At 68.6% G+C, this 56,419-nt stretch carries 50 protein-coding genes and 2 pseudogenes (1 of these 52 cut by a window edge); 27 read left to right on the top strand and 25 right to left on the bottom strand.

Annotation, left to right across the window (positions count from 1 at the left end):
- A protein-coding gene (gene ligA, locus FSB78_RS00250; protein ID WP_147078944.1) for an NAD-dependent DNA ligase LigA crosses the window boundary here: on the top strand, positions 1-1,405 show its 3' portion. The gene continues 722 nt to the left of window position 1, outside the view; 1,405 of the gene's 2,127 nt are visible here — the last part of the coding sequence; its start codon lies off the left edge, out of view; its stop codon occupies positions 1,403-1,405.
- A gap of 175 nt (positions 1,406-1,580) precedes the next feature.
- Positions 1,581-5,018 (top strand): TonB-dependent receptor, encoded by a 3,438-nt coding sequence (locus FSB78_RS00245; protein ID WP_147078942.1) that lies wholly within the window; start codon positions 1,581-1,583, stop codon positions 5,016-5,018.
- Positions 5,019-5,081: 63 nt separating this feature from the next.
- Here the strand turns inward: FSB78_RS00245 and FSB78_RS00240 are convergent, their stop codons facing one another.
- Genes FSB78_RS00240 through FSB78_RS00230 form a run of 3 tightly spaced genes read right to left on the bottom strand, consistent with a single transcriptional unit; the run spans position 5,082 to position 9,095 of the window.
- Positions 5,082-6,365 carry a PepSY-associated TM helix domain-containing protein gene (locus FSB78_RS00240; RefSeq protein ID WP_147078940.1) on the bottom strand — a complete coding sequence of 428 codons (1,284 nt, stop codon included), beginning with the start codon at positions 6,363-6,365 and terminating at the stop codon, positions 5,082-5,084.
- Positions 6,353-8,608: a TonB-dependent receptor gene (locus FSB78_RS00235; RefSeq protein WP_147078938.1), complete on the bottom strand. Its 2,256-nt coding sequence runs from the start codon at positions 8,606-8,608 to the stop codon at positions 6,353-6,355. Before FSB78_RS00235 ends, FSB78_RS00240 begins: the two co-directional genes overlap by 13 nt.
- A 58-nt stretch (positions 8,609-8,666) precedes the next feature.
- A complete protein-coding gene (locus FSB78_RS00230) occupies positions 8,667-9,095 on the bottom strand; it encodes a hypothetical protein (protein WP_242007888.1) in 429 nt (142 codons plus the stop codon).
- 173 nt (positions 9,096-9,268) lie between these two features.
- Here FSB78_RS00230 and FSB78_RS00225 point away from each other — a divergent pair, with 173 nt between their 5' ends.
- From FSB78_RS00225 to FSB78_RS00210, 4 genes are all read left to right on the top strand, one after another.
- Positions 9,269-10,405, top strand: coding sequence for a sensor histidine kinase (locus FSB78_RS00225; protein WP_242008390.1), 1,137 nt, complete (start codon positions 9,269-9,271; stop codon positions 10,403-10,405).
- Entirely contained in the window at positions 10,402-11,199 is a 798-nt protein-coding gene (locus FSB78_RS00220; RefSeq protein ID WP_147078934.1) for a LytR/AlgR family response regulator transcription factor, read from the top strand. Before FSB78_RS00225 ends, FSB78_RS00220 begins: the two co-directional genes overlap by 4 nt.
- 175 nt (positions 11,200-11,374) lie before the next feature.
- Positions 11,375-12,322 carry a cell wall hydrolase gene (locus tag FSB78_RS00215; protein ID WP_147078933.1) on the top strand — a complete coding sequence of 316 codons (948 nt, stop codon included), beginning with the start codon at positions 11,375-11,377 and terminating at the stop codon, positions 12,320-12,322.
- Positions 12,323-12,474: 152 nt separating this feature from the next.
- Positions 12,475-14,343 carry an ABC-F family ATP-binding cassette domain-containing protein gene (locus FSB78_RS00210; protein WP_147078931.1) on the top strand — a complete coding sequence of 623 codons (1,869 nt, stop codon included), beginning with the start codon at positions 12,475-12,477 and terminating at the stop codon, positions 14,341-14,343.
- Positions 14,344-14,454: 111 nt separating this feature from the next.
- Here FSB78_RS00210 and FSB78_RS00205 read toward each other — a convergent pair whose 3' ends face one another.
- On the bottom strand, positions 14,455-14,751 hold the full coding sequence (locus FSB78_RS00205) for a DUF3297 family protein (RefSeq protein WP_147078929.1): 297 nt from the start codon (positions 14,749-14,751) through the stop codon (positions 14,455-14,457).
- Between the two features lie 78 nt (positions 14,752-14,829).
- On the bottom strand, positions 14,830-15,192 hold the full coding sequence (locus FSB78_RS00200) for a hypothetical protein (protein WP_147078928.1): 363 nt from the start codon (positions 15,190-15,192) through the stop codon (positions 14,830-14,832).
- A gap of 240 nt (positions 15,193-15,432) precedes the next feature.
- Here FSB78_RS00200 and FSB78_RS00195 point away from each other — a divergent pair, with 240 nt between their 5' ends.
- Complete coding sequence (locus FSB78_RS00195) at positions 15,433-16,095, top strand: L,D-transpeptidase family protein (RefSeq protein WP_242007887.1); 663 nt, start codon at positions 15,433-15,435, stop codon at positions 16,093-16,095.
- A gap of 6 nt (positions 16,096-16,101) precedes the next feature.
- Here the strand turns inward: FSB78_RS00195 and FSB78_RS00190 are convergent, their stop codons facing one another.
- The gene (locus tag FSB78_RS00190; RefSeq protein ID WP_147078926.1) at positions 16,102-17,670 is read right to left on the bottom strand and encodes an amidase; all 1,569 of its coding nucleotides are present in this window, start codon (positions 17,668-17,670) and stop codon (positions 16,102-16,104) included.
- Positions 17,671-17,799: 129 nt separating this feature from the next.
- Between FSB78_RS00190 and FSB78_RS00185 the strand changes: the two genes are divergently transcribed.
- From FSB78_RS00185 to FSB78_RS00170, 4 genes are all read left to right on the top strand, one after another.
- Positions 17,800-18,963: an MBL fold metallo-hydrolase gene (locus FSB78_RS00185; protein WP_147078924.1), complete on the top strand. Its 1,164-nt coding sequence runs from the start codon at positions 17,800-17,802 to the stop codon at positions 18,961-18,963.
- 153 nt (positions 18,964-19,116) lie between these two features.
- Positions 19,117-21,315: an excinuclease ABC subunit UvrB gene (gene uvrB / locus FSB78_RS00180; RefSeq protein WP_147078922.1), complete on the top strand. Its 2,199-nt coding sequence runs from the start codon at positions 19,117-19,119 to the stop codon at positions 21,313-21,315.
- A gap of 114 nt (positions 21,316-21,429) precedes the next feature.
- Positions 21,430-21,651 carry a type II toxin-antitoxin system HicA family toxin gene (locus tag FSB78_RS00175; protein ID WP_242007886.1) on the top strand — a complete coding sequence of 74 codons (222 nt, stop codon included), beginning with the start codon at positions 21,430-21,432 and terminating at the stop codon, positions 21,649-21,651.
- Positions 21,648-21,881, top strand: coding sequence for a type II toxin-antitoxin system HicB family antitoxin (locus FSB78_RS00170; RefSeq protein WP_147078920.1), 234 nt, complete (start codon positions 21,648-21,650; stop codon positions 21,879-21,881). Before FSB78_RS00175 ends, FSB78_RS00170 begins: the two co-directional genes overlap by 4 nt.
- Here FSB78_RS00170 and FSB78_RS00165 read toward each other — a convergent pair.
- Positions 21,878-22,192 carry a PRC-barrel domain-containing protein gene (locus FSB78_RS00165; protein WP_147083923.1) on the bottom strand — a complete coding sequence of 105 codons (315 nt, stop codon included), beginning with the start codon at positions 22,190-22,192 and terminating at the stop codon, positions 21,878-21,880. The genes FSB78_RS00170 and FSB78_RS00165 overlap by 4 nt on opposite strands.
- A gap of 174 nt (positions 22,193-22,366) precedes the next feature.
- On the opposite strand from FSB78_RS00165, the gene FSB78_RS00160 reads away from it, so the two are divergent.
- Complete coding sequence (locus tag FSB78_RS00160) at positions 22,367-22,885, top strand: hypothetical protein (protein WP_147078918.1); 519 nt, start codon at positions 22,367-22,369, stop codon at positions 22,883-22,885.
- 403 nt (positions 22,886-23,288) lie between these two features.
- Entirely contained in the window at positions 23,289-24,119 is an 831-nt protein-coding gene (locus FSB78_RS00155) for an oxygenase MpaB family protein (protein WP_147078916.1), read from the top strand.
- Positions 24,120-24,233: 114 nt separating this feature from the next.
- On the opposite strand, the gene FSB78_RS00150 is transcribed toward FSB78_RS00155, so the two are convergent.
- A complete protein-coding gene (locus FSB78_RS00150; RefSeq protein ID WP_147078914.1) occupies positions 24,234-25,751 on the bottom strand; it encodes a fumarate hydratase in 1,518 nt (505 codons plus the stop codon).
- 238 nt (positions 25,752-25,989) lie between these two features.
- Here FSB78_RS00150 and FSB78_RS00145 point away from each other — a divergent pair, with 238 nt between their 5' ends.
- Complete coding sequence (locus FSB78_RS00145; RefSeq protein WP_147078912.1) at positions 25,990-26,205, top strand: hypothetical protein; 216 nt, start codon at positions 25,990-25,992, stop codon at positions 26,203-26,205.
- A gap of 348 nt (positions 26,206-26,553) precedes the next feature.
- Here FSB78_RS00145 and queG read toward each other — a convergent pair whose 3' ends face one another.
- A complete protein-coding gene (queG, locus tag FSB78_RS00140; RefSeq protein WP_422396650.1) occupies positions 26,554-27,666 on the bottom strand; it encodes a tRNA epoxyqueuosine(34) reductase QueG in 1,113 nt (370 codons plus the stop codon).
- Positions 27,667-27,710: 44 nt separating this feature from the next.
- Here queG and FSB78_RS00135 point away from each other — a divergent pair, with 44 nt between their 5' ends.
- From FSB78_RS00135 to msrB, 3 genes are all read left to right on the top strand, one after another.
- A complete protein-coding gene (locus tag FSB78_RS00135; protein WP_147078908.1) occupies positions 27,711-28,622 on the top strand; it encodes an ABC transporter ATP-binding protein in 912 nt (303 codons plus the stop codon).
- Entirely contained in the window at positions 28,619-29,860 is a 1,242-nt protein-coding gene (locus tag FSB78_RS00130; protein WP_147078906.1) for an ABC transporter permease, read from the top strand. The genes FSB78_RS00135 and FSB78_RS00130 overlap by 4 nt, the downstream gene beginning before the upstream one ends.
- Before the next feature lie 63 nt (positions 29,861-29,923).
- The gene (msrB, locus tag FSB78_RS00125; RefSeq protein WP_422396649.1) at positions 29,924-30,421 is read left to right on the top strand and encodes a peptide-methionine (R)-S-oxide reductase MsrB; all 498 of its coding nucleotides are present in this window, start codon (positions 29,924-29,926) and stop codon (positions 30,419-30,421) included.
- A 92-nt stretch (positions 30,422-30,513) separates the two neighbouring features.
- Here the strand turns inward: msrB and FSB78_RS00120 are convergent, their stop codons facing one another.
- A complete protein-coding gene (locus FSB78_RS00120) occupies positions 30,514-31,140 on the bottom strand; it encodes a CHAP domain-containing protein (RefSeq protein ID WP_147078902.1) in 627 nt (208 codons plus the stop codon).
- A 194-nt stretch (positions 31,141-31,334) separates the two neighbouring features.
- On the opposite strand from FSB78_RS00120, the gene FSB78_RS00115 reads away from it, so the two are divergent.
- Positions 31,335-32,123 (top strand): SDR family oxidoreductase, encoded by a 789-nt coding sequence (locus FSB78_RS00115; protein ID WP_147078899.1) that lies wholly within the window; start codon positions 31,335-31,337, stop codon positions 32,121-32,123.
- 79 nt (positions 32,124-32,202) lie between these two features.
- Here the strand turns inward: FSB78_RS00115 and FSB78_RS00110 are convergent, their stop codons facing one another.
- Entirely contained in the window at positions 32,203-32,610 is a 408-nt protein-coding gene (locus FSB78_RS00110; protein WP_422396648.1) for a GIY-YIG nuclease family protein, read from the bottom strand.
- 47 nt (positions 32,611-32,657) lie between these two features.
- Positions 32,658-34,916 (bottom strand): NADP-dependent malic enzyme, encoded by a 2,259-nt coding sequence (locus FSB78_RS00105; RefSeq protein WP_147078897.1) that lies wholly within the window; start codon positions 34,914-34,916, stop codon positions 32,658-32,660.
- Positions 34,917-35,079: 163 nt separating this feature from the next.
- Here FSB78_RS00105 and mutS point away from each other — a divergent pair, with 163 nt between their 5' ends.
- From mutS to FSB78_RS00090, 3 genes are all read left to right on the top strand, one after another.
- Positions 35,080-37,656, top strand: coding sequence for a DNA mismatch repair protein MutS (mutS, locus tag FSB78_RS00100; RefSeq protein ID WP_147083921.1), 2,577 nt, complete (start codon positions 35,080-35,082; stop codon positions 37,654-37,656).
- A 167-nt stretch (positions 37,657-37,823) separates the two neighbouring features.
- Positions 37,824-38,771 carry a cation diffusion facilitator family transporter gene (locus FSB78_RS00095; RefSeq protein ID WP_147078895.1) on the top strand — a complete coding sequence of 316 codons (948 nt, stop codon included), beginning with the start codon at positions 37,824-37,826 and terminating at the stop codon, positions 38,769-38,771.
- Positions 38,772-38,822: 51 nt separating this feature from the next.
- Positions 38,823-39,233, top strand: coding sequence for a glycine zipper 2TM domain-containing protein (locus tag FSB78_RS00090; RefSeq protein WP_147078893.1), 411 nt, complete (start codon positions 38,823-38,825; stop codon positions 39,231-39,233).
- A gap of 98 nt (positions 39,234-39,331) precedes the next feature.
- Here FSB78_RS00090 and FSB78_RS00085 read toward each other — a convergent pair whose 3' ends face one another.
- On the bottom strand, positions 39,332-40,348 hold the full coding sequence (locus tag FSB78_RS00085) for a polyprenyl synthetase family protein (RefSeq protein WP_147078891.1): 1,017 nt from the start codon (positions 40,346-40,348) through the stop codon (positions 39,332-39,334).
- Positions 40,349-40,448: 100 nt separating this feature from the next.
- Between FSB78_RS00085 and FSB78_RS00080 the strand changes: the two genes are divergently transcribed.
- Both FSB78_RS00080 and FSB78_RS00075 read left to right on the top strand, forming a co-directional pair.
- Complete coding sequence (locus FSB78_RS00080) at positions 40,449-40,727, top strand: chorismate mutase (RefSeq protein WP_147078890.1); 279 nt, start codon at positions 40,449-40,451, stop codon at positions 40,725-40,727.
- Positions 40,727-41,383: a nucleoside/nucleotide kinase family protein gene (locus tag FSB78_RS00075; RefSeq protein ID WP_147078888.1), complete on the top strand. Its 657-nt coding sequence runs from the start codon at positions 40,727-40,729 to the stop codon at positions 41,381-41,383. Before FSB78_RS00080 ends, FSB78_RS00075 begins: the two co-directional genes overlap by 1 nt.
- Positions 41,384-41,515: 132 nt before the next feature.
- Here FSB78_RS00075 and FSB78_RS00070 read toward each other — a convergent pair whose 3' ends face one another.
- Entirely contained in the window at positions 41,516-42,679 is a 1,164-nt protein-coding gene (locus tag FSB78_RS00070) for an alpha-hydroxy-acid oxidizing protein (RefSeq protein WP_147078886.1), read from the bottom strand.
- Positions 42,680-42,843: 164 nt separating this feature from the next.
- On the opposite strand from FSB78_RS00070, the gene FSB78_RS00065 reads away from it, so the two are divergent.
- Positions 42,844-43,659 carry a ferredoxin--NADP reductase gene (locus FSB78_RS00065; RefSeq protein ID WP_147078884.1) on the top strand — a complete coding sequence of 272 codons (816 nt, stop codon included), beginning with the start codon at positions 42,844-42,846 and terminating at the stop codon, positions 43,657-43,659.
- A 3-nt stretch (positions 43,660-43,662) separates the two neighbouring features.
- Here FSB78_RS00065 and FSB78_RS18985 read toward each other — a convergent pair whose 3' ends face one another.
- The 5 genes from FSB78_RS18985 to FSB78_RS00045 form a co-directional block, all read right to left on the bottom strand.
- Positions 43,663-43,821, bottom strand: a complete 159-nt coding sequence (locus FSB78_RS18985; protein ID WP_158637931.1) for a hypothetical protein — start codon at positions 43,819-43,821, stop codon at positions 43,663-43,665.
- 96 nt (positions 43,822-43,917) lie between these two features.
- Positions 43,918-44,961 carry a rod shape-determining protein gene (locus FSB78_RS00060; protein WP_147078882.1) on the bottom strand — a complete coding sequence of 348 codons (1,044 nt, stop codon included), beginning with the start codon at positions 44,959-44,961 and terminating at the stop codon, positions 43,918-43,920.
- Between the two features lie 133 nt (positions 44,962-45,094).
- Positions 45,095-45,379 (bottom strand): hypothetical protein, encoded by a 285-nt coding sequence (locus tag FSB78_RS00055; protein ID WP_147078880.1) that lies wholly within the window; start codon positions 45,377-45,379, stop codon positions 45,095-45,097.
- Between the two features lie 64 nt (positions 45,380-45,443).
- Positions 45,444-45,674: a hypothetical protein gene (locus tag FSB78_RS00050; protein WP_147078878.1), complete on the bottom strand. Its 231-nt coding sequence runs from the start codon at positions 45,672-45,674 to the stop codon at positions 45,444-45,446.
- 49 nt (positions 45,675-45,723) lie between these two features.
- Positions 45,724-47,478: a sensor domain-containing diguanylate cyclase gene (locus tag FSB78_RS00045; protein WP_147078875.1), complete on the bottom strand. Its 1,755-nt coding sequence runs from the start codon at positions 47,476-47,478 to the stop codon at positions 45,724-45,726.
- 104 nt (positions 47,479-47,582) lie between these two features.
- On the opposite strand from FSB78_RS00045, the gene FSB78_RS00040 reads away from it, so the two are divergent.
- Genes FSB78_RS00040 through FSB78_RS00030 form a run of 3 tightly spaced genes read left to right on the top strand, consistent with a single transcriptional unit; the run spans position 47,583 to position 50,562 of the window.
- A complete protein-coding gene (locus FSB78_RS00040; protein WP_147078873.1) occupies positions 47,583-48,704 on the top strand; it encodes an 8-amino-7-oxononanoate synthase in 1,122 nt (373 codons plus the stop codon).
- Positions 48,701-49,318 carry a dethiobiotin synthase gene (gene bioD / locus FSB78_RS00035; RefSeq protein ID WP_147078871.1) on the top strand — a complete coding sequence of 206 codons (618 nt, stop codon included), beginning with the start codon at positions 48,701-48,703 and terminating at the stop codon, positions 49,316-49,318. The genes FSB78_RS00040 and bioD overlap by 4 nt, the downstream gene beginning before the upstream one ends.
- Entirely contained in the window at positions 49,315-50,562 is a 1,248-nt protein-coding gene (locus FSB78_RS00030) for an adenosylmethionine--8-amino-7-oxononanoate transaminase (RefSeq protein ID WP_147078869.1), read from the top strand. Before bioD ends, FSB78_RS00030 begins: the two co-directional genes overlap by 4 nt.
- A 422-nt stretch (positions 50,563-50,984) precedes the next feature.
- Here FSB78_RS00030 and FSB78_RS00025 read toward each other — a convergent pair whose 3' ends face one another.
- The 6 genes and pseudogenes from FSB78_RS00025 to FSB78_RS19730 all read right to left on the bottom strand — a co-directional run.
- On the bottom strand, positions 50,985-54,779 hold the full coding sequence (locus FSB78_RS00025) for a putative Ig domain-containing protein (protein WP_158637930.1): 3,795 nt from the start codon (positions 54,777-54,779) through the stop codon (positions 50,985-50,987).
- Positions 54,707-55,177, bottom strand: coding sequence for an Ig domain-containing protein (locus FSB78_RS00020; protein WP_158637929.1), 471 nt, complete (start codon positions 55,175-55,177; stop codon positions 54,707-54,709). The genes FSB78_RS00025 and FSB78_RS00020 overlap by 73 nt, the downstream gene beginning before the upstream one ends.
- Entirely contained in the window at positions 55,174-55,386 is a 213-nt protein-coding gene (locus tag FSB78_RS19365; protein ID WP_242007878.1) for a putative Ig domain-containing protein, read from the bottom strand. The genes FSB78_RS00020 and FSB78_RS19365 overlap by 4 nt, the downstream gene beginning before the upstream one ends.
- A gap of 65 nt (positions 55,387-55,451) precedes the next feature.
- Positions 55,452-55,736, bottom strand: a pseudogene (locus tag FSB78_RS19735) (Ig domain-containing protein); the annotation flags it as partial.
- 86 nt (positions 55,737-55,822) lie between these two features.
- Positions 55,823-56,167 carry a putative Ig domain-containing protein gene (locus FSB78_RS00010; RefSeq protein ID WP_147078864.1) on the bottom strand — a complete coding sequence of 115 codons (345 nt, stop codon included), beginning with the start codon at positions 56,165-56,167 and terminating at the stop codon, positions 55,823-55,825.
- Positions 56,164-56,370, bottom strand: a pseudogene (locus FSB78_RS19730) (putative Ig domain-containing protein); the annotation flags it as partial. The gene FSB78_RS00010 and the pseudogene FSB78_RS19730, both read right to left, overlap by 4 nt.
- Between the last annotated feature and the right edge of the window lie 49 nt (positions 56,371-56,419).

The following is a 56,419-nucleotide window of genomic DNA, read 5'->3' as shown; positions in this document are numbered from 1 at the left end:
GGGCGAGACGAGCGCGATGCCCGCGGACACGCAGGCCGGCGTGGTCGCGGCGTTGCGTGGCTGGGGCTTCCCGATCGCCGACGCCTTCGCCCGGGTCGAGGGCACCGCCGACGCACTGGCGGTGTACCGCGCGATCGAGGCGGCGCGCGCGGATCTGCCGTTCGACATCGACGGTGTCGTCTACAAGGTCGACCGGCTCGACTGGCAACAGCGGCTGGGCCAAGTGGCGAAGGCGCCGCGCTGGGCGATCGCGCACAAATTCCCCGCCGAGCGCGCACAGACCATCCTCCGCGCGATCGACATCCAGGTCGGGCGGACGGGCGCGATGACGCCGGTCGCGCGGCTCGAGCCCGTCACGGTCGGCGGCGTCGTCGTCACCAACGCGACGCTGCACAATGCCGACGAGATCGAGCGGCTGGGCGTCGCGCCGGGCGACCGCGTGCTCGTCCAGCGCGCCGGCGACGTCATCCCGCAGATCGTCGAGAATTTGACGCCCGACCCGGCGCGCGCGCCCTGGGTCTTTCCGCACGTCTGCCCCGAATGCGGCTCGGCGGCCGAGCGCGAGGAAGGCGAGGTCGTCTATCGCTGCACCGGCGGGCTGATCTGCCCCGCGCAGCGCGTCGAGCGGCTGATCCACTTCGCGTCGCGCCACGCCTTCGACATCGGCGGGCTGGGCCAGACGCTGATCGAGGCGTTCTTCCGCGACGGGCTGATCGAATCGCCCGCCGATATCTTCCGCCTGACCGAGGAGCAGCTGGCGGCGCGCAAGAAGGACGGGCGCGTCTGGGCGGCCAAGGTGATCGCCGCGATCGAGACCAAGCGCACCATCCCGCTCGACCGCTTCCTGTTCTCGCTCGGCATCCGCCACGTCGGCGAGATCACCGCGCGCGACCTGGCGCGGCGCTATGTATCGGCCAGGGCGCTCGGCGCCGTGCTGCGCCGCGCGGTATTCCTGCGTGCGCAGATCGTGCCGGTGATCGGCGAACCCGAGCGGAAATTCGTCCTGCGCCGCGACAAGGTGCTGGTCGCCGCGATCGAGACCGCGGGGATCGGGCCCGAGGTCGCGAGCGCGCTGGTCGGCTTCTGCGCCGAGCCGCACAATCGCCGGGTGGTGTTCGACCTGCTGCGCGAGGTCGCGCCGCAGGACGTCGTGCACGAAACGCGCGAGTCCGAGGTCAGCGGTTTCACGCTGGTCTTCACCGGCAGCCTGGAGACGCTGAGCCGCGACGAGGCCAAGGCGCAGGCCGAGGCGCTCGGCGCACGCGTCGCGGCGTCGGTGTCGGCCAAGACGAACATGGTGATCGCGGGACCCGGCGCCGGCTCGAAGCTGAAGAAGGCGGCCGATCTGGGCATCCGCGTGATCGACGAGGCGGCCTGGGCGGCGATCGTCGCGGCGTCGCAATAACTTGGCGATCGCAACCACGCACAACCGTGGTTTTTGGGCAACGCACCACCAGCAAAGTCGGTTCCGCGACATTGCGACTCGCATCTGTAACAGTCGTGAAATATTCTCCGGGCAGGGGCGCGGATGACGGCATGGGACGCCGACATCGAGCGAACGCTCAAAGGGGACTATTCAGATGCGTAACAACCTATTTCTGGGCGCAGCGATCGTTGCGCTCGTCGCACCGATGGGCGCGTCCGCGCAGGAGACGACCTCGTCGATCCGCGGCACCGTGACCTCGGCCGGCGCGCCGGTCGTCGGCGCGACCGTCGTGGTGACGACGCCCGACACGGGCACGCGTTCGACGGCGACGACCAACGAATCGGGTACGTTCAACGTCAACGGCCTGCGCGCCGGCGGTCCCTACACCGTGTCGATCAGCGCGCCGGGTTACGGCAGCACGCAGATCACCGACATCAACACCACGGTCGCCCAGGCGTTCGACCTGCCGATCGAGCTGGTCGCCGATGCCGGCGGCAATGCCGACGAGATCGTCGTGACCGCCGCCCGCGTGCCGAATGCACGGTCGATCTCGCAGGGTCCCGCCACCGTCCTCAACGCCCGCGAGATCGCGAACATCGCGACCGTCAACCGCGACATCCGCGACCTGGCACGCCGCGATCCGTTCGCGCGCCTCGACGACAGCCCCTCGGGCGGCCGCGCCGTCTCGTTCGCCGGCCAGAACGCACGCTACAACCGCTTCACCGTCGACGGCGTCTCGGTCAGCGACAATTTCGGCCTCAACACCGACGGCCTGCCCAGCCGCCGCTCGCCGATCCCCCTTGACGCGATCGGCCAGTTCCAGGCGCAGGTCGCACCGTACGACGTCCGTCAGGGCAACTTCCAGGGCGGCGCGATCAACATCGTGCTGAAGTCGGGCACCAACGACTTCCACGGCACCGGCTTCTACGCGCAGCAGCGCGACGAGTTCGTCGGCGACGAGACCAAGAGCCTCAAGATCAACGTCCCGAACTTCAAGCAGGAAAACTACGGCGCCGAGCTGTCGGGCCCGATCATCAAGGACAAGCTGTTCTTCATGGTCGCCGGCGAGCGCCTGCGCGGCGGTCGTCCGATCCCCGAGGGTCCGACCGACAACAATGCCGGTACCTCGATTGCCGGGATCACCCAGGCCCAGGTCGATCAGATCAGCGGCATCGCCAAGTCGGTCTACAACTACGACACCGGCGGCGTGCTGCGGAACCTGGGCGACAAGGACGACCGCGTCGTCGCGAAGCTGGACGCCAACCTGGCGGACACGCAGCGCCTGTCGCTGACCTACACCTATGCCAATGACGGCATCAACCTGCTGCAGAACACCTTCCCGAACGCGCCGACCGGCCTCGGCCTCGCATCCAACGCCTATGTCCAGGGCAACCGCCTGCACACCGGCGTGGTGCAGCTGAACTCCGACTGGTCGGACAGCTTCTCGACCGAAGTTCGTGGCTTCTACAAGAACTACACGCGTATCCAGGATCCGTTGCTGGGCCGCGGCTTCGCGCAGTTCCGCGTCTGCACCAACCCGACGAACACGGTCGCGGCACCGGGCCTCACCGTGTCGCCGACCGCGTGCGAGAACAACGCCGGCACCGTCACCTTCGGCCCGGACAGCTCGCGCCAGACCAACGAGCTGCACTCGGAGACGTGGGGCGGCCTGGTCCAGGCTCGCCTGACCATGAACGACCATGACGTCCGCGCCTTCACCGAAATCGCGAGCGTCTCGATCTTCAACTCGTTCCTGCAGAACAGCTCGGGCAGCTATTACTTCGACTCCATCGCCGACTTCCAGAACCGCACTGCCGGGTCGCTCGCCTATGGCAACTCGATCGTCGCGAACAACGGCCTGCCGGCACTCGATCCCAACGCCGCTGCGGCGAACTTCGGCTATCAGAGCTACACGTTCGGCGTGATGGACTCGTGGAAGGTGACCCCGACGCTGAACCTCAGCTACGGCGCCCGCTACGACCTGTACGCGATGGACGACCGGCCGGCGCTCAGCACCGCCTTCGCGGCCCGCTATGCGAACGGCGCGATCGTCAACGGCCAGCGCAAGATGATCAACGACAACACCGCGAACCTCTCGGGTCTGGGCCTGTTCCAGCCGCGTGTGGGCTTCGACTGGACGCCGATGAAGCGCATCAGCATCCGCGGTGGCGGCGGCATCTTCGGCGGCGGCACCCCCGACGTCTATGTGTCGAACAGCTTCTCGAACACCGGCGTGCTGACCAACTCGATCAGCATCAGCCGCACCGCGACCGGGTTCAACGGCTTCCCGACCGGCACCCCCGCCGCGACGCAGGCCGCGACCGCCGGTGCGATCCTGACCGGCGTGAACGGGACCACCATCCCGGCCGCGGCGAACACGCTGCTGACCAACGCCACCGTCGCGACCAACTCGACGGTCAACGCCCTCGACCCGAACTTCAAAATCCCGTCGCAGTGGCGCGCCACGCTGACGGGTGAGTATACCGCGAACCTCGGCCCGCTCGGCGACGACTGGGTGTTCGGTGCCGACCTGCTGTACTCGAAGGTCCGCGACCAGGTGTATTTCACCGACATCCGTTCGGTGCCGATCGCCGGTTCGCTGACCCCCGATGGTCGTCAGCGGTACCAGAACCTGATCGACGGCGGCACGGCCAGCACCAACACCAACTCCGACATCCTGCTGACCAACACCGGCAAGGGCCGCGCCTATATCGCGGTCGCGCGGATGGAGAAGGCCTGGGATTCGGGGCTGAGCCTCAATGCCAGCTTCACCTACCAGGACGTCAAGGACGCGGCGCCCGCGACCTCGTCGACCGCGGGTTCGAACTATTCGAACGGCGCGTTCAGCGATCCGAACAACGTCGCCTACGGCATCTCGAACGACCAGGTCCGCTACTTCTTCAAGTACGGCGTGAACTACGACCACGCCTTCTTCGGGGACTACAAGACCACGTTCGCGCTGTTCGGCGAATCGCGCGTCGGCCATCCGTTCAGCTACACGTTCCAGGATTTCGGCAACAACGGCAGCGGCCGCGCCTCGGTGTTCGGTACGACGGGCGTCAGCTCGAACTCCAGCACGGGCGGCAACCGCTACCTGCTGTACGTCCCGACCCTCGACGATACGAAGGTCTCGTACAGCAGCGCGGCGGTCCGCAATGCGGTGAACCAGTTCATCGATGCGACCAGCCTGAAGAAGTATCGTGGCCAGGTCGCGCCGCGTAACGCCTTCCACTCCAAGTGGTTCACGCGTCTCGACCTTCACCTCGCGCAGGAAATCCCGACCTTCCTCGGCGGGTCGCGCGTGACGGTGTTCGCCGACATCGAGAACTTCACCAACTTCATCAACAAGAACTGGGGTCAGCAGCGCGAGTACGTCTTCCCGTACAACACCGCTCTGGTTCGCGTGCAGTGCCTGACCACCGCCGGCAACGCCGATGGTGCCGGGACGATCGCGACCAACGCCGGACAGGCATGCGCGCAGTATCGCTACTCGCCGATCGGCGGCGGCACGACGTTCACGCCGCAGGCCGACCAGGTCTATGTCAACCAGTCGCTCTACTCGATCCGCCTGGGCGCGCGCTTCACCTTCTAAGGTCGAGCGCCACACCAGTCGGCTGAAGGGGCCGCCGTTCCATCCGGGACGGCGGCCCTTTTCTTATGCGCGGTGCACGCGTGCCAGCCGGTCGATCGCCAGCACGCCGAGCAGGGTCGCGCCGAACAGCGGCATCGCCACGCCGAGCGCCGCGATCGCGCCCGCCAGGCTCCAGCCATAGCGCGGGCGGCCGAACCGCGGCGGTGCGCCCAGCGTGCCCGGACGCCGCCGGCGCCACCACATCACCGCGCCCGATACCGACAAAGTCGTCAGCAGCGCGGTCACCAGCGTGCCGAGGATCTGGTTGGCGAGCCCGAAGAACGCGCCCTCGTGGATCGCGATGCCGTAGCCGACCGCGCGGTCAATCCACTGGCGCTGCGCGAAGTCGCGGCGGTCGAGGATGCGGCCCGTGGCTGCGTCGAGCGTGACTCGGCTGCGCTGCGGCCGGTTGGCGGAGTCCGAACTGACCGTCCACCGGTCGACACCCGACGGCGCGATCAGCGCCGGGGCGGCGAGCGACAGGCGGTCGGCGGTCGCGACGATGGCGTCGAGGTTGGCCGGCACGGCGGCGGGCATCGCCATGCCGCGATGCTGGGCATGCGCGTCCGCCCTGCCCGCGACCTTCCAGTCGATCGGGCCGTCGGTGGTGCCGGTCGCGGTGCGGACCGCGGCGAGATAGCCGCTCCAGGCATTGGCCCAGGGAAGCCCGGTGGCGATCAGGAACACGGCGGCCACGCTGACCCAGATCCCGGCGACCGCATGCGCGTCGCGCCAGAACAGCCGGCGGCCGCTCCGCCAGCGCGGGTAGAGGATGCCGCCCAGCCCCCTTCGCCCCCGCGGCCACCAGAGGTAGAGCCCGGTCAGCAGCATCGTGATCGTCCAGCACGCCGCGATCTCGACCAGCCAGCTGCCGGGCGCACCGGCGAGCAGCGTGCCGTGCAGCGCCGAGATCGTCTTCATCAGCCGCGCATCCTCGCGCAACAGGCCGAGCACGCGCAGGCGATAGGGGTCGACATAGACGCGCGTTTCGACGCCGTCCCTCGCCACCAGCACGCGCACCGCCTGCCGCGGCGTCTCGGGCAGCTGGTATTTGCTCAGCCGCGCGCCGGGGACCGCGGCGAGCGCGGTGGCGACGATACGATCGGGCCGTGCGCGCGTCCCGATCGGCAGCGCGTCATAGGTGCGCTCCTGCCACGCTTCTATCTGCGGCTTCCACAGATAGATCGTGCCGGTGACCGACAGCCACAGCACGAACGGCATGCAGAACAGCCCCGCATAGAAATGCCAGCGCCACACCGCATTGTACCAGGACGCGCCCGCGCCCTTCGCTCGCGTCACAATGTCCATGTGAGGTCCGCCTGGAAACTGCGCTGCGGGAAGGGATGGAACAGGAAATACCGGTCGTTGCCGACATTATCGACGCCCAGGCCCAGCGTGTAATGCTCGCCCACCCGGACCTGCGCGCGCAGGTCGACCACGAGATATCTGTAGAAGCCCTGATAGGTGTTCCCGACCACGTCGCTGTTGTCGAGCGTGCCGTAGAAGCGGCTGGCATAGCGCCCCGCCGCGGTCAGCGACACGCCGTCCGCCGGGCGCCAGGTGCCGACCAGCGTCGCCTTCCACTGCGGGACCTGCGGCAGGCGCTTGCCCACCGAGGCGGGGAAGGCCGCGTTGGCCCGCGTCGTCGCGTCGGCATAGGTGACGCTGCCGGTCAGGTCGAACCGCGGCACGATGTCCGCGCGCTGCACCGCCGCCTCGACGCCGCGGGCGCGGGTGCGGCCGACATTCTGGACGAAGGTGGCGAGCGTCGTCGTGCCGTTGAGCGGCCCGGTCTGCGCAATCAGCGCGTCGCGGATGCTCTCGTTGAACAGCGACACGCGCAGCGAGCCGTGCTCGTCGTGATGCTCGGCGCTCAGTTCCTCCGACAGCGCGCGTTCGGGCCTGAGGTTGGGGTTGGGAACCGCGGCGACCGGGGTCGTGACGATCTGGTAGAGTTCGCCGACCGTCGGGAAGCGCCACGCCGTGCCGAACGACGCGCGCAGCGTCCAGGCGGGGCTCGGGTCCCACGCCAGCGACGCCTTGGGCGAGAAGCGCGCCGCGGTCAGCACGGGCTGCGTAGCCGCGATCGCGGGGGCGAGCGAGAAATTGCTGCCGTCATAGGCGCGCCACCATTCGTAGCGCCCGCCGAGCGTCAGCGTGACCGCCTGCGCCACGCGCCACGCATCCTGCGCCCACAGCGCCGCGGTCCGCGTCTTGCCGCGCGAGGCGAGATTCAGCTGCCCCTCGCGACCCGAGATCCAGTCGTCGGTGGCATAGCGGTCGCTCGCCAGTTCGAACCGGTCGAGATGCGCGCCAAGTCCGATCCGGTGCGCAGGCGTCGCATCGAAGCTCGCCTTGGCGTCGAGCGTCGCCCAGCCGGTGCCGTCGAGCCGAGTGATCGTCCCCGCCCCGCCACCGTGCGCTGCGGGCAAAACGACGGTCGGGCTACGCTGGACCGAGTGCGCATAGTCGTAGAGCGTGCCGATCACCTGCCAGTCGACCGCGCCGATGCCGGTCGCGGACAGCGCGTGGCTCCAATGACGCTCGTCGAACGCATAGGTGCCGCCGGAGAACGCCGCGGGCGCGAGCGTGTAGGCGCGGCCGTCGCTGTTGACGGTCCCGGCGAACACCGGCGTGCCCGCCGCGTCGCGCAGATAGGTCTGCGCCACCGCGTCGGTATCGTTGCGGAACAGCCCGCCGACATAGGTCAGGCGGATCGCGGAGGTGACGTCGAGCGCGGCCTTCAGCTTGAAGCGATCCTGCTGCTGGTGCTCGATCCCGCTCGCGCCGAGCACGCGGATCGGCGCGCCCGTACGGTTGACGTCGTCATAACCGCCGGTGACCGGGGTGCCTGCGCCGCTTGCCGTTGCCGGGCGGCTGGCGGTGACGAACAGCACCGGCTGGCTGTTGCTGGTGACGTGGTCGTAGCTGCCGAACAGCGCGAGCGGCCCGAACCGGTCACCGAGCGTCGCACCGAGCTGATAAGCCGGGAGCTTCTCGTGCGTGCCGTACTGATCATAGGTCTGGAGGTTGGTGCCGGCGGTGATCGTCGCCTCCAGCCGTTCGGGCAGCCTGGTCGTGATGGTGACCACCGCGCCGATCGCATTCCCCGGATAGGCCGCCGAATAGGGGCCGTAGAGGACGTCGATCCGCGCGATCTCCTGCGGGCTGACGAGCCCCCAGCGCGGCGAGGCGTTGGTATTGTTGTTGCCGATCAGCGCGGAGAGCAGCGCGCCATCGGCATAGACCAGGCTGCGGGCGCTGGCACCGACGCCGTTGGTGCGCGTCGCGAGCGGCGCCTGCGTGTCGCCGATATGGCGTTTGCGGACGAGCAGGCTGGGGAGGTATTTGAGGGTGTCCTCGACGTTCACCGCGTTGACGGTGGCGGCGATGGTCGCCGCGTCGATGCTGGCGCGGGTTGCGGGCTGGTCTTGCGATACGGATTTGCGGGCGGTGACGACGATGTCGGCCCCGCGCTCGTCCTCCGCCGTGGCAGGCGCCGCGGCGAGGACGAGCATCGACGCGCCGAGAAGCGCGAAATGCTTGTGCATGGAATGTCCTTCGGATCTGGTCGGGGCGCCCCACCGTCTAAGGCGGCGGCGCAACGGATCAGGCGAAGACGGGCGGTCCGGTCTGTGGCGGCGGCGGTGCAGCGAGCCCGCGCCCGATGCCGACGAGCACGCGGATCGGGGCGGGCGGCGCCGGCACGAAGGCCAGCGGCGGCGCGAGCGCAAGCGCAGGCGAGGCGACCGCGGGCGTGATCCCGGCGAAGGCGCAGGGGTGGTCGATGCCTGACGTGCCGTGATCGGCGTCCCCGTGGTCCATCTCGTGCGCCATGCCGGGCATCGCGTGATGCATCGGCGCCTTGGCCTGCGGGAGCATCGGACCGGTGCCCGAACACGGCACGAATCGCAGGCCGTCCGCGGTCGCGACCGGCATCCACCCGCTCGGCACCAGCGCACGCGCCAGCATCGCCACCGCGAACAGCGCGAGCAGCAGCCGGGCGTGAAGCGGCGAAAGGTGGCGCAGGCGGGTCACTATGCAGGCTGTGCAGCCATGCGGCGCCGGGAACAAGTGGACCTTTGGTCCGAGGGCCCAGCGTACCCGCGCGGCGTTCGCGACTCCCGTTCTCCCGCCTTCGCGGGAGAACGGGGACTCCGCCGTTTTGCACCCACCGTCGCCCGCGTGTAAGAGCGCGGGCAACAATGGCCATGCTTCCCTCACCCGCTCCCGCCACCCCCGGCCTGCCCGCCCGGCGCCTGCCCTTCACCGCGCGGCCGTTCTTCGAGAACAAGAGCCGGGCGTTCTGGACGCTGCAGGCGGTCGGGTGGAGCGGCTATCTCGTCCTGCGCGGCGTGTCGTCGGTGTCGAACGGGCTGACGCTCGACGTGATCATCCCGGTGATCATCGAATCGATCATCGGCTATTGCATCACGCTGCTGCTCTCGACGCTCTATGGCTATTACCGCGGCCTTCCCCGCGTCATCGGGCTGTTCCTGACGGTCGCGACGCTGGCGGCAGCGACGTTCCTGTACGTCATCCTCGACGCGTTCGCCTTCTCGTTCATCAAGACGAGCAATCCGGGCATCACGATCACGCTGCTGCTGGGGTTCGTGTTCCTCAATTTCGTGACGCTCGCCGGCTGGTCGGCGCTGTATTTCGGGATCAACTTCTACCTGATCGTCGAAGACCAGATTGACCAGATGCAGCATCTCGAATCGCAGGCGTCGTCGGCGCAGCTGGCGATGCTGCGCTACCAGCTGAACCCGCATTTCCTGTTCAACACGCTCAACTCGATCTCGACGCTGGTGCTGCTCAAGCAGACCGAGCGCGCCAACGCGATGCTGAGCCGGCTGTCGTCGTTCCTGCGCTACACGCTCGCCAACGAGCCGACCGCGCACGTCACGGTGGCGCAGGAGATCGACCAGCTAAAACTGTATCTCGAGATCGAGAAGATGCGGTTCGAGGACCGGATGCGCCCCGAATTCGACATCGACCCCCGCGCCGAACGCGCCCGCCTGCCCTCGCTGCTGCTGCAGCCGCTGGTCGAGAACGCGATCAAATACGCCGTCACGCCGCAGGAAGAAGGCGCCGAAATCCGCGTCCGCGTGCGGCTCGCCGGGGAACGCGTGCAGATCGCCGTATCCGACACCGGCCCGGGGTTGATCGAGGGCAGGATCGGTTCAAGCCTTTCAACCGGCGTGGGGCTCGCCAATATACGGGATCGGTTGGTGCAGTCCTTCGGGGCCGACCACCGTTTTGAAACGCGCTCCACGCCTGCTGGCGGATTCTCGGTCGAGATCGAGATTCCCTACCAGCTCGAAGACGTGAACAGAGAGGCCGCATGACCATCCGTACCATCCTCGTCGACGACGAGCCGCTGGCGATCCAGGGCCTGGAGCTCCGGCTGCAGGCGCACGACGACGTCGAGATCATCGAAAAATGCTCGAACGGCCGCGAAGCCATCCGCGCGATCAAGACGCACAAGCCCGACCTCGTCTTCCTCGATATCCAGATGCCCGGGTTCGACGGCTTCTCGGTCGTCCAGGGGCTGATGGAGGTCGAACCGCCACTGTTCGTCTTCGTCACCGCGTATAGCGACCATGCGCTGCGCGCGTTCGAGGCGCAGGCGGTCGATTATCTGATGAAGCCCGTGGAGGAATCGCGCCTCGCCGATACGCTCGACCGCGTGCGCCAGCGGCTGAACGAGAAGCGCGGCGTCGAGGAAGTCGACCGGTTGCGCGAAGTGCTCGCCGACGTCGCGCCCGATGCGGCCGCGGACATGGACGGCGGCGACGCGGTGCAGGCCAACCGCTTCGAAAAGCTCATCAACATCAAGGATCGCGGGCAAATCTTCCGCGTCGACGTCGATACGATCGAGCGGATCGACGCCGCCGGCGATTACATGTGCATCTACACCGGCGACAACACGCTGATCCTGCGCGAGACAATGAAGGACCTGGAAAAGCGACTCGACCCGCGCCGGTTCCAGCGCGTGCACCGCTCGACGATCGTCAACCTCGATCTGGTGAAGCAGGTAAAGCCGCATACCAACGGCGAATGCTTCCTCGTGCTCAACTCGGGCGCGAGCGTGAAGGTGAGCCGCTCGTACCGCGACGTCGTCGCGCGGTTCGTCCACTAACCTGACCCGCCCCTCCTCCCTTCCGTCACCCTGAACTCGTTTCAGGGTCCACCTGTCCCGGGGCGATTACGCACGGGGCCAGGTGGATGCTGAAACGAGTTCAGCATGACGGATAGGGGAAGGCCTCGGCGCGCATTAACCACTCCACAACGCCTGCTCGCTACCCCCCGCGAGCATGGCGAAGCATGTCCCTCTGCACATCCACGGCCTGATCGGCCTCCCCGCGCTCGTCCTCGCGACCAGCTGCGTCCCCGACGATCACCCCGTCACCGCATCGCGCATCCAGGCGGTCCCCGATTCGCGCACGCTGCTGCACCGCATGGCGCTCAACGTCCCAGACGATATTCCGATGAAGGCGCTGACGGCCGGCGATACCCGCGCCGCGTTCGCGACCGGCGCTGCCCCCGCCTTCGCCGCGCCGCGGACCGCCGACGATGCCGCGCGCGCCGCCGATTGCCTGACCGCTGCGGTCTATTACGAGGCGCGGTCGCAATCGACCGATGGGCAGCGGGCGGTCGCGCAGGTCGTGCTCAACCGCGTCCGCGACCGCGCCTTTCCCAACACCGTGTGCGGCGTGGTCTATCAGGGATCGCAGCGGCGCACTGGGTGCCAGTTCAGCTTCACCTGCGACGGATCGATGCTGCGCCCGCGCGAACCCGGCGCCTGGGAGCGCGCGCGCGGCGTCGCCGAGGCCGCGCTGTCGGGCAGCGTCTATGCCGCGGTCGGCGCGGCGACGTCGTTCCATACGACGAGCATCCTGCCCTGGTGGGCGTCGAGCCTGTCGCGGATCACGACGATCGGCGCGCATATCTTCTATCGCTGGCAGGGCGGGCTGGAACGCGCGCTGACCTTCCGCCAGGCCTATGCCGGGTTCGAGCCCGGCGCCCCGACGCTCGCCGCGATGCCCGCCGCGACCGTGGTCGAGGGCGTCACCGTCCACCGCGGCAACGAGACCGTCGCCGGCGTGACGGTCCACCGCGGCAAGACCGCGCCCGCAGCCGCACCCGCGCTGGTCCGCGTCAATTTCGCCGGGGTGCGCGTGCATGTCGGCGGGCATCAGCCGGGCGTGCTGGACACGGGGGCCGAGGCTGCGACCGTCGGCGAGGAAAGCGCACCGATCTGACCTTTCGTCACCCCGGACTTGTTCCGGGGTCCATGGCGCCGCAAACCAACCGGCCATGGGGTACGCGGCGCGATGGATGCCGGAACAAGTCCGGCATGACGGAAAAACACCCGCCCTCGCAAAACCGTGCTGCATCTGCTAACGGCGCGCGCATGCTGAACCTGAACAATATCACGGTGCGCCTGGGCGGCCGCGTCATCCTCGACGGCGCCAGCGCGGCGCTGCCGCCGGGCAGCCGCGTCGGCCTGATCGGCCGCAACGGCGCGGGCAAGTCGACGATGGTGCGCGTGATCGCGGGCCAGCTCGAGCCCGACGACGGCTCGGCCGACATGCCGCGCGGGTCGCGCATCGGCTATCTCGCGCAGGAAGCGCCGCACGGCACCAAGACCCCGTTCGAAACCGTGCTCGAGGCCGACCTCGAGCGCGCCGCGCTGATGATCGAGAGCGAGACGAGCGAGGACCCCGACCGGCTGGGCGACGTGTACGAGCGCCTCATCGCGATCGACGCGTACACCGCGCCGGCGCGCGCCGCGCAGATCCTGCTCGGCCTCGGCTTCGACGAGGAGATGCAGGCGCGCACGCTCGACAGCTTCTCGGGCGGCTGGAAGATGCGCGTCGCGCTCGCCGCGTTGCTGTTTTCGCAACCCGACCTGCTGCTGCTCGACGAGCCGTCGAACCATCTCGATCTCGAAGCGGTGATGTGGCTCGAGGACTTCCTCAAGGGCTACAAGGCGACGATCGTCGTGGTCAGCCACGAGCGCGACTTCCTCAACAACGTCGTCGACCACATCCTGCACCTGCAGGGCGGCAAGATCACGCTTTACCCCGGCGGCTACGACGCGTTCGAGCGCCAGCGCGCCGAGCGGCTCGCGCAGATCGAGGCGGCCCGCGCCAACCAGGCGGTGCAGCGCGAGAAGCTGCAGGAGTACATCGCCAAGAACTCCGCGCGCGCCTCGACCGCGAAGCAGGCGCAGTCGCGCCAGAAGATGCTCGCCAAGATGCAGCCGATCGCGGAGAGCTACAACGATCCGACGCTGTCGTTCGGCTTCCCCAACCCGACCGAGCTGCGGCCGCCGCTGATCACGCTCGACATGGCGACGGTCGGTTATGCCGACGTGCCGATCCTCAAGCGGCTCAACATGCGGCTCGATCCCGACGACCGGGTCGCGCTGCTCGGCCGCAACGGCAACGGCAAGACCACGCTGGCGCGGCTGCTCGCGGCGCAACTGGTGCCGATGGACGGCGCGATGGCGTCGTCGAACAAGATGAAGGTCGGGTATTTCACCCAATATCAGGTCGAGGAGCTCGACCCGCACGACACCCCGATCGAGCATATGGCGCACCTGATGAAGGGCGCGACGCCCGCCGCGGTGCGCGCGCAGCTCGGCCGGTTCGGCTTTTCGGGCGACAAGGCGACGACCAAGGTCGGCAAGCTGTCGGGCGGCGAGCGCGCCCGCCTCGCGCTCGCGCTGATCACGCGCGACGCGCCGCACATGCTGATCCTCGACGAGCCGACGAACCATCTGGACGTCGACGCGCGCGAGGCTTTGGTGCAGGCGCTCAACGCCTATACCGGCGCGGTGGTGCTGGTCAGCCATGACCGTCACATGCTCGAACTGACCGCGGATCGGCTGGTGCTGGTCGACGGCGGCACCGCGAAGGAGTTCGACGGCAGCCTCGACGATTACATCGCGTTCGTGCTGAAGGGCGATGCGGGCAAGGGTGACGCCGCATCCAAGGCGGACAAGAAGGCAGGCAAGAAGGCCGCGGCGGATGCGAAGAACAACGACGCCGCGCTGCGCAAGGCGCTGCGCGAGGTCGAGGAACAGACCGCCAAGTTCACCAAGGAATGCGCCGCGATCGACCTGGCGATGAGCGATCCGGCCAAGGCCGAGCCGCGCTTCTCGCGGATGTCGATGGGCGACCTCAACAAGCGTCGCGCGGAAATCCAGGTGAAGCTGGACGCGAGCGAGGCGAAGTGGCTCGAGGCTAGCGAGGCGCTGGAGGGGGTGGCGGCCTAACGCGCCGCCCGCGCTCCGTCATGCTGAACTTGTTTCAGCATCCATCCCGCCACGATCGCTAGCGCTCGGGGCCGAGTGGACCCTGAAACGAGTTCAGGGTGACGGAAGAGTTTAGTCGGCCTTGTCTGCCGCCGGCCGCTCGAACCACGCCTCGACATCGCCCGACAGCTTGAGCGTCAGCGGATTCCCGTGGCGATCGACCTTCTTGCCGAGCGCGACGCGGATCCAGCCCTCCGAGATGCAATATTCCTCGACGTCGTGGCGCTGCGCGCCTTTGAAGCGGATGCCGATGCCGCGCTCGAGCAGGTCCTGCTGGAAGAACGGGCTGCGATAGTTGGTCGAGAGGCGATCGGGCGGGGTGTCACCCTGCACGGCTTCGACTTGCGGCGTTTCTGGAGTCTCGGTCATCCCCGCGCGTTAGCGGCAACACCCCTGCGCACGCCACAAAAAAACGGCGCCGGGAACGATCCCGACGCCGTATCGTGCCTAGTTGCAGACCTGGACCTGCACCGGATCGCCATAATAGGCATCGCGGCGCCATTCGGTCCAGCAACGCGGACGATAGTCGTCGCGGTAGTAGTTGCGGATCGGCGGACCGCGATAATAGCCGTCATTGTAATAGCCGCGGTCGTAATAGCGGCCGCGATTGTTGTTGCTCGCGATCGCCGCACCGACACCGAGCCCCAGGATGCCGCCGAGCACGGCTGCGCCTGCGACGTTGCCGCCGCGATGGTGGCGATAGCCATAACCGCCGCGACCCCAGCGCTGCGCGTCCGCCGGTGCCGCCGCCGTCAGCGCGGTGGCCGCCAGCGCGATCCCGAGACCTGCCTTCTTGATCAATCCGCTCATTTCGAACCTCCAAATACCCGATCCGCATGACACAAACGCATATCTGTCCGACCGTGTTGCAAGCGGTAGGCGAGTCGGGCTGAACGGCCTCGGAACGGCGCGTTAACCCGGGGTTTAGGCGCGCGGGGCGACAGGATGTACGGCGCCACACGTCGTGCCGCGGCGGGACAGCGCGCAATCGCCACTGGCGCGGCCGGCGCATCGCCGGCATGCCGCAGGTTCAACGCAAGGGTCGGTTCGATGGCGAAGATCAGGGCGATGCAGATAGTGGCGATCGCCGTGCTGTGCGGCACCGCGGGCCTGGCCGGCGCGGTCGCCGTGCTCGGCGGATCGGAAGCGCCGGCGGTGACGACCCGCCCTGCGCCCGCCAAGGCCCCGCCCCCCGTCAAGCCGGCAGCGATCGCGAAGCCCGCGCCTGCGACGCCGCCCCCCGATCCCGGCTATGTCGTGAAGCGGATCCTCGCGGTCAAATCGCCCTTCGTCCACGGCGACTATTACTGGGACGAGGCGGGCGTCCCCGCCGGGCCGATCGTCGTCACCGTCGACCTGGCGGCACAGGTGCTGTCGGTGTTCCGCGGCGGCTACGAGATCGGCACCGCGGTGATGGTCTATGGCGCCGACGACAAGCCGACCCCGCTCGGCGTGTTCGCGATCAGCCAGAAGGACGCGACCCACGTCTCGAACCTCTATAACGCGCCGATGCCGTACATGCTGCGGCTGACCAATGACGGGATCTCGATCCATGGCAGCCCGGTCGGGTCCGACCTCGCCACGCATGGCTGCGTCGGGGTGCCCAAGCCGTTTGCCAAGCTGCTGTTCGGTGCGGTCAAGCTCGGCGACCGCGTGATCGTCAGCCGCGGCGAGACGCTGTCGCTCGGCGAACGGGTGAAGGCCGCCTCCTGACGCCGGTCAGCGCGTACCCTCCAGTCCCGACCCGGCATCCGCGGTCGGCAGATACCGCGGCGCGACCCGCGCCTTCGCCCGCTGTTCATACGCATAGCCTGCACCCAGCACGACGCCCTCGCCCAGCTTCGTCGCGATGAACGACAGCCCGACCGGCAGCCCGCGGACCAGTCCCATCGGCACGGTCAGGTTCGGATACCCCGCGATCGCCGGCAGTTCGCTCGAACTCGGCCCGCCATATTCGTCGCCATAGACCGGCTCACTGAGCCAGGCGGGGCCATAGGTCGGCTCGACCAGGACGGTCGCACCCGCCGCCTTGAGCATCGCGTCGATCCCCTCGGCGCCCGCCAGCCGCAACGACTTCGCGCGCGCCGCGAGATAGGCCGGGTCGGCGAGCCCCTTGGTCTTGGCCGCCGCCTCGAACGTCTCCTGCGCGAAGAACGGCATCTCGGTCGCAGGATTGGCGGCGTTGAACGCGATCACCTGGTCGAGCGAGCGGGTCGCGATCGGCGCCGGGCTGGTGGCGAGATAGGTGTCGAGGTCGGCCTTCAGTTCGGTCTGCAGCACCAGCAGTTCGGCCTCGCCGATCCCCTCCAGCTTGGGCTGCTTCACCTCGACGAGCACCGCGCCCGCCGCCTTCAGCACGTCGAGCGCGGCCTGGTAGCGCGCGGCGACGTCGGCGGTCATCTCCGGCCGGATCACGCCGACGCGCAACCCCGACAGCGCGCTCGCCGACAGCGCGACGGCATAGTCGCGCGGCACGGCGCCCGCAGTGGCGGAGTCCGCCGCGTCCGCGCCGACCATCGCCGACAACAGCATCGCGACGTCGCGGACGCTGCGCGCCATCGGCCCGGGCGTGTCTTGGCTATGGCTGATCGGCACGACGTGCGTGCGGCTGACGAGGCCGATCGAGGGTTTCAGCCCGACCAGCCCGTTGATCGACGACGGGCAGACCACCGAGCCGTCGGTCTCCGTCCCCACCGCCGCCGCGGCGAAGCTCGCCGCGATCGCCGCACCCGACCCGCTCGACGATCCGCAGGCAGTGCGGTCGAGCGCATAGGGGTTGCGGACCAGACCGCCGACCGCGCTCCACCCGCTCATCGACCGCGTCGAGCGGATGTTCGCCCATTCGCTGAGGTTGGTCTTGCCGAGGATCACGGCACCCGCCGCGCGTAGCCGCGCCACCACCGGCGCGTCGCGGCGCGTGAGATTGGCCTTCAGCGCCAGGCTGCCCGCGGTGGTCGGCATCGCGTCCGCGGTCTCGATATTGTCCTTGATCAGCACCGGCACGCCGTGCAGCGGTCCGCGCACGCGCCCGGCCTTGCGCTCGGCGTCGAGCGCCTTGGCCTGTGCCAGCGCATCGGGGTTGATCGCGATCACGCTGCGCAGCGTCGGCCCCTTGCGATCCATCGCGGCGATCCGCGCGAGATAGGCGCGGGTGAGGTCGACGCTCGACGCCTTGCCCGCGGCCATGTCCGCCTGGAGATCCGCGACCGAGCGTTCCTCGACCACCACCGTCTTCGCCGTGGCCGGCACGGCAGTCGCGAGCAGCAGTGCGAGCATCAGTCGGCGCATATCATCCCCTTCGTGTCCCGCGCTCACGCTATCGGCGATCTGTCGGCGCGCCAAGCGGCGGATTTGCGTGAACCCTTCGGCGACACCTGGCGTTTGTCGGCGGCGGCACGTGGACCGTGGGAACCTGTCTTGGCGTCTGTCCTGAAGATCGTCGGTACGCTGCTGCTTTTCCTGGTCGTCGCGGTGGCGCTCGCGGTGACGATCGTCCCGCGGTTCCTCGACCGCATCTATTATCGCGGCGCGACGACGGACCATTTCGACGGCGCGCGCTTCGCCAACCCCGATGGCGATGCCGATACCGGCGCACCCGGCGGCGGACGCGCCCGGTTCTTCTGGCGCGCGCTGACCGGCAGCGACGGCCGCTCGGACTGGCCGACCTCGGTGGCTGTAAACCCCGCCACGCCGCCTGCCCGCGTCGACGGCGCGCGGATGGTCGTGACCTGGGTCGGCCATGCGAGCGTCCTGATCCAGACGCAGGGCCTCAACATCCTCACCGACCCGGTATGGAGCGACCGGGCCGGGCCGCTGGGCACCGGCCCGCGCCGCGTCGCAGCCCCGGGGATCGCGCTCGATGCGCTGCCGAAGATCGATCTCGTGCTCGTCAGCCACGATCATTACGATCACATGGACCTGAAGACGCTCGGCACGATCTGGCGCCGCGACCGCCCGCGGATCGTCACGAGTCTTGGCAACGACAGCGTGATCGCGCAGTCGGGTGCGCAGGCAACCGCGGTCGACTGGGGTCGACGGGTCGCGATCCGCCCCGGCATCGACGTCGTCGTCACGCGCAACCATCATTGGGGCAGCCGCTGGTTCACCGATCGCAATCGCGCGCTGTGGTCGAGCTTCGTCGTCACGCTGCCGGGCGGCAACCTGTTCTTCGCGGGCGACACCGGGATGGGCGACGGCCGCTGGCCTGCCGAGGCCGCGACGATCGGGCCGATCCGGCTCGCGCTGATCCCGATCGGCGCGTTCCGCTTCGCGCCCGGGCAGATGGCTTCGGGCAGCCATATCGGGCCCGTCGATGCGGTGCGGGTCTATCAGGGTCTTGGCGCCGCGCATGCGATCCCGATCCATTGGGGGACGTTCCGGCTGTCGTACGAGGCGTATGACACGCCGCCGAAGCTGCTGGCCGAGGCGATGCGCTGCACCGGGCAGAGCGGGTTCGATCCGGTGGCGATCGGCCGCCCGGTCGAGGTGGCGGCCTATGCCAAGCCGACTGTCGTGCCGGTCGTAGCGCGAGCGGCGTTGTTGCGATGCCTCGACACGCCAGCGGTGCGGGCGCTGCACTAACCTGCCCTCACCCTTCCCACCGACTGCGCCGGTGGGCCCCTTCCCTCTCCCGATGGGAGAGGGAGAGACGGCGCAGCCGGCGATGGGTGAGGGCAGGCACCGTCCTCGTTCCGCCGTTGCGCCCCTCTACCGTCCAACCCATATTCGAGACCTATGGCCATCCAGATCCGCACCAGTCTCGCCGAGCCCGAAACCGGCGAGACCTTCATCCCGCACCGCCCGTCGGCACGCCCCGCCAAGGTGGAGGGCGGCAAGCGCTTCGAACTCGTCAGCGACTACACGCCCAGCGGCGACCAGCCCGGCGCAATCGCCGAGCTCGTCGCCGGCGTGAACGACGCCGAGAAGGATCAGGTGCTGCTAGGCGTCACCGGATCGGGCAAGACCTTCACCGTCGCCAAGGTGATCGAGGCGGTGCAGCGCCCGGCACTGATCCTCGCGCCCAACAAGATCCTGGCGGCGCAGCTCTACGGCGAGATGAAGTCGTTCTTCCCGAACAACGCGGTCGAATATTTCGTCAGCTATTACGATTATTACCAGCCCGAGGCCTATGTCGCGCGGTCGGACACCTACATCGAGAAGGAAAGCTCGACCAACGAGTCGATCGATCGGATGCGGCATTCGGCGACGCGCGCGCTGCTCGAACGCGACGACGTGATCATCGTCGCGTCGGTGTCGTGTCTGTACGGCATCGGCTCGGTCGAGACCTATTCGGCGATGATCTTCGACCTGAAGAAGGGTACGACGGTCGACCAGCGCGAGATCGTGCGCAAGCTCGTCGCGCTGCAGTACAAGCGCAACGACGCCGCGTTCCAGCGCGGCAATTTCCGCGTGAAGGGCGACACGCTCGAGATCTTTCCGTCGCATTACGAGGACAGCGCGTGGCGCGTGTCGTTCTTCGGCGACGATATCGAGGAGATCACCGAGTTCGATCCGCTGACCGGCAGCAAGATCGCGAGCCTCAACTCGATCCGCATCTACGCCAACTCGCATTACGTGACGCCGGGGCCGACGCTCAAGCAGGCAGGCGAGGCGATCAAGCACGAACTCGCCGAGCGGCTGAAGGAGCTGGTGATCGAGGGCAAGCTGCTGGAGGCGCAGCGGCTCGAGCAGCGCACCAATTTCGACCTCGAGATGATCGCGGCGACGGGCTCCTGCGCAGGGATCGAGAATTACTCGCGCTTCCTGACCGGGCGCATGCCAGGCGAGCCGCCGCCCACCTTGTTTGAGTATCTCCCCGACAACGCGCTGCTGTTCGTCGACGAGAGCCATGTCACGATCGGGCAGATCAACGGCATGTCGCGCGGCGATCACCGGCGCAAACTGACGCTCGCCGAATATGGCTTCCGCCTACCCTCGGCGATCGACAACCGTCCACTGCGCTTCAACGAATGGGACGCGATGCGGCCGCAGACGACCTATGTCTCGGCGACGCCGGGGTCGTGGGAGATGGAGCAGACCGGCGGCGTGTTCGCCGAACAGGTCATCCGCCCCACCGGGCTGATCGATCCGCCCGTCGAGATCAAGCCGGTCGAGGAACAGGTCCAGGACCTGATCGTCGAGGCGCGCAAGACGACCGACGCTGGATACCGCACGCTCGTCACCACGCTGACCAAGCGGATGGCGGAGGACCTCACCGAATATATGCACGAGGCGGGGATCAAGGTCCGCTACATGCACAGCGACGTCGAGACGCTCGAGCGCATCGAGCTGATCCGCGACCTGCGCCTCGGCGTGTACGACGTGCTGATCGGCATCAACCTGTTGCGCGAGGGATTAGACATCCCCGAATGCGGGCTGGTCGCGATCCTCGATGCGGACAAGGAAGGCTTCCTGCGCTCCGAGACCTCGCTGATCCAGACGATCGGCCGCGCCGCGCGCAACGTCGATGGCCGCGTCATCCTCTACGCCGATCGCATCACGGGCTCGATGGAGCGCGCGATGAACGAAACCGGGCGCAGGCGCGAGAAGCAGATCGCCTACAACACCGAACACGGCATCACGCCGACCACCATCAAACGCAACATCGGAGACATCATCGCCCACGTCGCCAGCGGCGACCAGGTCACCGTCCCGATCGACGAGGACCGGCCGCACATGGTCGGCCACAACCTGCGCGCCTATATCGAGGATCTCGAGAAGCAGATGCGCAAGGCCGCGAGCGACCTGGAGTTCGAGACCGCGGGCCGCCTGCGCGACGAGATCCGCCAGCTGGAGAATGACGAGCTCGGATTGCCGGCCGACCAGCAGAAGGCGCCGATGATGGGCCGCAGCAACGAAGGCAAGCCGGGGACGCGCAAAACGCGCTATGGGAAGAGCCAGAAGATGCGGATGGGGGGATCACGGTCGCGGTAGGTCGGATGCCGATCCTTCCTTTCTGACGGCGGTAACGGTGCCGTCTACCCTCGGCGATGATCGCGCCAAGGGGGAGGGTTGGGTGACCCGCATCGCAAAACTTTACGCGACCGTATGGCAAACCCGAAAGCGGCAATTTCTTTCGCGGATTTCGAACGGTTACTCGACGCGACGGGCTTCGAGCATGTGCGGACCAAAGGCAGCCATCGCCAATATGCTCATCCCAAAGTTCCCGGCATTTTTACGGTCTTACCCCACGGCAAGGCCATAAAAGCGTACCTCGCAAGGCGGTTCCTTGAACTCTTGGACGAACATGGCCTACATATCGACTCATGAGCGAGCCTCGCTACCACATCAATCTGTTCTGGTCGCAGGACGATGACTGCTGGATCGCGGATGTCCCGGACCTTCGATACTGCACCACCCACGGCGACACGTCCGACGAGGCGCTAGTCAACGTTCATGATGCGATCGAGAACTGGTTGGAAGCTGCGCAAGCTACCGGGATTGCTATTCCCGTTCCATCCTACCGACCAGACATCTACGCAACGCGGTTCGCCGCTTAACCGACGGTCAGATTCTCGCTGCTCGACCCGTAATAGCTGGCCACGCGGTCGGCATAGGCCTGGTCGAACACCGGCGCGTTGTTCGCCCAGCTGGGGCCGCCTTCGAGGACGCGCTTGTCGATCGTGACCATGTACAGGTCGCGGATCAAATCGAACTGTAGCAGCGCGAACGGGAGCGGGTAGAAGCTCTTGCCCATGCCGAGGAAGCCGCCGAGGCTCAGCACCGCGTGCGTGACGCGCCCGGTGCCCTTGTGGACCATGAACGCATGGACCGATCCGACCGAGTCGCCGTCCCGGCTCTCAACCTTCATGGTGCCGGAGATGTTCGCCTGCACGAGCAGCTGGGTCGGGGTGACGGGGGTATCGGACACGGTGGTTCTCCAAGACGTTCGGACGCTGAACCGGTAGCAGGGCGCGGCGGTTCCCCGCGGAGCGACCACGCCCGCGGGTTGAGCGTCCGCCGTGCTTCCGCCATAGCTTGGGGCATGCGCGCCCTTGCCCCCCTCGCCGTCCTGCTTCTCGTCGGCGCCTGCGTCGCAGCCCCGCCGGCTCCGCGGCCGCAGCCGCCCGCTCCTGCGCCGCGACCCGTGCCGGTCCCTGCCCAGCCGCCGGCCGCAGACTGGCGCGACCTGCCGTACAGTGCGGGTACCTGGACCTATCGCCGCGACGCACGCGGATCGATCGCGCTGTTCGGCGCCGTGGGCACCGACGCCGCGCTGACACTGCGCTGCGACCTGACCGCGCGGCAGATCTTCCTGTCGCGCGCGGGCAGCGCGGTCCAGCCGCTAACGATCCGCACGTCGAGCACGACGCGCAGCCTGCCGGTGCAGCCGGTCGGCGGCACCGTTCCCTATGTCGCCGCCGCGCTGGCACCCACCGATCCGATCCTGGAGGCGATGGGATTCAGTCGCGGCCGCTTCGTCGTGGCGCAGGCCGGACAGGCCACGCTCGTTCTCCCCGCCTGGGCCGAAATCGAACGCGTCACCGAGGATTGCCGGGGCTAGCCCCCCAATGACAACGCTTTGCCGAGACCATCCAAATAAGCGCTTGTAACAGCGACCTACCCAATACACATTGCGGGGGCGGCCAGGCTTGGCCGCGTTGTTTCAACAAGCGAAAGGAGGTGATCCGATGTCTCATGGTTCAGCAGTGAGTTCGGTTCGGTTCGTTCGGGGGACGCGCCGCTAAACGCCGAGATGTCGCGCCGGGAGGGCTTCTCCTCCAGTCAACGGCGTGATTCACAGGCAAGGCGGTTCGCATGGTCCTCCGGGCTGGAGCTCTCCGGCCGCTGACCATGTCTGGAGGTTGTCGGGTCGCAGGGATGCGCCCCGGCAACCTCTTTTCATTTCTGCCTTATTTTCTCGCAGCCGGTTGGCGCGCCCTGGGCCGCGCCCCAGATTATTCGCGATGCTGCGTGACGCCATTCAAGACCAGATCCGGACGCTGATGGGTTCCGACGAGGCGGCCGCGGTCGACCTGACGCGGCCGGCCGGCGACGATGGCCTGTTCGGCCCCGACTCCGCGAGCTGGCAGGTGCATGGCGACTTCACCGCGATGATGATCGGCGGCGTATCCGCGCTGCTGCTGCAAATGCTGCATCCGGCGGTGCTGGCGGGCGTCTGGGACCATTCGGGGTTCCGCGACGACATGGCCGGACGGCTGAAGCGGACCGCACGGTTCATCGCCGCCACCACCTATGGATCGACCGAGAGCGCAGAAAACATGATCGCGCGGGTCCGGCGCGTGCACGGATTCGTCCGAGGGACACTGCCCGACGGCACGCCGTACAGCGCGGACGATCCCAACCTGCTCACCTGGGTCCATGTCGCCGAGGCGCGCAGTTTCCTCTCCGCCCATGTCCGGTACCGCGACCCGAGGTTTCCGGGCGCGCGGCAGGACCTGTACTATGCGGAGATGGCCGATCTGGCGCGCCGGCTGGGCGCGGCGGGGGTACCGGAGAGCCGGGCCACGGTGGAGGCGTATCTACGCCGGATGCGCGGCGCGCTGCGCGTCGATGCGCGGACCCGCGACGTGGCAGGCGTGCTGCTCGATCAGCCTGCCCCCAATTTCGCGTCGCAGCCTCTGCAGCAGATTCTGTTGCAGTCGGGGGTCGACCTGTTGCCGGGCTGGGCGAGGACGATGCACGGGTTGCGGGTGCCGCTGCGCGAGAAGGTCGCGCTGCGTGCCGGGGCTATGGGCGCGGGGACGGTGTTGCGCTGGGCGATGGCGGCGCGGTGAGTTCTCCCCCCCTTAGCCGTCCTCCCAGCGAAGGCTGGGATCTCCCTAGGCTGGCGCGGGACAGGAGCCTCGGGAGACCCCAGCCTTCGCTGGGGTGACGAATGTACCGCCGACTTACGCCCCGACCAGCAACCCCTCCCGCGCAATCTTCTCGCGCCACACCAGGGGCGCGAGCTGGTGGACGTTCTCGCCCGCCGCGTCGACCGCAACCGTCACCGGGAAGTCGCTGACCTCGAACTCGTAGATCGCCTCCATCCCCAGGTCCGCGAAGCCGACCACCTTGCTGCCCTTGATCGCGCGCGCGACCAGATAGGCCGCGCCGCCGACCGCCATCAGATACGCCGATTTGCGCTCGGCGATCGCCTTGGTCGCGTCGGGGCCGCGCTCGGCCTTGCCGACCATCGCGAGGAGGCCCTGGTCGAGCATCATCCGCGTGAACTTGTCCATCCGCGTCGCGGTGGTGGGGCCGGCGGGGCCGACCACCTCTTCGCCGACCGGATCGACCGGGCCGACATAATAGATCACCCGACCACGGAAATCGACGGGGAGCTCCTCACCCTTGGCCAGCATGTCGGCGATCCGCTTGTGCGCGGCGTCGCGGCCGGTGAGCATCTTGCCGTTGAGCAACAGCCGGTCGCCATGCTTCCAGGTCTGCACGACTTCGGGCGTCAGCGTGTCGAGGTCGACGCGGATCGCGGCCTTGTCGGGGGTCCAGTTGACGTCGGGCCATTCCTCGAGCTTGGGCGCCTCGAGATACACCGGGCCCGATCCGTCGAGCGTGAAATGCGCGTGGCGGGTTGCAGCGCAGTTCGGGATCATCGCCACCGGCTTCGACGCGGCGTGCGTCGGCCAGTCGAAGATCTTGACGTCGAGGATGGTCGACAGCCCGCCCAGCCCCTGCGCGCCGATGCCGAGCGCGTTGACCTTGTCGTAGATCTCGATCCGCAGCGCCTCGATGTCGGTCTTGGGGCCGCGCGCCTTGAGCTGCGCCATGTCGATCGCGCCCATCAGCGATTCCTTGGCGAGCAGCATCGACTTCTCGGCGGTGCCGCCGATGCCGATGCCGAGCATGCCCGGCGGGCACCAGCCCGCGCCCATTTGCGGGATCATCTCGAGCACCCAGTCGACGATCGAGTCACTCGGGTTCATCATCTTGAACTTGGACTTGTTCTCGCTGCCGCCGCCCTTGGCCGCGACGTCGATCGAGACGGTGCTGCCAGGCACCATCTCGACATGCATCACGCTCGGCGTGTTGTCCTTGGTGTTCCGCCGCGTGAAGGCGGGGTCTGCGAGGATCGAGGCGCGCAGTTTGTTCTCGGGGTTGAGATACGCCTTCCGAACGCCCTCATCGACGACCTCCTGCAGCGACCGCGTCGAGTCGAGCCGGCACTCCTGGCCCCATTTGACGAAGATCGTGACGATGCCGGTATCCTGGCAGATCGGGCGGTGCCCCTCGGCGCACATCCGCGAATTGGTCAGGATCTGCGCGATCGCGTCCTTGGCGGCGGGGCTCTGCTCGGCCTCGTACGCGACGCCCAGCGCGCGGATGTAATCCATCGGGTGATAATAGCTGATGAACTGCAGCGCGTCGGCGACGCTCTCGATCAGGTCGGCTTCTGTGATGACGGTCATGCGGCGCCTTCGCGGAGGAACAATGCGCGCGGCATAGCGACGTTCGCGCGATTTATGAAGGGTGGGGCGAAGGGCTGGAGTCCGAACCGAGGGAGTCAGACGGCGGAAACCACAGCAAATCCCAGCGAACCGATAGGGTATTGCGCGCTGCCGAGGCGCCGCGTAGCATTTGCAGGGGGAACAACGGGCTTTCGCCCTGTGTACCGTCCTCGGCCCGGATTGTTACGGAGACTTATCCATGAAGAAGATCGCACTCGTACCCATGATGGCCGTTCTCGCGCTCGGCGTCGCGGCGTGCTCGAAGACCGCGGACACGTCGAACACGACGACCGAATCGAACACTATCGTCGAGGAGTCCGATGCGAACCTCTCGGTCACCGATGGGCTGGACGCGACGAACACGACCGGCCTGATCAACAGCGAAGACCCGAACGCTTCAGGCAACGCGCTCTGATCCGATTTCGACGGTCGGAAGGCCGGCCGTCGAAGTTGTCGCGCAGGAAATTTGGTTGTGCATGAGCTTTTCGAGAACACTCGAAATGCTTTTTTCCGTACCTGAAGAACAGTTGACGGGATGCTACTGTACGAAAAATGATTCGCCTGAGTTTAGCCTCGGCTCGCCGCAAAATCGGTAAATTGCTATTTATATCGAATTGGTATGGATTAGACAGATACATAACGTCCGGGCGAAGTGAAGCTCCCTAGACGGATCCTTTCGGTCCGGCGGATCCGTCCGCCGGACCGCTTTTTCATAGGCGCAGCAAGCCGCGACTGGACGTCCGACGGACAGCGCCCGCGGTCATCAGCCCCATTCCGCCAGAACCGCGCTATCCGCTTCCGCGGCGATCCGTCCGGACCGTTCAGTCTGCCACCGCGCCGCATCGAGGCGCCCGAGCGCCCAGACTGCGGCACCGCGGACGACCGTGGCCGGGTCGTCGAGCAGCGCTGCGACCGACGCGAGCAGGTCCGGATCGCCGCTGTTGCCCGCGGCGATCAGCGCGTTGCGGGTCATCTTGTCGCGGCCGATGCGCTTGATCGGGGAGCCAGCGAAGACCTGTCGGAAGCCGGCGTCGTCGAGCGCGAGGAGGTCGGCGAGGCCCGGCGCAACCAGTTCCGCGCGCGGAGCAAAGGCGAGGTTGGCCTGGGCTGCGGCGGCGAACTTGTTCCATGGGCAGACCGCCAGGCAATCGTCGCAGCCATAGATGCGATTGCCGATGCCGCGGCGGAATTCGCGCGGGATCGGCCCCGCATGCTCGATCGTCAGGTACGAGATGCAGCGACGCGCATCGAGCTGGTACGGCGCGGGGAAGGCGTCGGTCGGGCACGCGGTCTGGCACGCGGTGCAGCTGCCGCAGCTGTCCGAGCCCGGCGTGTCCGGCGCAAGGTCCAGCGTGGTGTAGATCGCGCCGAGGAACAGCCAGCTGCCCGCGGTGCGGCTGACGAGGTTGGTGTGCTTGCCCTGCCAGCCGAGCCCCGCGGCTTCGGCCAGCGGCTTTTCCATGACCGGCGCGGTGTCGACGAACACCTTCAGGTCGCACCCCGCCTCCTTGGCGAGCCAGCGGCCGAGCGCCTTCAGCGCGCGCTTCATGACGTCGTGATAGTCGCCGCCCTGCGCATAGACCGAGATGCGCCCTACCCCGCCTTCGTCCGCGAGCCGCAGCGGATCCTCCTTGGGTGCATAGCTGAGCCCGAGCGCGATGATGCTGCGGACTTCGGGCCACAAGCCGGCGGGGCTTTCGCGGTGATGCTTGCGCTCCTCCATCCAGATCATGTCGCCGTGGCGGCCCTCGGCGAGCCATTGGTGGAGCCGCTCGCCCGCGCGCGGTGCAGCGTCGGCGCGCGCGAGGCCGCAGGCCGCGAACCCGAGTTCGGCGGCCTTGGCCCGGATCCGGTCTTCCAGCTTGTCTACTGCCACGCGCACCCGCTACCACGCGGCTCGGCCTGGAAGGAAGATCGGCGTTGCGTGATGAATGGGCGGTCACCGCCGATGGTCTGGTCAAGAGGTTCGGCGACCGGAGGGTCGTCGACGGCGTCGACATCCGCGTACCGACCGGATCGATCTATGGCGTGCTCGGCCCCAACGGCGCGGGCAAGACGACGACGCTGCGCATGCTGCTCGGCATCATCGAGCCCGACGCGGGCCGCCGGACTTTGCTCGGCTTCGATGCGCCGCGCGATGCGAGCGACCGGGTCGGCTATCTGCCCGAGGAGCGCGGCCTGTATCCGGGGATGAAGGCGCGCGAGGCGATCGCGTTCCTGGGCGCGCTGCGCGGGCTCGACCTCAAGACCGGGCGCGCCCGCGCGGTGACGCTGATGGAGGGTGCCGGGCTCGGCCATGCGGTCGACGAGAAGATCCGCAAATTGTCGAAGGGGATGGCGCAGCTCGTCCAGCTGCTCGGGTCGGTGGTGCACCAGCCCGACCTGCTGGTGCTCGACGAACCCTTTTCCGGGCTCGATCCGGTCAACCAGGAACGGCTCGAGAAGCTGATCCTGGTCGAGCGCGATCGCGGCGCCACGGTGCTGTTCTCGACGCATATCATGAGCCATGCCGAGCGGCTGTGCGACCGCCTCGCGATCATCGCAGGCGGCAAGCGTCGGTTCGAGGGCACGGTCGACGACGCGCGCGGGATGCTGCCGCAGCGTGTCCGCTACACGCCGCAGCGGCCCGATCCGGCGATCGCGGGAATCCTGCCCGCCGATGCGGTATCCGATGGCGCAGGATGGCGGTTCGAACTGCCGGGCGAGGGAATCGAGCGGCTGCTGGTGCGGCTGATCGACGCAGGGCATGGTATCGCTGGCCTGTCGATCGAGCGGCCGGGCCTGCACGAGGCCTTCGTCCGCATCGTCGGTGAGCAGGAGGCGCAGGCATGAGCAGGTCCCAGAGCCGGTTCCGCCGCACGCTGCGCCAGACGCTGACGATCGCGCGGCGCGATTTCGTCGCGACGGTGTTCACGCCGATCTTCCTGCTGTTCCTGTTCGCGCCGGTGATCATGGGGTCGTTCGGCGCGATCGGCGGGCTGGGCGCGGCGAGCGTCGCCGACGGCGCGCAGGACAAGGCGCGGATCGTCGCGATCGTGCCGGCGACGGTCGCTCGCCCGATCGCCGCCGCCGACCGCCGGCTGCGAACCATCTTCCGCGCCGAAGAGGCGCCGCCTGCGCTGACGACGATCGCGCCCGAGGGCGATCCGACCGCACAGGCGCGTGCGGCCTTCGCGCGAAAAGACCTCGATGCGACCGCCGTGCTCTATGGCACGCTCGACCGGCCGCAGATCCTCTACGGTCCGCGCGGCGACCGCGCGGCGGACTATCTGGCATTACTCGCAGGATCGACGCTTGCGGCCGAACGGCTGGGCGGGACGCTGCCGGCCGTCGCGGCAACCAAGACTTTAGTGCAACGCCAGGGCAGCTCGATCGGCGGGCAGCACCAGTCGGCGTTCTTCGCGGTCTTCGGCATCTTCTTCCTGACGCTGTTCCTGTCGGGCCAGGTGGTCGGCACGATGGCCGAGGAGCGCAACAGCAAGGTGATCGAGGTGCTGGCCGCCGCGGTACCGCTGGAATCGGTGTTCTTCGGCAAGCTGCTCGGGATGTTCGGCGTCGCGGTACTGTTCGTCGCGTTCTGGGGGACGGTGGTCGGGCAGATCGGGTCGGTCCTGCCGCCGGCGATGGCGGCTGGCCTCGGCGAACTCGCGCCCGCGGTCGGCACGGCGATGTTCGCGTTGCTGTTCGGCGCCTATTTCACGATGGCGTATCTGCTGCTCGGCGCGGTGTTCCTGGGCGTCGGCGCACAGGCGTCGACGATGCGCGAGATCCAGATGCTCAGCCTGCCGATCACGATCCTGCAGGTGGCGATGTTCGCATTGTCCTCCGCCGCGGTGTCGAAGCCGGGCAGCGCGCTGGCGACCTTCGCCGAGCTGTTCCCGCTGTCGTCGCCGTTCGCGATGGCGGGGCATGCCGCGAACTCGCCCGTGCTGTGGCCGCATCTTGCGGCGCTGGCGTGGCAGGCCCTGTGGGTGACGATCTTCATCAGCGTGGGTGCGCGGATGTTCCGGCGCGGCGTGCTGCAATCGGGCAGCGCCAAGCCGTTCTGGCGGCGCGCAAAGGCGCGCTGACCCGCATCTTGGTCCCAGCATCTGTCGGCCGCATCTGTTCGCGGCGGCGTTCGTTCCTACATCATGACCATGACACAGACCGACCGCCGCACCTTCCTCACTGTCGCCGGCGCGAGCGTCGCCGGCGTGGCCCTATGGGGCTGCAGTTCCGAGCCCGCGCACGCCGCCGAACGCTTCGAGGTCACCTATAGCGATGCGCAGTGGCGTGCCCGGCTGAAGCCTGCGGCCTATGCCGTGCTGCGCAAGGAAGGGACCGAGGTGCCCTATTCGAGCCCGCTCAACGGCGAGCATCGCGCCGGGATGTTCGCGTGCGGGGGATGCGGGCTGCCGAACTTTTCGTCGAAGACCAAGTTCGAGAGCGGGACGGGGTGGCCGAGCTTCTGGGCGCCGCTGCCGACCGCGGTCCGGACCCGGGTCGATTCGACGCTGGGGATGGCGCGGACCGAGGTGCATTGCCGCCGCTGCGGCGGGCATCTCGGGCATGTGTTCGACGACGGCCCCAAGCCGACCGGCAAGCGCTACTGCATGAATGGCGCGGCGCTGACGTTCAAGGCGGCGTAAGCGGCCAGCCCTCGTCATCCCGGGATCCAAAGTTACTAACGATGGCGCTTGAGGCTCTGGATCCCGGGACAAGCCCGGGATGACGGAGTAAATTACTCGGCGTCGCTCACCAGCGTGAAGATCCCGCGCGGATCGGTCGGACCGTGCTGCACGGTCATTGCCTTGAGCTGCGCGGCGTTCGCGAGCTGCGCCGAGCTCGGCGTCTTGACGCTGGCCATCTGGTAGGACGGCTGCACCGGCGCATCGAGTGCATCGGTCTTGGGCGCATGGCCCGAATAGATGAAGCCCTTGGTCGGATAGGCCGAGGTGCCGAGACCGCCCTGCGGACCGTACCAGACCTTGACCATGCTCCAGTCGCCCGCAGCCGAGACGTCGATCGCGCGGACGTTGGTCTCGATCGCACCGCGGCGCGACCAGTTGGCGTGGGTGAGAAGGACTTCGCGGTCGCTGACGACCTGGCTGACCATCGCGACATGGCCGACGCGCATCCGCGAGGTCGGCGAGAAGGCGAGGACCGAACCGGCCTTCGGGGCGTGGCCACGCTCGTAGCGGCCGGCGGCCTGGTCCCACCAGGTGTTCGCGTTGCCGCGGATCTCGATGCCCGATACCGAGCGGGCGAAGGTCACGCACTGCCAGAACTGCGCCGCAGCCGGGGTTGCCGTCATCAGGCCGCACGATACTACCAGCGCAAAACGCGCTGCTAACGCCTTGAAATTCATCGAGAGCCCCCGGGCCGCTATTCGTTCGTTGAGTGTGGCTATCCGGGCCCGAAATTAATTGGAACCCGCGCCGGAACCATATCCGACGAAGCGTGTTGCCGCGCCGATGAGCGCCCCGAAAGGGCAGCAGCCATGGCCATTTGCCAGCATGAAAGGGGCAGGATAGCTAGCGGATACATAATGGAGGATGCCTGATGGATACCACGACCCTGTTCCGGCTCGACGGCCGCGTCGCGCTGATCACCGGCGGCAGCCGCGGGATCGGCAAGATGATCGCCGCGGGCTTCGTCGCGCAGGGCGCGAAGGTCTATATCTCGTCGCGCAAGGCCGACGCCTGCGAGGCCGCCGCCGCGGAGCTCGGGCCGAACTGCATCGCGCTGCCGCAGGACGTCTCGACCGTCGCCGGGTGCAAGGCGCTCGCCGAACAGTTCGCCGCGCTCGAGCCGAAACTCGACATCCTGGTCAACAATGCGGGTGCGGCCTGGGGCGTGCCGTTCGAGGAGTTCTCCGAAGTCGGCTGGGACAAGGTGATGGATCTCAACCTCAAATCGCCCTTCTTTCTGACGCAGGCGATGCACGCGGCGCTTAAGGCCGGCGGATCACACGAGCGGCCGGCCAAGGTGATCAACATCACCTCGATCGACGGCCAGCGGCTCAACCCCTGGGAGACGTACAGCTATCACGCGTCGAAATCGGCGCTGATCTACCTGACCAAGCGGATGGCAGCGCGGCTCGTGCGCGACGGCATCAACGTCACCTCGATCGCGCCGGGCGCATTCGCCAGCGACATGAACAAGGCCGCGCGCGATCACGGCGACGCGGTGGCGCAGGGCATCCCGGCGAAGCGCGTCGGCGTCGACGAGGACATGGCGGGCGCCGCGATCTACCTCGCCAGCCGGGCGGGGGACTATGTGGTGGGCGAGACGATCACCGTCGATGGCGGGCTGGTGCATGCGAGCCTGGGGACGAGCATCGACGCGTGACCCTAGGTGGAAAGGTGGATGCTGAAACAAGTTCAGCATGACGGGCCCTCCGTCACCCTGAACTCGTTTCAGGGTCCACCTATCGCCTTGGTGTCAGCGGCTCGGCTAAGCCCAATCCCGGCGCCAGATCATTCCATTCTGGGTTCTGCGACTCGACCAGGTTGATCTTCCACCCGCGATGCCAACGCTTCAGTTGCTTCTCTCGACTGATCGCGGATTCCATGTCGTCGGACATCTCGTACCGCACGAGCCGGTACACCGCGTACTGGCCGACAAACCCGCGCGTGACGCCTGTTCGATGCTGATACAGCCGAGCGCCCAGATCCGATGTCACGCCGATGTACAGCGTACCGCGGACGCCGCTGGCGAGAATGTAGACGCAAGGTTGGCGGTCCCTCGGCATCCGGCAAGTCTGCCGCGCCGTGGATGCTGAAACAAGTTCAGCATGACGGAGCTCTTCTACCGTCACCTTGAACTCTACCGTCACCCTGAACTCGTTTCAGGGTCCACCTTTCAACCGCGCATTACCGCATATTACCGCGCAACGCCGCCCGCAGCCAACACCGCCAGCGTCACCAGCTCGCTCGCCGTGCTCGTCATCGGCGCGACCTGGACCGGCTTGTCCATGCCGATCAGCATCGGGCCGATCACCGAATCGCCGCCCAGTTCGCGCAGCAGCTTGGCCGAGATGTGCGCGGACTGCAGACCCGGCATGATCAGCACGTTGGCAGGCCCCGACAGCCGCGCGAACGCATAGTTCTTCAGCTGCTTCGGGTTGAGCGCGACGTCGGGTGCCATCTCGCCTTCATATTCGAAGCCGACCTGGCGACCGTCGAGCACGGTCACCGCGTCGCGGATGTTGTCGATCCACTCGCCCTTCGGGTTGCCGAAGTTCGAATAGCTGAGGAACGCGACACGCGGTTCGTGGCCCATCCGGCGCGCGACGGCCGCGGTCTGTTCGGCGAAGTCGGCGAGCTGTTCGGCGGTCGGCCGCTCGTTGATCGCGGTGTCGGCGATGAAGACGGTGTGGCTCTGCCCGACGACCAGGTGGATGCCGAACGGCGTCTTGCCCGCCGCGGGGTCGATCACGCGGTAGACCTGGCGCATCGTCTCGCCGTACGTGCGCGTGATGCCGGTGATCATCGCGTCGCCTTCGCCGAGCTGCAGCAGCAGCGCGCCGAAGATGTTGCGATCCTGGTTCACCATCCGCTCGCAGTCGCGGCGCAGGTACCCGCGACGCTGGAGCCGGGCGTAGAGCAGGTCGACCATCTTGGGCACCAGCGGCGAGCGGCGGCTGTTGTGCAGCTCGAAGCTCTCCGGATCGGTGACCCCCAGCGCGCGGAGGCGATCGGGGACGTCGTCGCGCCCGACCAGCACCGGCGTGCCGTAGCCGCCCTCGCGGAACTGGATCGCGGCGCGCAGCACGACCTCCTCCTCGCCCTCGGCGAAGATGACGCGCTTGGGGTGCGCGCGTGCGCCCTCATACGCCATCGACAGCACCGACGTCGTCGGGTTGAGCCGCGCGCGCAGCCGCTGGCGATACGCCTCCATGTCGAGGATCGGCTTGGTCGCGACGCCCGAATCCATCGCCGCTTTGGCGACCGCGCTGGAGACGACCTCCATCAGCCGCGGATCGAACGGCGCGGGGATGATGTAGGCGGGGCCGAAGCTGTGCGACACGCCGTAAGCGAGCGCGACTTCCTCGGGCACGCGCTGGCGCGCGAGTTCGGCGATCGCGTTGGCGGCGGCGATCTTCATCGCGTCGTTGATCCCCGTCGCGCGGACGTCCAGTGCCCCGCGGAAGATGAACGGGAAGCAGAGCACGTTGTTGACCTGGTTCGGATAGTCCGACCGGCCGGTCGCGACGATCGCGTCGGGGCGCGCGGCCATCGCCAGTTCGGGCCGGATCTCGGGCTCGGGGTTGGCCATCGCGAAGATGATCGGCGCCTTGGCCATGTCCTTGACCATCTCTGGCTTCAATGCACCCGCGGCGGAAAGCCCCAGGAACACGTCCGCGCCCTCCAGCGCTTCGGTCAGCGTACGTGCCGCGCTCGTCGTCGCGTGCGCCGACTGCCACTGGTTCACGTCGTCGCGGCCCTGGTAGATCACGCCGGTCTTGTCGCACATCACGACATTGTCGGGACGCACGCCCATCGCCTTGATCAGCTCGGTGCACGCGATCGCCGCGGCGCCCGCGCCGTTGACGACCATCTTGATCTCGCCGAGTTTGCGCCCGGTCAGCAGGCAGGCGTTGATCAGCCCCGCCGCGACGATGATCGCGGTGCCGTGCTGGTCGTCATGGAACACCGGGATGTTCATCCGTTCACGCAGGGTCTGCTCGATGATGAAGCATTCGGGCGCCTTGATGTCCTCGAGGTTGATGCCGCCGAAGGTCGGCTCCATCAGCTCGACCGCGTCGATGAAGCGGTTCACATCCTCGGTCTTCAGCTCGATATCGATCGAATCGACGTCGGCGAAGCGCTTGAACAGCACCGCCTTGCCCTCCATCACCGGCTTCGACGCGAGCGCGCCGAGATTGCCCATGCCGAGGATCGCGGTCCCGTTGGAGATCACTGCGACGAGGTTGCCCTTGGCGGTATAGTCGTACGCCGTGGCGGGATCGTCGTAGATCGCCTTCACGGGAATTGCGACGCCCGGCGAATAGGCCAGCGCCAGGTCGCGCTGCGTCGCCATCGGCTTGGAGGCGATGATCTCGATCTTGCCCGGGCGGCCTTCCGAATGGAACAGCAGCGCTTCGCGTTCGGAGAACTGGAGCGTGTTTTCTTCGGCCATGCGGGCAACCTCGGCAATCTGGGGCAATCGGGGAATGAAGGTGCCTTTACGGAAGCCAGCCGCTTTCGTCACCCCTTGCGCCACGTAGCGGCTGACGCTGCCGCCATTCTGGGCTAGCTGCGGGGCCATGACGACCCCTGCCCCGCCTGCTGCGCCGACCCCGATGATGGCCCAATATCTCGGGCTCAAGGCGGAAGCCGAGGATTGCCTGCTCTTCTATCGGATGGGCGATTTCTTCGAGCTGTTCTTCGACGACGCGCGCGTCGCGGCGGCGGTGCTCGACATCGCGCTGACCGCGCGCGGCGAGCATGACGGCAAGCCGATCCCGATGTGCGGCGTCCCCGTCCACGCCGCGACCGCGTATCTGCAGCGGCTGATCAAGGCCGGCCACCGCGTCGCGGTCGCCGAGCAGGTCGAAAGCCCCGCCGAAGCCAAGGCGCGCGGCGGCAAGGTGCTGGTCCAGCGCGCGATCGTCCGCGTGGTGACCGCGGGTACGCTGACCGAGGAGGCGTTGCTCGATTCGCGCAGCGACAATTGGTGCGTGGCGATCGGCGAGGCGGCCGGCGGCGTGGCCATCGCGGCGGCGGACGTGTCGACCGGGCGATTCGAGATCGTCGAGCTGTCCGCGGACGCCATCGGCGCCGAGCTCGCGCGGCTGGGTGCGGCCGAGGTCGTTGCCGCCGAGACGAGCGCGTTCGCCGAGGCGGCGACCACGCTGCGCCCGCGCGGCGATTTCGACAGTAACGCCGGCGAGGCGCGGCTGAAGCGGCTCTACGCCGTCGCGACGCTCGACGGTTTCGGACAGGTCGGACGTGCCGGCCTCGCCGCGGCGGGCGGGCTGGTCGCGTATCTGGAGCATAATGCAAAGGGCGCCCTCCCCTTCCTCCGGCCGCCGCAGGTGTCGCGCGCGGCCGAGGCGATGGCGATCGACGCGGCGACGCGCGAGAGCCTAGAGATCACCTGCGCGGCGGGGAACGTGCGCAAGGGCAGCCTGCTCGACGCGGTCGACCGCACCGTGACCGGGGCCGGCGCGCGGTTGCTCGCCGCCGATCTCGGTGCGCCGTTGATGGAGCGTGGCCGCGTCGAGGCGCGGCTCGACCTCGTCCGGCTGTTCCACGACGATCAGGCTGCACGTGAGCGGTTGCGCGGTACGCTCCGCGCGCTGCCCGACATCGGCCGCGCGCTCGGGCGGCTGGCGGCGGGACGCGGGGGGCCGCGCGATCTGGGGCAGCTGCGCGACGGGCTCGACGGCGCCTGGCATCTGGGCGAGCGGCTGGGCGAGATCGCCGAACCGCCGGTGCTGCTGGCCGACCTCGCCCCGCAGCTGCGCGGGCATGGCGCGCTGATCGACCTGCTCAAGCGCGCGCTGGTGCCCTCGCCGCCGATCGAGGCCTCCGACGGCGGCTATATCGCGGCGGGCTATGACGTGGCGCTCGACGATCTGCGCGACGCAGGCGCGGGCGGCCGGCGCGCGATCGCCGCGCTCGAGGCGGAGTTCCGCACGAAGACCGGCATTGCCGCGCTGAAAATCCGCCACAACGGCGTACTCGGCTATCATGTCGAGGTACCGGCCAGGGCCGCCGATCCGCTGATGGCAGCGGACAGCGGCTTCACGCATCGCCAGACGCTGGCGGGCGTCGTGCGGTTCAACACCCCCGCGCTGCACGAGGTCGCGGCGCGCGTCAGCCAGTCGGGCGCGCATGCGCTGGCGGCGGAGGCGGCGCATCTCGAGGAACTGACCGCCGCCGCGCTTGCCGACCGCGAGCGCGTTGCCGCGACCGCCGACGCGCTCGCACGGCTCGACGTCGCCGCTGGGCTCGCCGAGCGCGCCGCGGAAGGCGCCTGGGCACGGCCGGCGCTGGTCGATCATGCGTGCTTCGAGATCGAGGGCGGGCGACATCCGGTGGTCGAGGCGGCGGTGGCGAAATCGGGCGACCGGTTCGTCGCGAACGACTGCAACCTGTCCGAATCGTCGCGGCTCTGGCTCGTCACCGGGCCGAACATGGGCGGCAAGTCGACCTTCCTGCGCCAGAACGCGCTGATCGCGGTGCTCGCGCAGGCAGGGTCCTACGTACCCGCGACCAAGGCGACGCTGGGGCTCGTCGACCGGCTGTTCAGCCGCGTCGGCGCATCGGACAATCTCGCGCGCGGGCGCTCGACCTTCATGGTCGAGATGGTCGAGACCGCTGCGATCCTCGCGCAGGCGACGCCGCGTTCGTTCGTCATCCTCGACGAGGTCGGGCGCGGCACCTCGACCTATGACGGGCTCGCGATCGCCTGGGCGGTGGTCGAGGCGATCCACGAGGACAACCGCTGCCGCTGCCTGTTCGCGACGCATTATCACGAGCTGACGCGGCTGGCCGAGCGGTGCGACGCGCTGTCGCTGCACCATGTCCGCGCGCGCGAGTGGAAGGGCGAGCTGGTGCTGCTCCACGAACTCGCCGACGGTCCCGCGGACCGCAGCTACGGCCTCGCGGTCGCGCGGCTCGCGGGGATGCCGCCGGCGACGGTCGCGCGCGCGAAATCGGTGCTCGCGAAGCTCGAGGCCGGGCGCGCGAAGACCGGAGGGCTGGCGGCGGGACTCGACGACCTGCCGCTGTTCGCCGCGGTCGCGCAGGTCGAGGTAGAGGCGCGCGATACGCTGCGCGACGATCTGGCGGCGCTCGATGTCGATGCGATGAGTCCGCGCGAGGCGCTGGAGGCGCTGTACCGGCTGAAGGGGTTGGCGGGCGAGGGGTAAGGCCACCGCCTTCCGTCATCCCGGGCTCGTCCCGGGATCCAGGGTTTCGGGCGTTGCGCTTCGTTACCCTGGATCCCGGGACAAGCCCGGGATGACGAAGGCGCCCGCGTCCTAGTATCACACGCCCGCCCGATGCTACGCGGCACGCAATCAGCGGAGCAGCCACCTTGAGCGGACATCACGGACACGACCATAGCCACAGCCATGCGGGCCATTCGCATGGCGGGCACGGCCATTCCCACGCGCCGGCGTCGTTCGACCGCGCGTTCGCGATCGGGATCGGGCTCAACATCGTGTTCGTCCTCATCGAGGCTCTGGTCGGGCTTCGCATCGACTCGGTCGCGCTGGTCGCCGACGCCGGGCACAATTTGTCCGACGTGCTGGGGCTCGCGGTTGCGTGGGGCGGCGCGACGCTGGCGCGCAGCGCCCCGAGCAAGCGCTTCACCTATGGGCTGAAGGGATCGACGATCCTCGCCGCGCTGGCCAACGCCCTTCTCCTGCTCGTCGCGCTCGGCGCGATCGTGCTGGAGGCCTCGCAGCGGTTCGCCGATCCCGCGCCCGTCGCCGGGCTCACCGTCTCGATGGTCGCAGGCGTCGGCATCGCGGTGAACGTCGCGACTGCGATGCTGTTTGCGCGCGGGCGCAAGGGCGACGTCAACATCCGTGGCGCCTATCTCCACATGGCGGCGGACGCCGCAGTGTCCGCGGGCGTAGTCATCGCCGGGCTGATCATCTGGCAGACCAGGATCACCTGGATCGACCCCGCGGTCAGCATCGTCATCGCGGTGCTGATCTTCTGGCAGACCTGGGGGCTGCTGCGCGAGACCGTCGAGATGTCGCTGGCGGCGGTGCCGCGTGGGATCGAGTACGACCAGGTCGAGGCGGCGCTGACCGCGCTACCGGGCGTGGTTCGGATCCACGACCTGCACATCTGGCCGATGAGCACGACCGAACCCGTGCTGACCGCGCATCTCGTGATGCCCGCGGGGCAGCCCGGCGACGCGTTCCTGGGGATCGCGCGCGCGATGCTTCACGACCGGTTCGGGATCGGCCATGCGACGCTGCAGATCGAGACCGGGCTCGACTGCTCGCTGGCCGCGCCGGAGACGGTTTGAACTTTACCGGACCGGGACCGTTGATCTGCCTCAAGGTCCAGGAGTGACAGTATGAAGAAGCAGATCATCGCCGCGCTGATGTCGGTGGCCGTCGTGGCACCCGCCATGATCCCCGTCGAGGCGACCGCGCAGCGTTACGACCGCGACCGTGATCGCGACCGGGGCCGCGACAATCGCTGGCAGGGCGACCGCGACAATCGCGACTGGAACCCGTCCGACAGCTACCGCCAGGGCAACTACCGCGAGCGCCGGCTGAGCCGCAACGACCGCATCTACCGCGGCCGCGACGGCCGTGCCTATTGCAAGCGCAACGACGGCTCGACCGGTCTGGTGATCGGTGCGCTGGGTGGCGGCGTGCTCGCCAACCTGATCGGTGGCGGGACGCTGGGAACGCTGGCGGGTGCCGGTGGCGGCGCGCTGCTCGGCCGCTCGGTCGACCGCGGTAATGTGAAGTGCCGCTGATCTGACGTCACCCTGAACTTGGTTCAGGGTCCACCATGCCTCGGGCGATCTCGTTCGGGGTGCGGTGGATGCTGAAACAAGTTCAGCATGACAAAGAGTTAGTAGGCGCGGGCTACCGCGAACTCGACCGCCTCGATCATCGCGTCCTTGGCGGCGCTGTTGGCGAAGCCGCCGATGGCGTCGATCGCGCGCTGGCCGTAGTGCCGGGCGCGCGCGAGCGTATCGTCCACTGCGCGGGTCGATCGGATCAGGTCGATCGCATGCGCCAGGTCGGCGTCGGTATCGCGCCGTCCCTCGACCGCGTCCTTCCAGAACTTGCGGTCGTCGAGCCCGCCGCGGGCGTAGGCGAGGATGACCGGAAGCGTCATCTTGCCCTCGCGGAAATCGTCGCCGATGTCCTTGCCCATCGTGCCCGCATCGGAAACATAGTCGATCGCGTCGTCGACCAGCTGGAACGCGATGCCCAGGTTGCGGCCGTACGCGTCGAGCGCGGCTTCCTCCGCCTCGGATCGTTCCGCGACGACCGCGGCGATCCGGCAGGCGGCGGCGAACAGCGCGGCAGTCTTCGCGACGATGATGTCGAGATAGCGTTCCTCGGCGATGTCGACCTGCCGCGCGGCGGTCAGCTGGTTGACCTCGCCCTCGGCGATGATCGCGCTGGTCGACGACAGGATCTTCAGCACCTTGAGGCTGCCGTCCTCGACCATCAGTTCGAAGCTGCGGCTGAACAGGAAGTCGCCGACCAGCACGCTTGCCGGGTTTCCCCAGATCAGGTTGGCGGCACGCTTGCCGCGGCGCATGTCGCTGCCGTCGACGACGTCGTCGTGCAGCAGCGTCGCGGTGTGGATGAATTCGACCGCGGCCGCGAGGCGGTGGTGGCGAGAGCCCGTATAGCCGATCAGCCGTGCGCTCGCGAGCGTCAGCATCGGGCGCATCCGCTTGCCGCCGCCCGCGATCAGATGCCCTGCGAGTTCGGGAATCAGCGGGATGTCCGACTGCATGCGGCCGAGGATGACCGCGTTGACAGCGTTCATGTCGCCCGCGACCAGCTTGACCATCGGGTCTAGCGAGGGATCCGGCCGGGTGGGATCGAGGCGGTGGATGGTGGCGCTCATCTGCCCCGAGCCTGTGGCCGCATCGCCCTCGCAAAGCAAGTCTTGCCGGGCGCGCCGGACGCCCGCAAAAGGCGCGCGACGTTGAAACGAAGGGTTTCGCATGACCGACGACCTGCTGAGCGGATACCGCCAGAGCATCGACAATATCGACGCGGCGCTGATCCACATGCTCGCCGAGCGCTTCAAGGTGACGCAGGCGGTCGGCCGCCACAAGGCGACCCATGGCCTCCCGCCGGCGGATCCCGGCCGCGAGGAGCGCCAGATCGCGCGGCTGCGCCGGCTGGCGGAAGAAGCGCAGCTCGACCCCGAATTCTCGGAGAAGTTCCTGCGCTTCATCATCGACGAGGTGATCCGCCACCACGAGCGGCTGCAGGCCTGATGGGGTTCCTCCTCGCGATCGAGGGCGCCGACGGCGCGGGCAAGGCGACCGCGTCCGCGCTGGTGGTCGAGCAGTTGCTCGCCGCCGGGCGCAGCGCGTGCGTCATCTCGTTCCCGCGCTATACCGAGACGGTCGGCGGCTGGGCGCTGGGCGCGATGCTCGCGGGCACGCTGCCGCGGCCGGTGTCGCCCAAGGCGGCGGCGACGCTCTATGCGCTCGACCGGATGGAGTCGCGGGGCGTGCTGATGGCGGCGCTCGACGCGCACGAGGTCGTGGTGTTCGACCGCTATATCGCGTCGAACATGGCGTATCAGGCGGCCCAGGTGCCCGCGGACGAGGCGGGCGCGATGATGGAGTGGATCGCGGCCCTGGAGACCGGCGCGTTCGCGCTGCCCGCGCCCAATCTGTCGATCTATCTCGACACCCCGGCGGACATCGCCCGCGGGCTGATCCTCAAGAAGCGCAAGCGGTCGTACACCGACGATACGTTCGACGCGTACGAGGCCGATACTGGGCTGCAGGACCGCGTGCGGGCGAATTATGCGGCGATGACGCAGGGGCGCGTGCTGGGCGAATGGCTGCGCGTATCGACTGTCAAGAACGGCGCGTCTCGGCCACCGGCGGACATCGCCGCGGAGATCGTGGCGGCGCTGTAGTCCTTTCCTGTTCTGGAAGGGAAGGTGGCAGCCAGCAGCTGACGGAGGGGTGTCAGCCTATCGAGAGCGGGTCACCCCTCCGTCTGGCTGCGCCAGCCACCTCCCCTTGCAGGGGAGGATTGGTTCTTGCGCTCACCCCTGCCGGCTCACTCCCGCCTCGCGCACCGCGGCGATCGTCGGGTAGCCGTTCACCGCCATCAGCAGGTCAGCTTCCGCCAGAATGCAGCGCAGCACATGCGCCGCCCCGGCCTCGCCGTCGAGCGCGAGGCCATAGCTGTACGGCCGGCCGATCCCGACCGCCGTCGCGCCCATCGCCAGCGCCTTGACCACGTCGGTGCCGGACCGCACGCCCGAATCGAACAGCACCGGCGTGCTCCCCGACGCAGCCACCACGTCCGGCAACAGGTTGATCGCGGCGATCCCGCCATTGGCCTGCCGCCCGCCATGGTTCGAGCAATAGATCGCATCCGCGCCGAGGTCGATCGCGCGGCGCGCGTCGTCGCCGTGGCAGATGCCCTTCAGGATCAGCGGCAGCTTGGTCAACGAGCGCAACCATGGCATGTCGTCCCAGGTCAGCACGCGCCCGAACAGCCCGGCCCAGGCGCGGACCGCCGCGGGCCCGTCCTGCTCCGGCGGCACGGCAAGCAGCGACCGGAACACGGAGTCGCTGAAATAGTTGGTGAGCACATGCCCGCGCAGCTGCGGGAAATTGCCGGTATTCAGGTCGCGCGGCCGCCATCCGGTCACCCAGGTGTCGAGCGTGACGACGATACCCTTGTAGCCCGCCGCCTCCGCGCGGCGGACGAGGCTTTCGGTCAGCGCCTCGTTCTTGGGGGTATAGAGCTGGAAGAACCCCGGCGTGTCGCCGCAGGCCGCCGCGACCGACTCGAGCGGATCGTTTGACAGCGTCGACGCCATCAGCGGCACGCCGGTCGAAGCGGAGGCACGCGCGGCGGCGAGGTCGCCATGCCCGTCCTGCATGCACATCCCGGTGACGCCGATCGGCGCCATGAACACCGGGCTCGGCAGGCGCATCCCGAACAGGTCGATCGACAGGTCGCGCTGGCGGCAGTCGACCATCATCCGCGGCGTCAGCCCCCAGTGCCGGAACGCATCGGCATTGTGCCGCTGCGTATGCTCGTCGCCGCATCCGCCCTGGACATAGGTGCGCACCGATGGCGGCAACGCGGCACAGGCCTGCGCCTCGAGCGTCGCGAAATCGACCGGCACCCTGGGCAGCACCCCACCGAGTGCCGCGCCGTAGAGGAGATTCTGGTAGTCGCCGTACTGGGGCATGGACCGCTCGCTGCTCGTGATGCGCCGACCCTATCACCGAGCGGCAAAGCGGAACCATTGCTCCCCCGCATTATTTTGTCGTGCGCCCGCGCGGTGCCGACGATATAGCGCCCCGCAATCCTGTCGGCATGCCGCCGGCCATCCCCAATCCGGAATCTGCGTTCATGACCGTGACGACTCGCCCGCCCGTGCTGATCCCCGACAACGTCGCCTTCATGTCGGCGGCCGTGACCTGGGTGCGGCACTGGAACGAACATCTGTTCAGCTTCGCGATCGAGCGGCCGGCATCGGTGCGGTTCCGTTCGGGCGAGTTCGTGATGATCGGGCTGCCGGGCGACACCAAGCCGCTGATGCGCGCCTATTCGATCGCGAGCCCGGCCTATGCCGACGAACTCGAATTCCTGTCGATCAAGGTCGCCGACGGCCCGCTGACCTCGCGGCTGCAGCAGATCCAGACCGGCGACCAGGTCTATCTGGGCAAAAAGCCGACCGGCACGCTCGTGTGCGACGCGCTGCTGCCGGGCAGCCGGCTGTTCCTGCTCGCGACCGGCACCGGGCTTGCCCCGTTCCTCAGCCTGCTGCGCGATCCCGACGTCTATGCGCGGTTCGACCAGATCGTGCTGGTCCACAGCGTCCGCCGCGTCAGCGACTTGGCTTATTACGAAGAACTCGAGTCGCAGCTGGCCGAGGATCCGCTGATCGCCGACGAGGCCAAGGCACAGTTCGTCTACGTGCCGACCGTCACGCAGGAACAGTTCCGCAACCACAAGCGGATCGGCGCGCTAATCGACGACGGCACGGTGTTCGCCGCGCCGCTGAAAGGCCCCGCCAAGCTCGACCCCGCGACCGACCGCGTGATGCTGTGCGGCAGCAACGCGATGATCCGCGACTTTGCCGAACTGCTCGAGGCGACCGGCTTTACCGAAGGTTCGAACGCCAATCCGGGCGATTTCGTGATCGAGCGCGCATTCGTCGGCTAGGGGCTAGACCCCGGCGGCGGGGAGCACCGCGTTCAGCAACTCGATCACGTCCGCGACCCGCGCTGCGATGACCAGTTCCGTACTGTCGTCGAGAATGTCGAGTGCGCGGACGAGATGGTCGCGCGCCACGACGAGGCTGTTCGGCTTGGGAAAAGTCTGCATACACGTCTCGATGTGCGAAAAGGCTGGAAGCCGATCGGACGCGTATATCGCCGAGATTTAACCTATGTTAGATTGAATCGTACCGCGAACGACCGCTCAGATCTCCGCCATCACGCCTTGGTAGATCGGTTCCTCCATCGCCCGGCCCGCGCCGATCGCGACGCAGGTCAGCGCATTCTCCGCGACGATCACGGGCAGGCCGGTCGCCACCGACAGCACCTCGTCGATCCGCGCCAGCAGCGCGCCGCCGCCCGTCATGACGATGCCCTGGTCGACGATGTCGGCAGCCAGTTCGGGTTCGGTCATCTCGAGCGCGTTGAGCACGGTCTCGACGATCTGCCCGACCAGGTCGGCGAGCGAGGCGGCGATGTCGGCCTGGCTCACCTCGATCTCGGTCGGCACGCCGGCGCGCAGGTCGCGGCCCTTGACGCGCATTACCTTGCCCAGCCCGTCCTCGGGCATCATCGCGGTGCCGATCTCGAGCTTGATCCGCTCGGCGGTCGCCTCGCCGATCATCAGATTGTATTTGCGGCGGATCGCCGATGCGATCGCATCGTCCATCTTGTCGCCGCCGACCCGCGCCGAATTGCTGTAGGCGAGCCCGCGCAGCGACAGCACCGCGACCTCGGTAGTGCCGCCGCCGATATCGACCACCATCGCGCCGACCGGCTCGGTCACGGGCAGGCCCGCGCCGATCGCCGCCGCCATCGGCTCCTCGATCAGATACACCTTCTTGGCCCCGGCGCTCGTCGCGGCCTGGCGGATCGCGCGACGCTCGACCGGAGTCGCGCCCGACGGGATGCAGATCGCGATCTCTGGGTGGCGCGGCAGCCGGCTGGGGCCGCCATGCGCCTTGTCGATGAACACCTTGATCATCTGTTCGGCGACGTCGAGGTCGGCGATCACGCCGTCGCGCATCGGCCGGATCGTCTTGATGCCCTCGGGCGTCTTGCCCATCATCAGCTTGGCCTCGGCGCCGACCGCCCGCACGTGCTCGACACCGTCGCGGGTCTCGATCGCCACCACCGACGGCTCGTTCAGCACGATCCCCTGCCCGCGCAGATAGACCACGGTGTTCACGGTGCCGAGATCGATCGCCATATCGTTGGAAGGCAGGCCGAACAGGCGAGGAAAGCGCATCGATTGAACTACCCGGTAAGGCTTCGCACGGACGTCGGCGAAGCGCGCGATCTTGATCCCGTATTCCCGACGGGCGTCAACCCGTGTGCGCCCGGGCGAGCGCTAACGACCGTTCGTCAGAGCTGCCGATTCGTCAGATACGTTCCCGCAGCTCGATCTCACCTTCGACCTCGATCTCGTCCTCGTCGTCGCCCGCGTCCTCGGGAATCGTGAAGTCGGCCTGCCAGTCATAGACCTTCTCCGCGCCGCCATCGACCCAGACGCGGACCGCACCCTTGGTGATCTCGCCGCCCATCTGGCCGACGAAATCGGCGACCAGGGATTCGGCGGCCTCCTCGTGGTCCGTCGCGCCCGAGATGCTCGCGGCCTCGATCTCTTCGTCCAGCTCGATCAGCTGGGCCCAGAACTGCTTTGCCATGTGTCGCTCCTTTGCGTGTCGCCCTGCCGCGTGGCGGCCGGTTTGCCAAGACGGGTGTGTGCGGTCAGCACAGGCTCACGATCGGATGCTGTGCGCGGACGCGGTCGACCAGCGTCTCGACCGCGTCGATATCGTCGAACGCGCCCGACGGCGTCACCGACCAGTTACAGTGCGGGTGCGTGGCGAGCGGATAAACCTTCACCTCGCCCAGCACGAGCCGCCACCGCCGGCGGTCGCCGCCATGGTCGCGCAGCAAGGTGGTGATGAGCAGGGACTGGAGATCGGACGCGGTCATCGCGGCGCCTTAGCGGCAAAGACCCGGGGGATCATCCTCTGATCGGGCCCTACGCCGCCAGCCGCAACCGGTTCCGCCCTGCCCGCTTCGCCTGGTACAACGCTGCGTCGGCCGCCTTCAGCACCGCATCCGAATCGCCGACCAACGAGGCGATGCCGGCGCTGACCGTGATCCGCGTGCGCTTCTCGCCCAGTGCGAACGCGGTGTCCGCGATCGTCGCGCGCAACCGTTCGCAGACCAGGCGCGCCTGGTCGACGCTCGCGCCGGGCAGGACGATGCCGAACTCCTCGCCGCCGAGCCGCGCGATGAGATCGCCGTCGCGCACGCACCCCCGCGCGATCGTCGCGAAGGTCCGCAGCACGTCGTCGCCGGCCTGGTGGCCATGCCGGTCGTTGACCGCCTTGAAGTGATCGATATCGAAGATCGCGAGGCATCCGCCCTGTTCGGCGCGGTGGATCTCGGCGAGCCGCAGGTCGAACCGGCGCCGGTTGGCGAGCCCGGTCAGCGGATCGGTCAGGGCCGCGCTGGTCAGTTCGGCCTCCAGCTGCTTGCGATGCGAGACGTCGCGCGCCGCGTTGACGATCCCGATCGCCGCACCGCTCTCGTCGGCGACGCCGCGCGAATGCGCCTCGAACCAGCGCAGCGACCCATCCGCCATCCGCGCGCGGAATTCGACGATCTGCGTCACGCCCGGCGTCGCCACCGCCGCCCGGTGCGCGGCCGAGACGGCAAGCCGGTCCGATTCGAGCACGAGGTCGATCGCGTTGCGCCCGATGACATCGTCGGGCGCATAGCCGCCGAGCTGCGTGATCGACGGCGACGCATAGCGGACCGTCCCATCGACGTGCAGGCTCATCACGATGTCGGTCGAATTGTCGGTCAGCAGCCGGTAGCGCGCCTCGCTGTCGCGCAACCGCGCGTACAGCCGGTCGCGCCGCGCCAGGTCGGCCGCGACGGGCAATGCGGTCATCACCGTCGCGGCGAGGTAGAACTGAAACAGGTGCACCCGCGACACGATGTCGCCGCCGACCAGGTTGACCGGCCCGAAGCCCTTCAGCGTCAGCACGCCACCGATCCCCGCCACGCACACGATCGACAGCGCCGCCCCCAGGCGGCCCAGCCGGAAGGTCGCCAGGATCACGGGCAGGATCGGCACGAACAGCAGGGGCAGCGTCTTCTGCAGGAAGACCGCGAGCGTCGTCAGGACGACCAGCATCAACAACGCCGCGCTCTCGGCGATCTGCCGGCGCGACGCCCTGGAGACCGTGCGTCGGACGTTGCCCGACAGGAACATCGCGAACACCGGCATGAAGGTCAGCGTGCCCAGCGAATGGCCGGCGTACCAGCGGACCCAATTGATCCAATAACCACCGCTGCCGACCCAGGCGGCGACCGCGGCGCCCACCGTCGCGCCGATGACGGGCGCCACCACCGCGGTCGCGAAAACCAGGATCGCCAGCCGGCCGACCGGATCGCCGGCCTGATGCCGCCGCTCGAGCCAGCGCAACAGCACCGCGCCCGTCACTGCCTCGACCACGTTGAGCAGCCCGAGCGGCAGCGCCGCCCGCAAGCCGAGCCCGAACGACGCGGTGGCGACCACGCCGGCAAGGCCACAGCCGACGCAGAGCATCACCCAGTCGCGGCGCGGGCTGGTGACCAGCGCCGCACCCAGCACCGCGGTCGCGATCCAAACACAGGCGACGCCGCCGCCGAAGCGAGTCGTCATGACGGCAGCCATCGCGCTGGCGAAGTAGACGGCGACGACAACCGCCGTCCGGCCAATCGACCTGACAGAGAGTTCCATGATCGCGATGCTACCCCGACGAAGTTAACTGATCTTTGCCCGCCGCAAGACACGCAGGACAGATACGGGTCGGCATGGCGCGCGGATGCGGTTAGGGGACCGGAATGGCGACGCTCGACCCGCACCGTACCGATCTTGCCGCGCTTCGGGCGCGCGACCGGCTGCGTTCGCTGCGCCCCCGGACGGGCGTGGACTTCTCCTCCAACGACTATCTCGGACTGGCGCAGTCACCGCGGCTGCGGGCCGCTGTCGCCGATGCGCTCGCGCGCGGCGTTCCGGTGGGATCGGGTGGTTCGCGCCTGCTGCGCGGCAATTGCGACGAGCACGAAGCGCTGGAGGACGAGGCCGCCCGGTTCTTCGGCAGCGAGGCCGCGCTCGTCTTCGCCAGCGGGTTCGCCGCCAACACGACCCTGTTCGCGACATTGCCGCAGACCGGCGACCTGGTCGTCCACGACGCGCTGATCCATGCCAGCGCGCACGAAGGCATGCGGCTGGGCCGCGCGACCTGCGTGTCCGCCGCGCACAATGACGCCGATGCCGCCGAGGATAAGATCCGCGACTGGCGCCGCCGCGGTGGCACGGGCACGCCGTGGATCGCGGTCGAGAGCCTCTACAGCATGGATGGCGACCGCGCGCCGCTCGCCGCGCTCGCCGTCGTCGCCGAGCGCCACGACGCCGTGCTGCTGATCGACGAGGCGCATGCGACCGGCGTGCTTGGCCCCGACGGCCGCGGCCTGACCGCGGAACTCGCGGACCGGGCCTCGATCATCACGCTCCACACCGCCGGCAAGGCGCTCGGTTGCGAGGGCGCGCTGCTGTGCGGTCCGCCGACGATGCGCGATTTCCTGGTCAATCGTGGGCGCGGCTTCATCTTTTCCACCGCCCCGTCGCCGCTGATGGCGAGTGCGGTGCGCGAATCGCTCCGGATCGTCGCCGACGAGCCCGCGCGACGCGACCGGCTCCGACAGCTGGTCGCGTTCGCCGAACGTAAGCTGGCGCCGTGCGGCGTCGCGCCGAGCGGATCGCAGATCCTGCCGCTGGTGATCGGTGACGACGCCGCGACGATGCGGCTGGCGAGCGCACTGCAGGCGGCCGGCTTCGACGTCCGCGGCATTCGTCCGCCCACCGTGCCGGTCGGCACCTCGCGGCTGCGGATCTCGCTGACGCTGAACGTCACCGACGCCGACATCACCGCATTGGCTGATACGCTGGAGAGCCTGCAATGACCCGCACGTTCGTCGTCACCGGGACCGACACCGACATCGGCAAGACCGTCTTCGCCGCGGGGCTCGCCGCTGCGCTCGGCGCTTCCTACTGGAAGCCGATCCAGGCGGGGCTCGACGGCGGCGGCGACTTCGATACCGTCGCGCGGCTCGGCGTCGCGCGGATCGTGCCCAGCGCCTATGTGCTGCAGACCCCGTGCTCGCCGCACCGTGCCGCCGAGATCGACGGAGTCGCGATCGACACCGAACGCCTTGCGCTGCCCGTGGTCGACGGATCGCTGGTGGTCGAGGGAGCCGGCGGCGTGCTGGTGCCCGTCACCCGCGACCTGGCCTTCGCCGACCTGTTCGCGCGCTGGCGACGCCCGGTCGTGCTGGTCGCGCGCACCGGGCTCGGGACGATCAACCACAGCCTGTTGTCGATCGAGGCGCTGCGCGCGCGCGGCGTGCCGATCCTCGGCATCGCCTTCATCGGCGACGCGGTCGAGGACAGCGAGGCGACGATCGCCGCCATCGGTGGCGTGCGGCGGCTGGGGCGGCTGCCGCGGCTCGACCCGCTCGACGGCGCCACGCTCGCCGCGGCGTTCGCCGATGCGTTCGACTTGGGCGATTTCGCATGAGCGCGGTCTGGCATCCGTTCACGCAGCACGGGCTGGGCGAGCCGATCCCGCAGGTCACGCATGCCGAGGGCGCGATCCTGCATACCGTCGACGGGCGGCGGATCGTCGATGCGATCTCGTCCTGGTGGGTGACGACGCATGGCCATTGCCACCCGCGCATCGTCGCCGCGATGCGTGAGCAGGCCGAGCGGCTCGACCAGATCATCTTCGCCGGCTGGACGCACCAGCCTGCCGAGGACCTGGCGCAGGGGTTGCGCGCGATCATGCCCGAGGCGTTGACGCGCGTATTCTTCTCCGATTCGGGATCGACCAGCGTCGAGGTCGCGCTGAAGATGGCGCTCGGCTACTGGACCGCGCGCGGCGAGCCGCGCCACCGCATCGTCGTGCTCGAACACAGCTATCACGGCGACACGATCGGCGCGATGTCGGTCGGCGCGCGCGGCGTCTACAACCAGGCCTATGCGCCGCTGCTGTTCGACGTGGCGACGGTGCCGTTTCCGTCACCGGGCCACGAGCAGGCGACGCTCGACGCGCTGGAGCGCGCCTGCGCTGACGGTGCGGCGGCGTTCATCGTCGAGCCGCTGGTCCTCGGCGCGGGTGGGATGCTGTTCTATCCGGCACACGTCCTGGCGCAGATGCGCGCGATCTGCGCTGCCGCGGGCGTACTCTTCATCGCCGACGAGGTGATGACCGGGTGGGGCCGGACCGGCACGCTGCTCGCCTGCGAACAGGCCGGCGTCGTGCCCGACATCCTGTGCCTGTCCAAGGGGCTGACCGGGGGCGCCGTGCCGCTGGCGGTGACGATGGCGATCGAGCCGATCTTCGAGGCGCACTGGAGCACCGACCGCGCGCGGATGTTCTTCCATTCGTCGAGCTACACCGCCAACCCGCTCGCCTGCGCGGCGGCGAACGCCAATCTGGCGATCTGGCGCGACGAGCCGGTGCTCGAACGCGTCGCCGGTCTCGCCGCGCGCCAGGCGGCCGGCCTTTCGACGCTCGCGACGCTGCCCGGCGTCACCGGCGCCCGCGCGTTCGGCACGATCATCGCGCTGGAGCTCGGCGGCAACGCGGCCTATCTCTCCGAACTCGGCCCCCGCCTCCTCGCATTCTTCCGCGACCGAGACCTGCTGTTGCGCCCGCTGGGCAACACCGTTTACGTCATGCCCCCCTACAGCATCACCCCTTCCGACCTGGACCGCGTCCATGCAGCGATCGGAGAAGCCTGCGCCGTACTGGCCGGCTGACCGGGCAGGTCACCAGGATGCGGATGAGTGAAGGCGATGGCGGCCCGGGCGTGTAACGCCGTCATCGGAGGCGCGGCGTCCACCGGGACTAGGCGCTTCGATCAAAAGGAGAGCCGCTGGTTGGGCAGTGCGGGGGAGAGCGTCTCGCTCATCCCCCGCGCGGTCGTCCGGCCGGTGCCGGTTTTCCCGGCGGCACCACTCCTGCACGTTTCTTTTCTTGTTACGGCTAGCGACGGCACGGCCAGCATGCGCCAAATCGAATCAAAAAAAAAGGCCGGTCGTGAGACCAGCCAAAGTTTTTAGGAGAGGATGCCTGAAAGGCACGCTCCTTGTGCATCGCAGCACGCTAGCTCGCAAGTGCAATGCGCCTCATTACAGTTGCACTAAATGCAATCGCGCCCAGATGATGGTACTGGCGCACGCTAGAATTTCCTGCCGATCGTCCCCCGCAACGTCCCGACCCGGCTGCCATTGGCCAACAGTCCCCCGAGATCGACGCCGAACGTCCAGTCGGTTTCGGTTTGCAGACCGATACCGAGCTCGAGGTTGAATTCGTCGCGCGGCCAGCGGTCGCCCTCGACGACGCGCGCCAGTCCACCAAGATCTGCGTAATCGAGCCATTGTCCGCCCTGCCCGCGGTAATCGTGGCGCCATTCGAAGCGGAGCCGGGGGCTGACGACCCCCAAGTCGATCGGCCGGTACATCGCGCCGCGCCCACCGAGGACGCTCGACAGCGAATCCAGCGTGCGGCGGCCATAAGCGAGGTCGTACAGGCCCGCCCCCGTCTCGCGATACGCGTCGAGCGTCGCGGCTAGATATTCGACGCGGCCATAGGCCGAGACCATGCCGCCAGGCCCCTGCCGATCGAGCCCTCCAGCCAGCGAACCGAACCGCATCGTGCCGTCGCGGTGCCCGACGCCGATCCCGCCATTCGCCGCGAGCCGCCGGCTGTCGAAATCGACGCCTCCATAGCCGATCACGCCGTCGACGAACGTCCCCGGCAACGGCGCCAGACTGCCATACAGCGCGCCGACCCAGGTATCGCCGTCGAGCCGCGCATCGCCCTTGCCGATCCGGGTCCGCTGGCTGCCATAGCCGCCGCCTATCCCGACCGTCAGCGTGTCGGCTAGCTTGATGTCGCTTCCCGCACTCAGTCCGCCGCTCGTGACGTCGAGGTGGACGCGTCGCGTGGTCGCGTCGCGCGACCCGACCGTGATCGCCCCGCCGCTCCAGATCGCGATTGATCCGATCCTGCGGTCACCACCTCCGGCCGCAGCGGCTGCCGAAGACCCGCGCGGGTAACCGCCCTGCGCGCCCAGGACGCCCGGCGCCGTCGCCTCGGTACGCGACGGCGTTGCGGCGCCGCGCCCGGAGCGTCCGCTGCCGGTTCCATCTCGGTTACCGATTCCGACCCTATCATCGAGCCCGCCGTACCCGTCCGATCCGAACCCGGCCAAGCCGGTGGGTGGGCGGCCATACGCGCCATACGCGGCCTCCGCACCGGCGACTTCGGTTGCGTGCTCCATCTTGAGCGCCGTCTCGCGGTCGATGCCGCTGGGCGGATAACCGCCATAGCCGCCGTACAGGCCAAACCCGTTGGTGAAGCATACCCCGAACGGCCGCGCGGTACTGCTCGCGCCGCCGCCGTGCAGCGCCTCGTTGCGGCGGGCGAAATTGCCGAGCTGCGTGGCCGCGAAGCTGCGCGTCGCTTCGGCCTGCGCCCCGACCAGCCCGCGCACCAGCGGGTCGGCAGCGGGATCCGCACGCGCCGTGACCGTGACCGTGGCGGTCGCCGCCGCGGACGTCCCGACCGCGTTGCTGAGGGTATAGGTGACGACGATCGTACCGCTATAGCGCGGCTCGGGCGTGATCCGCATCTGATAGGTGCGGGCGTCGACTACGCCGCCTTCGATCAGCGCCGCCGTCGCCGCGCCGGACGGGTTCACCGAGACGATTGCCGCTCCGGTATAGGGCGCGCCCCGCGCCTGTGTCGTGAGGTCGACCGTCACCGGCACGTTCTGCCCGGTGCCTGCCGTCAACGTCGGTGCGACCGGCGGCGATCCGAGCACCGTGATCGCGATGGTGGCCGGAGCGGAACGCCCTCCCGGTCCGAAGGCGACGAAAGTGAAGCCGTCATGGCCGCGATAGCCGATCGGCGGGGTATAGGTGGCCACCACGATCGGTTGCCCGCCCGCGCCACCCGCCGGCGTCGTCGCCAGCGTCACCGTGCCGCGGAGTGGCGGCGTGGCGAGATCGATACTCGTCCACACGCCGCTGACCAGGCCGGACAGGGTGACATCGACGGACCGCGTGCCGCCGGCGGGGCTCGTGACGGTGACCGACGTCCCGGCGGCGATCGGGGCCGGCGGCGCGGCGATCACCAGCGTGTAGGTGCGCACGGCCGACGCAGGCGCGGCACCGGTCGAGCTGTCGGTCGCGGTGATCGCGATCGCGAAGCTGCCGCTCTGCGTCGGCGTTCCGGCCAGTTCGCCCGTGGCGGACAGCGCCAGCCCTGCCGGCAACGCCCCGCCCGTGCTCGCGTAGCGATACGGCGCAGCGCCGCCGCTGGCGGACATGGTCGCGGAATAGGCCATGCCCTGTTGTCCCGCCGCCAGCGAGTCGGGCGCGATCGCGATCGCCTGCACGCCGACCGTGATCGTCACCGTTGCCGCCGCCGACACGCCCCCGGGGCCGGTGGCAGTATAGGTGAAGCTGTCCGCACCGTAATAGCCGGCCGTGGGAGCGTAGCGCACCACCTCGCCACTGACGCTCGCGGTGCCATGCAACGGCCCGCTGGCGATGGCGATACCGGTGTGTACGCCTGCGATCGCTCCCGAGAGATCGATGCCGGTCGCGGTGCCGTAGGCGGTGGTGACCGATTGGTCCGCCGCGGTCGGTACCGCCGGCGGCGTCACCGTGACCGTCACCGTAGCGGGCGCAGACGTACCGCCCCCGTTGGACGCGGTGTAGGTGAAGCGATCGGTCCCGGCATAGCCGGGCGCGGGCGCGTAGGTCATCGACATCCCGCCGGCGACGGCAGCGCCGTGCGCGGGCGGACTCGAGACCGCGACCCCGACGGCGGGAGGCCCGCTCAGCTGCAGCGGAACCGGCGTCGGCCCCGCCCCGTATTTGGCGGTCAGGGTGGTATCCACGGCAATCGGCTGCACCGCCGCCTTGACCCGGACGGTATAGTCCTGCGTGGCGGCATAGGGTCCGCTGCCGCCCGAACTGTCGGTCACGGTGACGCCGAAGGTGAAGCTGCCGCCTGCGAGCGGCGTCCCCGACAGCGTCCCGTCGGCGGCGAGCGCCAGCCAGGCAGGCAGTGCGCCAGCGGTCACCGCATAGGCGTAGGGTGCGGTGCCGCCGCTCGCGGCGATACTCGCGACGTAGGTTGCCCCGACGGTCGCGCCCGTCAGCGTCGCAGGGGCGGGCGTCAGCGTGGTCGTGGCTGCGCCGATCGCCAGCGTGTAGCTGCGCGTTCCGGCATAGGGTCCGTTACCACTCGAACTGTCGGTCGCGGTCACGGTGAACGTGAAGCTGCCGCTCGCGCTCGGCGTACCCGCCAGTGTGCCGCTCGCCGACAGGCTCACCCCGGACGGTAGCGCGCCCGCGGTGACCGCAAAGGCATTGGGCGCAGCGCCGCCGACCGCTATGAGGGTCTGGCTGTATGCGGTTCCCACCCGTCCCGCCGGCAGGCTCGCGGGTGCCAGGATTACTGTCGGAGCCGCCACGACCAGCGTATAGGCGCGCGAGGCGCTATAGGGTCCGCCGCTGCCCGCCGCGGTTGCGTCGGTCGCGGTGACGGTGAAGCCGTACGTGCCGGCCGCGGCCGCGGTCGCGGTCCCCATGAGCGTCCCGTCGGCGGCGAGTGCCAGCCCGGCGGGCAGCGCGCCCGCGGTAACCGTGTAGGCGTAGGGCGCGGTACCGCCGCTCGCGGTGAGGCTGGCGCTATAGGCCACCCCCGCGGTCGCGTTCGCGAGCGTCGCAGGCACCAGCGTCAGCGTCGGCGCACCGATGGTCAGCGTGTAGCTACGCGTCCCGGCATACGGCCCGCTGCCGCTCGAACTGTCGGTCGCAGTCACGCTGAATGCGAAGCTCCCGTTCGCACTCGGCGTCCCTGCGAGCGTGCCGCTTGCCGACAGGCTCAACCCGGCCGGCAGCGTGCCCGCGCTGACCGCGTAGCTATAGGACGCCGTGCTGCCGGTCGCGAGAAGCACCTGACTGTACGCGGTGCCCGTCTGCCCCGCCGGCAGGCTTGCCGGCTCCAGCGAAACGGCCGGTGCTGCAACGACCAGCGTATAGCCCCCGCGCCCGCGAAGCCGCCGGCGTCGGTCGCGGTGATTGTGACGCCGAAGCTGCCACCCGCGGTCGGCGTGCCGGACAGCGTCCCGTCGGCGGCGAGCACCAGCCCGGCGGGCAGCGCGCCCGCGGTCACCGCATAGGCGTAGGGCGCGGTGCCGCCGCTCGCGGCGATACTCGCACTGTAGGTTACCCCGACGGTCGCGCTCGCCAGCGACGTTGGCGTCAGCGCCAGCGTCGGTCCGCCGATCCCCAGCGTGTAGCTGCGCGTCCCTGCATAGGGCCCGCTGCCGCCCGAACTGTCGGTCGCGGTCACGCTGGAAGGGGGAAGCTGCCGCCCGCGCTGGGGGTCCCCGCAAGCGTGCCGCTCGCCGACAGGCTCACCCGGACGGGAGTTGCACCCGCGGTGACCGCGAATGTGTAGGGTGCGGTGCCCCCGATGGCGAGGAACGTCTGGCTGTATGCCACCCCCGCCTGCCCCGCGGGCAGTCTGGCCGGTGCCAGCACGACAGTCGGTGCCGCCACGACCAGCGTATAGACGCGGGATACCGCTGTACGGCCCGCCGCTCCCGACCGCGGTCGCGTCGGGTCGCGGTCACGGTGAAGGCGTATGTGCCGCCCGCGGTCGTGGTTCCCGACAGCGTGCCGTCCGCGGCAAGCGTCACCCCGGCGGGCAGTGCACCCGCGGTCACCGCATAGGCATAGGGCGCGGGTGCCGCCGCTCGCCGTAATCCCCGGCATTGTAGGCCACCCCGACAGTCGCGTTGCCCAGCGTCGCAGGTGCGAGCGTCAAGGCCGGTGCGGCGATCGCCAGCGTGTAGCTGCGCGTCCCGGCATACGGCCCGCTGCCGCCCGAACTGTCGGGTCGCGGTCACGCCGAGCTGAAAGCTGCCGCTCGCTTCGGGCGTACCCGCAGCGTCCCACTTGCCGACAGCGTCAATCCGGACGGCAGCGCGCCCGATCACCGCATAGGTGTAGGGCGCCGTGCCGCCGGTCGCGGTGATCGTCGCGCCGTACGCGGTCCCCGCCTGGCCGCGGGAAGGGTCTCAGGTGTCAGCGTCACGGTCGGTGCCGCAACCGTCAGCGTATAGTCGCGTACGCCCGTGAAGCCGCCGGCGTCGGTTGCGGTGATCGTGATGCCAAAGCTGCCGCCGGCAGTCGGCGTGCCCGAGAGCGCGCCGGCGCCGGACAGGGCCAGCCTGGCAGGTCGCCCGACGTGATGGCGAAGGAATATGGGCCGCTGCCCCCGCTTGCCGTGGACCGTCTCGCCGTACGCGACGCCGACCGTCGCGGCGGGCAGCGTCACGGGCCGCCACGACGAGTGGTCGGGGGTCGTGGGGCGGCGACGCTCAGCGTATAGTTTCGCGTACCCGAAAACGGCCCGACGCCGGTCGAACTGTCCTGCGCCGTCACGTCCACGGAGAAGCTGCCGGCCTGGGTCGGCGTGCCCGACAGCGTCCCGTCGGCCGCCAGCGCCAGGCCCGTCGGCAGGCCCGTTGCGGCGAAGGCATAGGCGTCGCGCCGCCCCGCGGGTCAGCGTCTGGCTATAGGCCGTCCC

The organism is Sphingomonas ginsenosidivorax (assembly GCF_007995065.1).
GTDB classification, from domain to species: domain Bacteria; phylum Pseudomonadota; class Alphaproteobacteria; order Sphingomonadales; family Sphingomonadaceae; genus Sphingomonas; species Sphingomonas ginsenosidivorax.
Note: the sequence above shows the minus strand (reverse complement) of the source record. Positions and strands in the feature narration are given on the sequence as shown.

Excerpts from the sequence above, each read along its gene's own strand:
- FSB78_RS00130 (WP_147078906.1), top strand. The coding sequence starts at position 28,619 with ATGAGCAGGTCCCAGAGCCGGTTCCGCCGCACGCTGCGCCAGACGCTG.
- FSB78_RS00200 (WP_147078928.1), bottom strand. The coding sequence starts at position 15,192 with ATGAGCGGATTGATCAAGAAGGCAGGTCTCGGGATCGCGCTGGCGGCC.
- FSB78_RS00115 (WP_147078899.1), top strand. The coding sequence starts at position 31,335 with ATGGATACCACGACCCTGTTCCGGCTCGACGGCCGCGTCGCGCTGATC.
- FSB78_RS00210 (WP_147078931.1), top strand. The coding sequence starts at position 12,475 with ATGCTGAACCTGAACAATATCACGGTGCGCCTGGGCGGCCGCGTCATC.
- FSB78_RS00060 (WP_147078882.1), bottom strand. The coding sequence starts at position 44,961 with ATGCGCTTTCCTCGCCTGTTCGGCCTGCCTTCCAACGATATGGCGATC.
- FSB78_RS18985 (WP_158637931.1), bottom strand. The coding sequence starts at position 43,821 with ATGCAGACTTTTCCCAAGCCGAACAGCCTCGTCGTGGCGCGCGACCAT.
- FSB78_RS00205 (WP_147078929.1), bottom strand. The coding sequence starts at position 14,751 with ATGACCGAGACTCCAGAAACGCCGCAAGTCGAAGCCGTGCAGGGTGAC.
- FSB78_RS00170 (WP_147078920.1), top strand. The coding sequence starts at position 21,648 with ATGAGCGAGCCTCGCTACCACATCAATCTGTTCTGGTCGCAGGACGAT.
- FSB78_RS00030 (WP_147078869.1), top strand. The coding sequence starts at position 49,315 with ATGAGCGCGGTCTGGCATCCGTTCACGCAGCACGGGCTGGGCGAGCCG.
- FSB78_RS00105 (WP_147078897.1), bottom strand. The coding sequence starts at position 34,916 with ATGGCCGAAGAAAACACGCTCCAGTTCTCCGAACGCGAAGCGCTGCTG.
- FSB78_RS00240 (WP_147078940.1), bottom strand. The coding sequence starts at position 6,365 with ATGGACATTGTGACGCGAGCGAAGGGCGCGGGCGCGTCCTGGTACAAT.
- FSB78_RS00040 (WP_147078873.1), top strand. The coding sequence starts at position 47,583 with ATGGCGACGCTCGACCCGCACCGTACCGATCTTGCCGCGCTTCGGGCG.
- msrB (WP_422396649.1), top strand. The coding sequence starts at position 29,924 with ATGACCATGACACAGACCGACCGCCGCACCTTCCTCACTGTCGCCGGC.
- FSB78_RS00235 (WP_147078938.1), bottom strand. The coding sequence starts at position 8,608 with ATGCACAAGCATTTCGCGCTTCTCGGCGCGTCGATGCTCGTCCTCGCC.
- FSB78_RS00245 (WP_147078942.1), top strand. The coding sequence starts at position 1,581 with ATGCGTAACAACCTATTTCTGGGCGCAGCGATCGTTGCGCTCGTCGCA.
- FSB78_RS00075 (WP_147078888.1), top strand. The coding sequence starts at position 40,727 with ATGGGGTTCCTCCTCGCGATCGAGGGCGCCGACGGCGCGGGCAAGGCG.
- FSB78_RS00080 (WP_147078890.1), top strand. The coding sequence starts at position 40,449 with ATGACCGACGACCTGCTGAGCGGATACCGCCAGAGCATCGACAATATC.
- FSB78_RS00070 (WP_147078886.1), bottom strand. The coding sequence starts at position 42,679 with ATGCCCCAGTACGGCGACTACCAGAATCTCCTCTACGGCGCGGCACTC.
- FSB78_RS00150 (WP_147078914.1), bottom strand. The coding sequence starts at position 25,751 with ATGACCGTCATCACAGAAGCCGACCTGATCGAGAGCGTCGCCGACGCG.
- bioD (WP_147078871.1), top strand. The coding sequence starts at position 48,701 with ATGACCCGCACGTTCGTCGTCACCGGGACCGACACCGACATCGGCAAG.
- FSB78_RS00085 (WP_147078891.1), bottom strand. The coding sequence starts at position 40,348 with ATGAGCGCCACCATCCACCGCCTCGATCCCACCCGGCCGGATCCCTCG.
- FSB78_RS00155 (WP_147078916.1), top strand. The coding sequence starts at position 23,289 with ATGCTGCGTGACGCCATTCAAGACCAGATCCGGACGCTGATGGGTTCC.
- FSB78_RS00090 (WP_147078893.1), top strand. The coding sequence starts at position 38,823 with ATGAAGAAGCAGATCATCGCCGCGCTGATGTCGGTGGCCGTCGTGGCA.
- FSB78_RS00175 (WP_242007886.1), top strand. The coding sequence starts at position 21,430 with ATGGCAAACCCGAAAGCGGCAATTTCTTTCGCGGATTTCGAACGGTTA.
- FSB78_RS00050 (WP_147078878.1), bottom strand. The coding sequence starts at position 45,674 with ATGACCGCGTCCGATCTCCAGTCCCTGCTCATCACCACCTTGCTGCGC.
- mutS (WP_147083921.1), top strand. The coding sequence starts at position 35,080 with ATGATGGCCCAATATCTCGGGCTCAAGGCGGAAGCCGAGGATTGCCTG.
- FSB78_RS00190 (WP_147078926.1), bottom strand. The coding sequence starts at position 17,670 with ATGCGCCGACTGATGCTCGCACTGCTGCTCGCGACTGCCGTGCCGGCC.
- FSB78_RS00220 (WP_147078934.1), top strand. The coding sequence starts at position 10,402 with ATGACCATCCGTACCATCCTCGTCGACGACGAGCCGCTGGCGATCCAG.
- FSB78_RS00145 (WP_147078912.1), top strand. The coding sequence starts at position 25,990 with ATGAAGAAGATCGCACTCGTACCCATGATGGCCGTTCTCGCGCTCGGC.
- FSB78_RS00195 (WP_242007887.1), top strand. The coding sequence starts at position 15,433 with ATGGCGAAGATCAGGGCGATGCAGATAGTGGCGATCGCCGTGCTGTGC.
- uvrB (WP_147078922.1), top strand. The coding sequence starts at position 19,117 with ATGGCCATCCAGATCCGCACCAGTCTCGCCGAGCCCGAAACCGGCGAG.
- FSB78_RS00225 (WP_242008390.1), top strand. The coding sequence starts at position 9,269 with ATGCTTCCCTCACCCGCTCCCGCCACCCCCGGCCTGCCCGCCCGGCGC.
- FSB78_RS00160 (WP_147078918.1), top strand. The coding sequence starts at position 22,367 with ATGCGCGCCCTTGCCCCCCTCGCCGTCCTGCTTCTCGTCGGCGCCTGC.
- FSB78_RS00065 (WP_147078884.1), top strand. The coding sequence starts at position 42,844 with ATGACCGTGACGACTCGCCCGCCCGTGCTGATCCCCGACAACGTCGCC.
- FSB78_RS00165 (WP_147083923.1), bottom strand. The coding sequence starts at position 22,192 with ATGAAGGTTGAGAGCCGGGACGGCGACTCGGTCGGATCGGTCCATGCG.
- FSB78_RS00045 (WP_147078875.1), bottom strand. The coding sequence starts at position 47,478 with ATGGAACTCTCTGTCAGGTCGATTGGCCGGACGGCGGTTGTCGTCGCC.
- FSB78_RS00120 (WP_147078902.1), bottom strand. The coding sequence starts at position 31,140 with ATGAATTTCAAGGCGTTAGCAGCGCGTTTTGCGCTGGTAGTATCGTGC.
- FSB78_RS00215 (WP_147078933.1), top strand. The coding sequence starts at position 11,375 with ATGGCGAAGCATGTCCCTCTGCACATCCACGGCCTGATCGGCCTCCCC.
- FSB78_RS00055 (WP_147078880.1), bottom strand. The coding sequence starts at position 45,379 with ATGGCAAAGCAGTTCTGGGCCCAGCTGATCGAGCTGGACGAAGAGATC.